53 protein-coding genes (2 of these 53 running past the window's edge) are annotated in these 57671 nt (G+C 38.3%); 50 read left to right on the forward strand and 3 right to left on the reverse strand.

Annotated elements, in window-relative coordinates; genetic code table 11:
* A protein-coding gene (locus BLP50_RS00810; protein ID WP_090149489.1) for a pyridoxal phosphate-dependent aminotransferase crosses the window boundary here: on the reverse strand, positions 1–727 show its 5' portion. Its footprint begins 362 nt before the window's first position; the window shows 727 of its 1089 coding nt (coding positions 1–727); it begins with the start codon at positions 725–727; its stop codon lies off the left edge, out of view.
* Between the two features lie 188 nt (positions 728–915).
* Here BLP50_RS00810 and BLP50_RS00815 point away from each other — a divergent pair, with 188 nt between their 5' ends.
* From BLP50_RS00815 to BLP50_RS00830, 4 genes are read left to right on the forward strand one after another with little or no spacing between them, the layout of a single operon-like run.
* Positions 916–4449: a DUF5717 family protein gene (locus tag BLP50_RS00815; protein WP_090149492.1), complete on the forward strand. Its 3534-nt coding sequence runs from the start codon at positions 916–918 to the stop codon at positions 4447–4449.
* Positions 4450–4468: 19 nt separating this feature from the next.
* A complete protein-coding gene (locus BLP50_RS00820) occupies positions 4469–5701 on the forward strand; it encodes a DUF5716 family protein (protein WP_090149494.1) in 1233 nt (410 codons plus the stop codon).
* Positions 5702–5709: 8 nt separating this feature from the next.
* Positions 5710–6543, forward strand: a complete 834-nt coding sequence (locus tag BLP50_RS00825; protein ID WP_143001105.1) for a hypothetical protein — start codon at positions 5710–5712, stop codon at positions 6541–6543.
* A gap of 15 nt (positions 6544–6558) precedes the next feature.
* On the forward strand, positions 6559–7770 hold the full coding sequence (locus BLP50_RS00830; protein ID WP_090149499.1) for a hypothetical protein: 1212 nt from the start codon (positions 6559–6561) through the stop codon (positions 7768–7770).
* Here BLP50_RS00830 and BLP50_RS00835 read toward each other — a convergent pair whose 3' ends face one another.
* The gene (locus BLP50_RS00835) at positions 7771–8856 is read right to left on the reverse strand and encodes an endonuclease/exonuclease/phosphatase family protein (RefSeq protein ID WP_090149502.1); all 1086 of its coding nucleotides are present in this window, start codon (positions 8854–8856) and stop codon (positions 7771–7773) included.
* 124 nt (positions 8857–8980) lie between these two features.
* On the opposite strand from BLP50_RS00835, the gene BLP50_RS00840 reads away from it, so the two are divergent.
* The 14 genes from BLP50_RS00840 (at position 8981) to BLP50_RS00905 (ending at position 24738) form a co-directional block, all read left to right on the forward strand.
* A complete protein-coding gene (locus tag BLP50_RS00840) occupies positions 8981–10216 on the forward strand; it encodes an MFS transporter (protein ID WP_090149505.1) in 1236 nt (411 codons plus the stop codon).
* A gap of 67 nt (positions 10217–10283) precedes the next feature.
* Positions 10284–10895 carry a hypothetical protein gene (locus BLP50_RS00845; RefSeq protein ID WP_090149507.1) on the forward strand — a complete coding sequence of 204 codons (612 nt, stop codon included), beginning with the start codon at positions 10284–10286 and terminating at the stop codon, positions 10893–10895.
* 36 nt (positions 10896–10931) lie between these two features.
* Positions 10932–11621, forward strand: coding sequence for a response regulator transcription factor (locus tag BLP50_RS00850; protein WP_090149511.1), 690 nt, complete (start codon positions 10932–10934; stop codon positions 11619–11621).
* A 100-nt stretch (positions 11622–11721) separates the two neighbouring features.
* Positions 11722–13110 (forward strand): sensor histidine kinase, encoded by a 1389-nt coding sequence (locus BLP50_RS00855; protein ID WP_176753648.1) that lies wholly within the window; start codon positions 11722–11724, stop codon positions 13108–13110.
* Between the two features lie 83 nt (positions 13111–13193).
* Positions 13194–13955, forward strand: coding sequence for a hypothetical protein (locus tag BLP50_RS00860; protein WP_090149516.1), 762 nt, complete (start codon positions 13194–13196; stop codon positions 13953–13955).
* Positions 13956–13988: 33 nt separating this feature from the next.
* On the forward strand, positions 13989–14912 hold the full coding sequence (locus tag BLP50_RS00865; RefSeq protein ID WP_090149518.1) for a chemotaxis protein: 924 nt from the start codon (positions 13989–13991) through the stop codon (positions 14910–14912).
* A 75-nt stretch (positions 14913–14987) separates the two neighbouring features.
* Positions 14988–16958, forward strand: coding sequence for a hypothetical protein (locus BLP50_RS00870; RefSeq protein WP_090149521.1), 1971 nt, complete (start codon positions 14988–14990; stop codon positions 16956–16958).
* The gene (gene hisH / locus BLP50_RS00875; RefSeq protein ID WP_090149523.1) at positions 16955–17560 is read left to right on the forward strand and encodes an imidazole glycerol phosphate synthase subunit HisH; all 606 of its coding nucleotides are present in this window, start codon (positions 16955–16957) and stop codon (positions 17558–17560) included. The genes BLP50_RS00870 and hisH overlap by 4 nt, the downstream gene beginning before the upstream one ends.
* A 16-nt stretch (positions 17561–17576) precedes the next feature.
* Positions 17577–18338, forward strand: coding sequence for an imidazole glycerol phosphate synthase subunit HisF (gene hisF / locus BLP50_RS00880; protein ID WP_090149525.1), 762 nt, complete (start codon positions 17577–17579; stop codon positions 18336–18338).
* 128 nt (positions 18339–18466) lie between these two features.
* Complete coding sequence (locus tag BLP50_RS00885) at positions 18467–19237, forward strand: hypothetical protein (RefSeq protein ID WP_090149528.1); 771 nt, start codon at positions 18467–18469, stop codon at positions 19235–19237.
* A 120-nt stretch (positions 19238–19357) separates the two neighbouring features.
* Positions 19358–20071: an IMP cyclohydrolase gene (locus BLP50_RS00890; protein WP_090149531.1), complete on the forward strand. Its 714-nt coding sequence runs from the start codon at positions 19358–19360 to the stop codon at positions 20069–20071.
* 181 nt (positions 20072–20252) lie between these two features.
* The gene (locus BLP50_RS00895; protein WP_090149534.1) at positions 20253–21431 is read left to right on the forward strand and encodes a phosphoribosylaminoimidazolecarboxamide formyltransferase; all 1179 of its coding nucleotides are present in this window, start codon (positions 20253–20255) and stop codon (positions 21429–21431) included.
* Between the two features lie 217 nt (positions 21432–21648).
* Positions 21649–22953, forward strand: a complete 1305-nt coding sequence (locus BLP50_RS00900) for an ABC transporter substrate-binding protein (RefSeq protein ID WP_090149536.1) — start codon at positions 21649–21651, stop codon at positions 22951–22953.
* A 15-nt stretch (positions 22954–22968) separates the two neighbouring features.
* Positions 22969–24738 carry a methyl-accepting chemotaxis protein gene (locus BLP50_RS00905; RefSeq protein WP_090149538.1) on the forward strand — a complete coding sequence of 590 codons (1770 nt, stop codon included), beginning with the start codon at positions 22969–22971 and terminating at the stop codon, positions 24736–24738.
* Between the two features lie 37 nt (positions 24739–24775).
* Here the strand turns inward: BLP50_RS00905 and BLP50_RS00910 are convergent, their stop codons facing one another.
* On the reverse strand, positions 24776–25948 hold the full coding sequence (locus BLP50_RS00910) for a tRNA(Met) cytidine acetate ligase (RefSeq protein ID WP_090149541.1): 1173 nt from the start codon (positions 25946–25948) through the stop codon (positions 24776–24778).
* Positions 25949–26078: 130 nt separating this feature from the next.
* Here BLP50_RS00910 and BLP50_RS00915 point away from each other — a divergent pair, with 130 nt between their 5' ends.
* The 32 genes from BLP50_RS00915 to nrdD form a co-directional block, all read left to right on the forward strand.
* The gene (locus BLP50_RS00915; RefSeq protein WP_090149544.1) at positions 26079–27272 is read left to right on the forward strand and encodes an acetate/propionate family kinase; all 1194 of its coding nucleotides are present in this window, start codon (positions 26079–26081) and stop codon (positions 27270–27272) included.
* 102 nt (positions 27273–27374) lie between these two features.
* Positions 27375–27905: a YceD family protein gene (locus BLP50_RS00920; protein ID WP_090149546.1), complete on the forward strand. Its 531-nt coding sequence runs from the start codon at positions 27375–27377 to the stop codon at positions 27903–27905.
* A 1-nt stretch (position 27906) separates the two neighbouring features.
* Entirely contained in the window at positions 27907–28086 is a 180-nt protein-coding gene (gene rpmF / locus BLP50_RS00925) for a 50S ribosomal protein L32 (protein WP_090149549.1), read from the forward strand.
* A gap of 98 nt (positions 28087–28184) precedes the next feature.
* Complete coding sequence (gene plsX, locus BLP50_RS00930; RefSeq protein WP_090149552.1) at positions 28185–29204, forward strand: phosphate acyltransferase PlsX; 1020 nt, start codon at positions 28185–28187, stop codon at positions 29202–29204.
* Between the two features lie 2 nt (positions 29205–29206).
* Positions 29207–29443 (forward strand): acyl carrier protein, encoded by a 237-nt coding sequence (gene acpP, locus BLP50_RS00935; RefSeq protein ID WP_090149554.1) that lies wholly within the window; start codon positions 29207–29209, stop codon positions 29441–29443.
* A gap of 132 nt (positions 29444–29575) precedes the next feature.
* Complete coding sequence (rnc, locus tag BLP50_RS00940; protein WP_090149557.1) at positions 29576–30277, forward strand: ribonuclease III; 702 nt, start codon at positions 29576–29578, stop codon at positions 30275–30277.
* A gap of 23 nt (positions 30278–30300) precedes the next feature.
* Complete coding sequence (smc, locus tag BLP50_RS00945) at positions 30301–33861, forward strand: chromosome segregation protein SMC (RefSeq protein WP_090149563.1); 3561 nt, start codon at positions 30301–30303, stop codon at positions 33859–33861.
* A 12-nt stretch (positions 33862–33873) separates the two neighbouring features.
* Positions 33874–34800: a signal recognition particle-docking protein FtsY gene (ftsY, locus tag BLP50_RS00950; protein ID WP_090149565.1), complete on the forward strand. Its 927-nt coding sequence runs from the start codon at positions 33874–33876 to the stop codon at positions 34798–34800.
* Positions 34801–34841: 41 nt separating this feature from the next.
* Positions 34842–36053, forward strand: a complete 1212-nt coding sequence (gene ilvA / locus BLP50_RS00955; protein WP_090149568.1) for a threonine ammonia-lyase — start codon at positions 34842–34844, stop codon at positions 36051–36053.
* 80 nt (positions 36054–36133) lie between these two features.
* Positions 36134–36469 carry a YlxM family DNA-binding protein gene (ylxM, locus tag BLP50_RS00960; protein ID WP_090149570.1) on the forward strand — a complete coding sequence of 112 codons (336 nt, stop codon included), beginning with the start codon at positions 36134–36136 and terminating at the stop codon, positions 36467–36469.
* Positions 36470–36472: 3 nt separating this feature from the next.
* A complete protein-coding gene (gene ffh, locus BLP50_RS00965) occupies positions 36473–37810 on the forward strand; it encodes a signal recognition particle protein (RefSeq protein WP_090149573.1) in 1338 nt (445 codons plus the stop codon).
* A gap of 46 nt (positions 37811–37856) precedes the next feature.
* The gene (gene rpsP, locus BLP50_RS00970; RefSeq protein ID WP_015549838.1) at positions 37857–38099 is read left to right on the forward strand and encodes a 30S ribosomal protein S16; all 243 of its coding nucleotides are present in this window, start codon (positions 37857–37859) and stop codon (positions 38097–38099) included.
* A gap of 28 nt (positions 38100–38127) precedes the next feature.
* Entirely contained in the window at positions 38128–38364 is a 237-nt protein-coding gene (locus tag BLP50_RS00975; RefSeq protein ID WP_033154032.1) for a KH domain-containing protein, read from the forward strand.
* Positions 38365–38431: 67 nt separating this feature from the next.
* A complete protein-coding gene (gene rimM / locus BLP50_RS00980; protein ID WP_090149577.1) occupies positions 38432–38950 on the forward strand; it encodes a ribosome maturation factor RimM in 519 nt (172 codons plus the stop codon).
* A 1-nt stretch (position 38951) separates the two neighbouring features.
* The gene (trmD, locus tag BLP50_RS00985; RefSeq protein ID WP_090149580.1) at positions 38952–39653 is read left to right on the forward strand and encodes a tRNA (guanosine(37)-N1)-methyltransferase TrmD; all 702 of its coding nucleotides are present in this window, start codon (positions 38952–38954) and stop codon (positions 39651–39653) included.
* A 105-nt stretch (positions 39654–39758) separates the two neighbouring features.
* Positions 39759–40109, forward strand: coding sequence for a 50S ribosomal protein L19 (rplS, locus tag BLP50_RS00990; protein WP_090149582.1), 351 nt, complete (start codon positions 39759–39761; stop codon positions 40107–40109).
* A 108-nt stretch (positions 40110–40217) separates the two neighbouring features.
* Entirely contained in the window at positions 40218–40814 is a 597-nt protein-coding gene (gene lepB / locus BLP50_RS00995) for a signal peptidase I (RefSeq protein WP_090149585.1), read from the forward strand.
* 6 nt (positions 40815–40820) lie between these two features.
* A complete protein-coding gene (ylqF, locus tag BLP50_RS01000) occupies positions 40821–41660 on the forward strand; it encodes a ribosome biogenesis GTPase YlqF (protein WP_090149587.1) in 840 nt (279 codons plus the stop codon).
* Between the two features lie 157 nt (positions 41661–41817).
* Positions 41818–42405, forward strand: coding sequence for a signal peptidase I (gene lepB / locus BLP50_RS01005; protein ID WP_090150014.1), 588 nt, complete (start codon positions 41818–41820; stop codon positions 42403–42405).
* Position 42406: 1 nt separating this feature from the next.
* Complete coding sequence (locus BLP50_RS01010; RefSeq protein WP_090150012.1) at positions 42407–43171, forward strand: ribonuclease HII; 765 nt, start codon at positions 42407–42409, stop codon at positions 43169–43171.
* Between the two features lie 19 nt (positions 43172–43190).
* A complete protein-coding gene (gene fliK, locus BLP50_RS01015) occupies positions 43191–45056 on the forward strand; it encodes a flagellar hook-length control protein FliK (protein ID WP_090149590.1) in 1866 nt (621 codons plus the stop codon).
* A 2-nt stretch (positions 45057–45058) separates the two neighbouring features.
* Positions 45059–45346, forward strand: a complete 288-nt coding sequence (locus tag BLP50_RS01020; RefSeq protein ID WP_090150017.1) for an EscU/YscU/HrcU family type III secretion system export apparatus switch protein — start codon at positions 45059–45061, stop codon at positions 45344–45346.
* Between the two features lie 9 nt (positions 45347–45355).
* Positions 45356–45715 (forward strand): YraN family protein, encoded by a 360-nt coding sequence (locus BLP50_RS01025; RefSeq protein ID WP_090149594.1) that lies wholly within the window; start codon positions 45356–45358, stop codon positions 45713–45715.
* Complete coding sequence (locus BLP50_RS01030) at positions 45709–47028, forward strand: DUF512 domain-containing protein (protein ID WP_090149598.1); 1320 nt, start codon at positions 45709–45711, stop codon at positions 47026–47028. The genes BLP50_RS01025 and BLP50_RS01030 overlap by 7 nt, the downstream gene beginning before the upstream one ends.
* 181 nt (positions 47029–47209) lie before the next feature.
* Entirely contained in the window at positions 47210–48535 is a 1326-nt protein-coding gene (der, locus tag BLP50_RS01035) for a ribosome biogenesis GTPase Der (RefSeq protein WP_090149600.1), read from the forward strand.
* Positions 48535–49209 (forward strand): glycerol-3-phosphate 1-O-acyltransferase PlsY, encoded by a 675-nt coding sequence (gene plsY, locus BLP50_RS01040; protein ID WP_090149603.1) that lies wholly within the window; start codon positions 48535–48537, stop codon positions 49207–49209. Before der ends, plsY begins: the two co-directional genes overlap by 1 nt.
* Positions 49210–49225: 16 nt before the next feature.
* On the forward strand, positions 49226–50233 hold the full coding sequence (locus BLP50_RS01045) for an NAD(P)H-dependent glycerol-3-phosphate dehydrogenase (protein ID WP_090149605.1): 1008 nt from the start codon (positions 49226–49228) through the stop codon (positions 50231–50233).
* A 154-nt stretch (positions 50234–50387) separates the two neighbouring features.
* The gene (locus tag BLP50_RS01050; RefSeq protein WP_090149608.1) at positions 50388–52427 is read left to right on the forward strand and encodes a SpoIIE family protein phosphatase; all 2040 of its coding nucleotides are present in this window, start codon (positions 50388–50390) and stop codon (positions 52425–52427) included.
* An 11-nt stretch (positions 52428–52438) separates the two neighbouring features.
* Positions 52439–53941, forward strand: coding sequence for an NAD-dependent dihydropyrimidine dehydrogenase subunit PreA (gene preA, locus BLP50_RS01055; protein WP_090149611.1), 1503 nt, complete (start codon positions 52439–52441; stop codon positions 53939–53941).
* 42 nt (positions 53942–53983) lie between these two features.
* Entirely contained in the window at positions 53984–55111 is a 1128-nt protein-coding gene (locus BLP50_RS01060) for a hypothetical protein (protein WP_090149614.1), read from the forward strand.
* Between the two features lie 193 nt (positions 55112–55304).
* Positions 55305–56363, forward strand: a complete 1059-nt coding sequence (locus BLP50_RS01065; RefSeq protein WP_143001107.1) for a hypothetical protein — start codon at positions 55305–55307, stop codon at positions 56361–56363.
* Positions 56364–56569: 206 nt separating this feature from the next.
* Positions 56570–57671 carry the 5' portion of an anaerobic ribonucleoside-triphosphate reductase gene (nrdD, locus tag BLP50_RS01070; RefSeq protein ID WP_090149619.1) on the forward strand. The gene runs 1022 nt beyond the window's last position, so only the first 1102 of its 2124 coding nucleotides appear in the window; the start codon lies at positions 56570–56572; its stop codon lies off the right edge, out of view.

Raw genomic sequence — 57671 nt, forward strand, 5'->3', positions numbered from 1 at the left:
TAACTGACATCAAATCTGAATTAGAGCAGATGGCGTATCCAAGCCTTAGACCTGGAGCTGCAAAAAACTTTGATGTACCGCGAAGTATTGCAATATTGCCATAGGTGCGAGTGAGGCTCACCGATGAAACTTCTTTTATGTTTTCAGCAAACTCAACATAAGTTTCATCCACCATTACAAATATGTCGCATTCCTTGCAGGCATCAAGTATTTTTCTCATGTCATGATTGTTAATTGCAGTACCTGTAGGGTTATTTGGATTACATATAACAAGCATATCAATATCCTCTGACAGCTTGCTTATAAAGTGGTTAACATCTAAAACAAAGTCGTTTTCCTCTCTGAGAGGGTAATAGATGGTCTTGCCTCCCTCTAGAGCAATTTCACGTTCGTATTCAGAGTAGGTAGGGCCTAGGATTAATGCCTTCTTTGGCTTTTCAATTTGGATGAAAAGGGAAATAAGCTCTGTAGAACCATTTCCTACAATGATATTGTCTGTCTCTGTGCCACAGTACTCTGCAATACATTTTCTCAGCTGAACATAATCTCTATCAGGATATGTAGTGATGCAGTCAATATTTTTAGCAATGCCATCTCTAAGGTTGGGAGAGATGCCAAGTGGATTTACATTAGCAGAAAAGCTTATGATGTCCTCTTTTTTTATGCCATAAATTTGCTCAATTTTTTCTAAGTCACTTCCGTGAAAATGATCCTTGTGTTTTATCATGATTTCTCCTTGAAATATAAGCATTTTTTTAAACATCTACATAATAGCACCGACTAGACTAAATATCCATAAGTTTGTTATGGATAACGTTTGAAAACACAACATGTTGTGCTATAATTGACTATGAATATGCTAGGATTAGTGTGCAAAGACTTATTTTTGCAAACTAATATGAAAGAGGTAATGTTTTGAGAAAAAGAATCTATCGAATTTCAGAGGATAAATTCGGCGACTTAAAACCAAATATTGAGTTTGATGTTGAGCAAATCCATGAGACTTGCTTTATTCATGATTCTTTTTCAGGGGAGATTTCTTTTAAGAGTCTTAATGATGTAAAAATCAGAGGTGTAATTTATTGCACCAATCCATACATCAAAATCCAGGAACCTTTATTTGACAGTGTTAATGTTAAAATCCACTATACAGTTGATGATTTAAATTTTAAAGTTGGGGAGGAATTAAAGGGGGATTTTGTAATTGTTGCGGTAGGAGTTGAAAATTATATTCCTTTTACAATTAGCTATATTATGCCACCTCTTATTTCCTCAAATGGAGAGATTCGTACTCTTCAAGAATATGCAGACTTTGCTCAGAATAGATTTACAGAGGCTGTTTCTCTTTTCTATTCAGATCGTTTTGCTAATTTTATATTAGATATGGACAAGCGTACCCGTCTTTTGTACAGAGGATTTAAGGCGGCGCCTATTTCTGCTATCAATGTTGACGAGTTTTTAGTTTCATGTGGGCTCAAAGAGAAGATGACCTTTGACCTAGATGAAAGATGTGATAAATACTACGAGATTAATGAAAATATAAAAGGTGAAATAGAGATTACCAGATCTACCTGGGGCTATATTGATATTGCTGTTTCTTGTGATGCTGACTTTGTGTCTATTGATAAGAGCCATATTACATCTGACTTTTTCTTGGGTTCTATCTTTACCATGAATTACTATGTCCACAAGGAAAAGATGCATGCTGGTCTTAATTACGCACGCATTTCATTTGATTATCGTAATATTCATAGGGAGATTACAATCCTCGCCACTGCAGACAAGGAAGGTACTGTCCTTGATACAGTTTCCCATGAGACTAATCTTATAAAGCTCAATGCATGTCGTCTCTATGAGGATTTCAGACTTAGAAATATTACTACAGGTCAGTGGTGCACTAAGACTCTTGAGATGATTGATTCATTGGCACCAGATCTTGCAGATGATAATTATATCCTTCTGATGAAGGCTCTTTTATACGTGACTAACAATCAAAAGCAGGAGGCCCTTTGGATTATTCAGGATCTAAAGCGCACAATCGAGGATAAGGGCAGCGGTGACTGGGCGTTTTTGCTTTATATTTGTACTCTTATTGAGCGTGAGGAGGGCTATGTAGATAGGCTTACTGAGACCATTGAGTCTATTTTTAGAGAGCATTATGACGATGTTAGGATTTTTTGGTTCCTCCTTTTCCTTAGAAAAGAATACATTAAAAATCCTACAGCCAAGCTTCGCGATATAGGAGAGTGGATTAGCGATGGCTATGATTCGCCTCTTTTGTATATTGAGGCATACTATATATTCGTTCAGGACCCATATTTGATTTCTGGGTTTGACGAGCTTACTGTCAAAATACTTAACTGGGCTCGGAAGAAAAAGGCTATTAACAATGACATAGCTATTCAGATGGTTCATGTTCTTGAAACTGAGCGCACATATAACCCAATGGTGCTTCCTATTTTGGAGGAGTGCTACAAGGTATATCCTGATTTGAAATTATTGCTTGGCATTGTTACATATTTGCTTAAGGCCAACTATGTAGAGGATAGATTCCTTAAGTGGTTCAAGCTGGCTATAGATTCTAATTTGCATGTGTCTGGCCTTTTTGAGGCCTACATGGAGAGTCTTCCAGACTATTCAGTTGATAAGCTGCCTAAGCTTCTCACCATGTTCTTTAAATACAATAATGAGCTTTCACCTGAGAAAAAGGCTCTTTTGTATGCCAATATTATTTTGCACAAGAGCGAGGATCCAGAGACCTATGAGCAGTATGAGTCTGCCATTGAGACATTTGCGCTTGAGCAGTTAAAAATAGGTCGTCTTGATGACAATTTGGCGGTTTGCTATCAGCGCCTCATGGAGATGGGGATATTTGATTCCGAGATTGCTCATCTGGTTTCTGAACTTGCATTTAAGAAAAAGATTGCAGTTATCAATTCTGATGTTAATAGAATTTTTCTCTATCAGGATGAGTTTAAGGCACCTACTATTGCCAATATTTCCGACCACAAGGCATATTTTCCTTATATCGGGAAAAAGGGTGTTATTTTCCTAGAGGATGAAAATGGATTTTTGTTTGTGGATGAGGATGCCTATTTGATAGAGGATGTTATTCATCCAGAAGCCTACATGGGTACACTTAGAAGCCTTACTCCTTTAAATCTTCCTTATGCCATTATGGATTTGGAAAATAAGGGTGAGATTAATGAAAAATCTGAGCAGGATGCAGATGAGGCTGAGTTACTCATTAACTCTAAGCAGCTTTCTGCTGATTATCTTAGAGAGCTTTATCCTAAGATTATAGAGATTCTTCGTTTTAATGACCGAGAGGCTGTCATTGAAAAGCATTTTATGAATGAGGCAGATCTTACCTCTTTAGATGCAGCTACAATAGCCTCTGTGCTTGAGGTATTTATCTATAGAAGCAAGTACGAAGAAGCTTACTATATGATTAAAAACACCAATGCTACCTCTCTTGATAATGGGGCAGCGAAAAAGCTATGCCAGTTTATGATTAATCAAAACCCTGAAAAGTTAGATGACTTCTTAGTTGGGCTTGTAGCTCATTTAACAGAAGAGGGATTATATCATAGTGATATGATTCGTTATCTAATTCGTTTTTACGTAGGTCCTACAAAGACTATGATGAAGGTTTTTGATAATGCCTACGAAAAGGGCGAGGATGTGGTTGAGTTTGCTGAGCGAATTATCACTCAGGTTCTTTATAGAGATTTCCTTCCAGAAGGAATAATGGATATTTTTGAGGCTTATGCTGCTCGCAAGAACAATAAGATGATTGTGGAGGCATTCCTTACTTATCAGGCTCATGCGTACCTTTCTGATGGACAGGAGATTCCGGAGATTATTTTCTCTTATATTTACAATAGATATAAAAAGGGACTTGCTGTCAATGAGAGTATGAGAATTGCCCTTTTGAAATATCTATGTACCTCAAAGGATTTGGATGAGGATGATATGGAGATGCTTGATATCCTCCTGGCTGACGCAATCCTTAGAAATCAATATTTTGGTTTCTTTGCAGGATGTAATCAGGAGCTTAAAATCAAATATCATCTCTATGACAAGCATTTTATTGAGTTTAACAGTGACCCACGTCAGTCTATTACCATCGCCTACTCTGTAAATGGTGGCCAGGCAGTGGAAGAGGATATGATAGAGATGTACGATGGCTTGTACGTAAAGCAGTTTATTCTGTTTTATGGGGATGAGCTTAAATACGAGATCTATTGTGACGAACAGTCGGAGGAGCCTCTTAAGAGTGATACATTTGTAGCTAGTGATGAGCTAGACAACACAACTGGAAGATATGCTCTGATGAATGACATTTCTCGATATAGCCTGTATGGAGAAATGGAAGCTCTTGCAGCTTCAATGAAGAAATATCAAGGGCTTGAGACAGTTACCAATAATATTTTCTCAATATTATAATATTGAGTGAAGGAGTTTTATGAGTTCAGAGGGAGCTTTTTTAGGAATTGATATAAGCGCTAAATCTACCGTTGTTAGCCTTTATAAGGCCGATATGGCAGAGCCTTCTACTGTTAGTACAGTACTTGGAGAAGAATGTTATTCTATTCCTACTACTGTGGCTAAGAGAGTTGGCATGAGCCAATGGTTTTTCGGTGATGAGGCCATCAAACGCAGTCGCACAAAAGAGGCTGTTTTAGTTGAGGACCTTTTTACTCTTGCTCTGAAAAAGGATATGGTTTTTATTGATGATTCTTCCTATGAAGCCCAGGATTTACTTGTTATTTTCTTCAATAAGATTTTTTCTATTCCAGGTCCTATGGCTGCAATGGACAGTATCGATAAGCTGATAATTTGCGTCGAGCAGGTTAGCCTTGAAATTATGGAGCTTATGAATTATGTGGCATCTAAGCTTGGCTTTTCATCTAAGCAGTTGATGTTAATTGATAGAAATGAGTGTTTCTATTATTATGCTCTTTCGCAAAAGCCAGAATTATTCTTATACAAGGTGGCCCTTTTTGATTATAGTGGCTCCAATGTTATCTCTTGTGTTTTAAACAGAAATCAAAGCACAAGACCACAGCTTATTACACTTGATGTGGCCAACCATGGTGATATCATAGACAACCGTGATGAGCTTTTCGAGAAGATTATCACAGATACAATTGGCAATGAGCTTTACTCGGCGGTCTATCTTGTTGGAGATGGTTTTGATGGTGATTGGATGAAATCATCTCTTACCAAATTGTGTAAGGGACGAAAGGTATTCTTAGGTAAGAATCTCTATTCAAAGGGAGCATGTTACGCAGGGTACATAAAAGAAGGAAATAGAGATTGGCCATTTATATTTATTGGTGACAACGACCTTAAGATGAATCTTTCAATTAAGATTCTTGATAACAATGTGATGAAGTTTTATACACTCATAGATGCTGGCCAGAGCTGGTATGATGTAAAGGGTGAGTGTGAGGTTATCCTTGATGGAGAGCCAGAAATAGAATTTTTCATTCAAAGACCTGAGTCTAGAGAGGCTCATACAGAGGTTCTTGAACTTACAGATATGCCAAAGAGAGAAAATAGAACTACTAGACTTCGTATTGAGGCTAGTCCTGTTTCTGATGTTGCTGTTTCTATCGCAATTACGGATTTGGGATTTGGGGAGATATCTGCAGCTTCTGGTAAAAAATGGGAGCATATTATATCTATTAAGTAGGGTGTTTTATGAGTACATTAATTATTTGCAAAAACTCAATAGCGGCTTCACCTTATTACATTGAGGAGGCGTCCTTGAATGTATACTCTTTGGAAGAGCTTAGTTATTATATTTTAAACAATGTATATCTATTATCTTCCAAGTTGATGAGCCCAGAACTATGTAATTGGATTGGTCGAGAGCTTAAGAATCAGACTCTTTCAAAAGAGCTTCTTGGACTGGTTCAAAGCAATGCACCTTTACATATTTTTGTGGGACACATTTTAAGCGCCAATGGTTATTCTTCAAATAAGGAGATTAAGGATGTTTTATCTATTATTTCCACATTCGAGAATAAATCAGAACCAGAGCGAAGAAAGCTTCGCGCTGATAGGCTGATGGCTGGAGACAAGCTTATAGATGCAGTATATGAGTATGAGACACTTCTTGCTGATGATTTAACCAAGCAGATGTCTGCAGTGACAGAGGGAGATGTGTACCACAATTTAGGTTGCGCTTTTGCTAAGCTGTTTCTGTTTGATGAGGCTATCAAATGTTTTGATGAGGGATACAAGAGAAATCATAAAAAACAGACATTATATTGTCTTTTGTATGCCAATAAATGTGCTCACAATGAAGAGGGCTTTCAGGAGTTTGTGAAGAAATATCAGGTTCCTAATGATGAAATTTATGAGGTTAACAATATTATCTTGGGGGCTACCAACAACGAAAAGATAGTAGATTTTGACAGGGCTATTAATGATTTACTTTCAGATGATTCCAATCGCCAGTCCTCTAGGGAGGTAATGACTAATATAATTAATAGTTGGAAGAAGGAATATATTAAGCTTTGTAAAATATAATTCGGGAGAGTCTAAATGGGTTTATTTACAAATCGTAAAAAGAAAAAGGAACTTAAGGCAGCTAAAATCGATGATGCTTTCAGTAGAGTCTATTCTCAAATTGAAGGCATTGACACTTGGAATCCTAAAAAGCTTGAGCACTATATTTTGGATTCCTGTGAGCAGATTATTGCCTCCACCAAAGAATTAGAGAAGCAAAAGACTGAGTATAGAATTGTCACTCAGTATCTTAACGACATCAAAGCTATCGAGAATATGCCTAAAGAGGAGGCAAAGATACTTAGGAACACAGCTTCTAAAATCTGCGAGCTTGAGGAAAGCATTCTCAGTTCAAAGGGTGTTTCTCGAAACATTACCGAGGAACAATTCGAGGTGATTTCCAGCGATGAGAAGGATATGCCGGAGATTATTAATCGATATATAGATAACGAGATTTATCAGGCTAAAATCAAGCGAAGCCTTTCATATATGGAGGGGGAGAAGAGCCGTTGGGAAATCGAAAGAGAAGAGCTTAGAGAGCAGAAAAAGCTATTTAAGAAAATGGCCTCTATCATTATGGTTAGTTTTATGGCCCTTTTGATGCTTCTGTATGTTATGTACAATGCAGCTCAGAATTCTGCTAAGGCAGATATTTATATATGGGTGTATATAGTATTATTTATATGCGCTACCAGCGGTTTTATTGTATTCCTTAGACAAAACTCCATTGTTAAAGGAAATCACCAAGCGATAGTTCATCTCAATCAGGCAATAAGCGTATTGAATGTTGAGAGAATGAAGTACGTTAATGTCACCAATGGCATTGAGTACATAAAAGACAAATATCACGTTTCTTCAGCTGCTGAACTACAGTATGTTTGGGAACAGTATCAGGACAAGATTCGAGATCAAAAGAGATATATTCAAAACAATTATGATCTTGAGTTTTACAACGATAAGCTTGAGAGAATTCTTTCTGAGATAGGTCTTGCTGATGACAAAATATGGCTTAATCAGGTAAATGCTTTGATTAACCGTCAGGATATGTCAGAGTGTCGTCATAGACTTGTTATGAGACGCAAGAAAATCAGAGATAGAATAGAAGATCATAGAAGAATTGTCCAAGAAGAAAGAGATGAAATAGATAGGCTCATGACTGAGCATGAGCACTATCTTCCTGAAATTCAGGAAATCATCAAATCTGTTGATAAGCTATGTGGCACTAGTCCTAAGGCTAGCCAAGCTTAATTATTTCAAAATGAAGTCCATGTAGACTGGATTGTGGTCTGAGTATTTAAACTCTGAATTTAAAACATTTGCATCAACGAGTTCTACGTTTGATGAGATGATAAATCCGTCTACAGTTAGTACAAATGTATTCTCAGTATATGGTGCATCTGCGTTACGGCAAGATGGAGCTGGATTGTTTTCATCAATTGGACCTACTATTTCAAATGAATCTGGCAAGAGCTCAGTTGGGAATGTTTTTGCCCAAGGATGGCTTTCCTTATCGCCTCCGAAATAATCAGAGGAATCACCTAATAGATCCTTATTCATGTCGCCACCTACTATTACGTAGTTGCCAGCATCATATTCAGCTTGCATATCTTCTGTAAGCATTTTGATTTGATTTACAGCCGTACTTGGGTCGGTTGTATATGCAGAAAGATGTACGTTGAAAAGGACTAGTTGTTTACCGTTATCTACGTCTATATAGTTTTTTGCGTAGCAGCGATCTAAATCTAAGAATTTAGAGAATCCAGTTTCAATAGGAAGCTGTCGGCGAACAGAATCATTTATTGTGACACTGCTCACTGTTAAAAGTCCTGATTTTGACTTGCCATGTGGTTGAGTCAATGGATACATTAAAAATGGACTATCGTAGTTTACAGCAAATGTACAGCTTGTATCTTTTGTGTTTTCAGATATTACCTGTGTGAGAAGCGCTGCTTCGTCTACATGGTATGAGCGAGTGGAATCAATATCCACTTCCTGAAAGAGATAAAAGTCAGGTTGTAAAGACTGACAGAGTTTAGCTTCATTTGTGATATTGTTGTTTACTGCCTCTTTTGAAAAGGCCCATGACTCTGTGCCTCCATCCATGAAAAATGAAAAGTCATCGGAGTAGGCACCAAATCCTACATTTGCAGAGGATACTCTATAGGTTTGACCGACGTTGATTTTATCTGTTGGATTGCCACTGTTTGAAATATCAAGAGATAGATTGTCATCTATCCTGTGGTATGCGATAAATAAGTAAGCAAAATAACCTAATACAATCAATATAAGTGAGAGTAATAGAATTAGTAACGATTTGATTGTTTTTTTCATCATAAGTAATAATTTGTGTTCCTTTCTAAAAATTGATTGTTACATTCTATCACATTATGCACATATAGTGAATTTTTGATATATTTCTACAGATTTACTATAATGTAATAAAAGGAGAGTTAATATTATGCTAGAAAGATTAAAGACATCAAATGACTTCCGATTAAATTTCCAGTATTTTTTATTACAGGGATTTTATTGGATGATAGTGTGCTGTGCTATTAGTTTGGGCTCAGCTTACCTATCGGACAGAGGGTATTCTACTGCGGGAATAGGAATACTTTTTGCACTTGCTTTTGCAATGGCTGCTATTTTACAGCCAATTATTTCAATTAATACAGATAATTCTAGCCGCTATACAGTAGTGGATGTACTTACAGTTCTTGGTATTATTGTTACTATTGATATGTTTCTTGCTTGCACTACATCAGGAAAGTCTATAGCTACAGGGCTTACATTCTTTATTGGTGTTATGTTTGCACAGCTTGTACAGCCATTCCTAAATGCGCTTAATTTCTTCATCGAGGATCGTGGCGTTGAGATGAATTATGGTGTTGCTAGAGCAAACGGTTCTTTGTTTTTCTTTGTCATTAGTTTGGTGGCAGGAAATTTAATGAAGGCTTCTTCGGAGCGTGTTCTTCCAATACTTGGATTTATTGCTTCAGTTGGATTTATGTCTATACTCATTTGGCTTAGATATACTCTTAGTAAATCATCTAAGTCTTTCGCAAAAGAATACGATCCATTTGAGAAAAGACAGGCTGGAGAGGAAATCACAGTTAAGACAGTGAAGAAATTTATTTCAGATAACATGGCTTTCTTTGTAATCATGATTGGTGTTACATGCTTTTTCTTCGGACATGTTTTAATCAATAACTTTGTTTATCAGATTACAAGTCACGTAGGTGGAGATGAGGCTGATACAGGTGGAATCTTAGCACTTGCTGCTTTAGTTGAACTTCCAGCAATGATTTTATTCAACAAGATAAAATATAGATATAGCACTAAGCTTTTATTTGGAATATCAGCATTTTTCTTCTTTGTTAAGATTTTATTTACAGCATTAGCTTCAACTGTTGGCATGCTTTACTTTAGTATGATTTTCCAGGCACTTGCTTTTGCACTTTTCATTCCAGCATCTGTACATTTTGTTGATGAGTTTATGCCTGCTAAGGATTCAGTTAAGGGACAGGCGTTCCTTGTAGTTGCCATGACACTTGCTAATGCCCTTGCAAGTTTTGTTGGAGGCGGCTGCATGTATACCTTCGGTGTTACATTCTCATTATGGTTCAGTACAGTTATTACATTGGCTGGCGTAGTGGTTTGTATTTGCGGACTTTTCAGAATAAATGCAAAAAAATAAAGATATTGATAGATTTTTTTGTCTATAATTGCTAATATATTAATATAATCATTTTCAGGTAAAAGATATGGCAAAATATAATATAGGTGGATATATCTTTAACGATGAGGAAAGCGCAAAGAAGGCAGCTAAGGAGCTTAAGACTGTAGAGTATATTCTTGGTCAGATAAAAGAAGCTGACGAGAAGACAGTTCTTCAGATTTACAACAAGCTTCTTAAACAGCGCTTGTTTTCAACTGAAATTGGATTGGGGTTTTTATCTCAACTTCGGCAGAATTTATTAGCTTCAGGGATGTTTGCTGAAGATGAGGTTGAAGATGTATATACGATAGGGGAACAAGAGTTACAGTCAGAATCTGATGAAAAGGGTGATGATGATTCTGATGCTCAAGAAAAAAATAGGGTGCTTTCTAAATCTGATACTAGTCCAGAGCTAAAACAGATTAGAAAGTTAAAAATCATTAATAGCGTACTTATAGTTGTTTCGCTTACACTTCTGTTATGTGTCATAGGTATGTTTTATGTGAGTAGCACAATTAACAGTCCTACGATACTTAATTACGAAGAGACTATTACTGATCAGTATTCTACCTGGAAGCAGGAGCTTGATGAAAGGGAAGCCGAGTTAAAAGCTCGTGAGAAGGCTCTTGAAGAAAGGGAAAACTCTTCAGTTCAATAGAGGAACAAATAATTATTCAAGGATGGGGTTGGTGTTATGTCGAAGAACAAAATTCTTGTGGCTGATGATGAGAGCCGAATGAGAAAGCTCATCAAGGATTATTTAGTAAGAGAGGATTACGAGGTAGTAGAGGCTGAAAATGGAGAACAAGCTCTTGATATCTTCTACATGGATAGTGACATTTCACTTATCATATTAGATGTCATGATGCCGAAAGTTGATGGCTTTGCTGTACTCAAGGAAATCAGAGAGACGTCTTCAATTCCTGTTTTAATGCTTACAGCCAAGGGCGAGGAGAATGATGTCCTTAATGGATTTGAGCTTGGCGCAGACGAGTACATTAACAAGCCATTTTCTCCAAAGATTCTTATGGCACGTGTTAATGCAGTGCTTAGAAGAAGCGCAGATGAGTCTGTAGGCAAGAAGGTTGTTGAAGCAGGTGGTATTCAGCTTGATGTGGATGCACATGTAGCTACTAATGATGGAGCTCCAGTTGAACTTTCTGTTAAGGAGTTCGAGCTTCTTTATTACTTCATCAACAACGAAGGTATTGCTCTTTCCAGAGAGAAAATCCTCAATCATGTATGGGATTATGATTACTTCGGAGATGCAAGAACTATCGATACACACGTTAAAAAGCTTCGCAGCAAACTAGACGACAAAGGAAATTATATTAAGACTATTTGGGGCATGGGGTATAAGTTTGAAGTCGATGCAAAGGTCTAATAAAATTAATCGCCAAATTGTAGGATTGATAGCAACTATATTTCTAGGAACACTAGTATTAATTAGTCTGCTAACAGCCTACTTTTTAGGCGATTATTATTTGCGCCAAAAAAAGAAGGATATGCGCTCAGTTTTTAATGAGCTTAAGTTAATGCAAGAGGATGGCAATCTATATGAAGAGGATAATCAGATGCCCCTGACTGCATTATTTGATAGATATTCTGTTTACGTAATTATATTAGGACCTGACGGTGAATCTCTCGTAAAATCTAATTCTGATCCTGAGGTGCTTAGCCAGCAACTCAGCTTTTCTATGTATTCAAAAGATGATTCTGTCAAGATTCTTCAGACCACAGATGAATATCAGATTTTTACCTGTAAGTTTCCAGGAGCAGATGATAGGTATTTAGTTTTTAGAGGATGCCTTCCTGATGGAAGTATTGTATTTATGCGTACTTCATACGCTGGAATATCTCGTACATTACACATTACCAATAGATTTTTCTTATTCATGGTTGTGGTTGCTCTTGGTATTTCCACTGTAATTAGTCATTACGTAATTAAGAGCTTTTCAAAGCCTCTTTATGGGATTATTGATATTACTAAAAGAATTTCCAACTTTGATTTTCAAGCTAGATACTATCCGCAAAGGGTCTACAATGAGCTTGATGATTTGGGCGAGCATATAAATGAAATGTCCACAACCCTTAAGCGTGCTATTGAGCAACTTAGGGATGCCAATGAAAGCTTAAAGCATGATTTGGAAGTTAGAGAAGAGACAGAGAATATGCGTAAGGAATTTGTCTCAAATGTTTCCCATGAGCTTAAGACTCCAATTGCATTGATTCAAGGTTATGCTGAGGGCCTCCAGGAAGGTATTATGGAGGATGAAAATAGCCGTCAGATTTATCTTGATATCATTATCGACGAAGCCAACAAGATGAATAGACTTGTTCGAGAGATGCTTATTTTGAATCAGCTTGAAGCTGGACAGATGAATATCGATTATGTTGATTTCAACCTTACTGAGATGATCGATAGCGTAGTAGATAGCAACAAGATTAATTTTGAAGCTCAGAATATTACCTATTCATTTATTAATAAAGAAGAGTGCTATGTCCATGCTGACGAGTTCTTGGTAGAGCAGGTTATTACCAACTTTATTAGCAATGCCATTCACTATGTTTTGAATGAGAATGTTATAAATGTTAAGTACGAATTTGTAAAAAAAGGAAAAGTTCGAATTAGTGTATTCAATTCAGGCAATAATATTTCCAAGAAGGATATTAAACATATTTGGGAAAAATTTTACAAGGCTGATAAGGCCAGAAGCCGTGAATATGGCGGAAGTGGTATTGGTTTGTCAGTAGTAAAAGCCACTATGGATTTGCTACACGAAAAATATGGTGTGGATAATCTGGAAAATGGTGTGGAATTTTGGTTCGAATTATCTCTTGCAAAAGATATAAAAACCACCAAAAATTCATAGAATTTTCTGATTTTTCATGTTGAACAATACACATTTTAATGCTAACATACCATTAATGATTAGTTTATTATTGGGAGTATGGCATGAAAATTAAAAGATGTATGCTTTTGATTTGTGTAAGTTGCATTTCTCTTTTAGCTACAGGCTGCGGTGAGCCTCTTTATACTATGACAGCGGAAGAGGAATCAATTATTACCCTATATGCATCTAAAACTGTTTCGAAATTTAACAAGAATCAGACTACTGGTATCTGTAATGCGAGAGTTAAGGCGGGAGAGCTTGAAGAGGGATACGAGGCAACGGTAGACGAGGAAAATCCTTCTGAAGAACAGCCTGTAGATGAAGAAAATGTACAGATTGATCCAGAGACTGGTGAGCCTATAGAGATACCTAATGACACTGAATCATCCACTTCTGAAGATGGGGGTTCAGATGCCGGTTTATCATTTACCGATGCAGTAGATATTGAAGGAGTTACATTTGATTGTTCATCCTTTGATGTAGCTACCGAATTTAAGCCTTCACAGAGCTTTGTGCTTACCGAGGTAAATGGCAAGAAATACGTTATTTTATACGTGACTGCAACTAACACAACTGATTCGGCAGTAGATTTTTCTAATTATAGAGATAGGGAATACAGCCTATCCATAAATGGAGGAGAAAAGGTTTCCACCCAATTTACTCCAGTATCTAATGATTTAGCTAGATTTGATGGTTCTCTGGCGGCTGGTGCATCAAAAGATATGATTTTGGTGTTCTCATTCAGCAATTCGTCAGTAGAAGATATATCATCACTTGAGCTTTATGTTACAAGTGATGGCACAACAAGAGGGACAACAATATAAATCTTTTTGATTTATAAATGAGAGGAGATTTGCATGGATACTAATATTTTATTGGAATCAGGCACTAATGAGCTGGAGGTTCTCGAGTTCAAAGTTGGCAAGAATTTCTACGGAATTAACGTTGCCAAGATCAGGGAGATTTTGTTATATCAACAGGTTACGCCTTTGCCAAACGCGCACCCTTGTATTGAAGGAATCTTCATGCCTAGAGATATTATGATTTCTGTCATTTCTCTTCGCAAATGTTTAAATATTACTGATGAAGCTCCTAATGATGGATTGTTCATCATTACTAACTTCAACAGTTTAAACACTGCTTTCCATGTTGATGAGGTTCTTGGAATTCATCGTGTATCATGGGAAGACATCATTAAGCCAGACGCAACTATTAGCTCTGATGAATCTGGAGTTTCTACAGGTGTTATTAAGCTTGAGGATAGACTTGTTGTTATCCTTGACTTCGAGAAGATTGTTACAGACATCAATCCAGAGACTGGTCTTAAGGTTTCCGAGATGGATGATTATGAGACTCGTGATAGAAGCAAATCACCTATCTTACTTTGCGAGGATTCACCACTTCTTTCAAAGCTTATTGTTGAGTGTTTAAAGAAGGCTGGTTATACCAATCTTATTGTCAACATGAATGGTCAAGAGGGTTGGGATAAGTTAGTTGAATACCATCAGAGAGGTACAGTTCTTGATGATGTCCACCTTATTATTACTGATATTGAAATGCCCCTTATGGACGGTCACAGACTTTGCAAGCTTGTAAAGGAAAATGACACATTAAAGAATATACCAGTTATCATTTTCTCATCTCTTATCAATGATGAGATTAGAAGAAAAGGTGAAAGTCTTGGTGCTGATGCACAGCTTACAAAGCCTGAAATTGGAAAATTGATTGCAGTTGTAGATGAGCTTGTTGCTAAGTACGAGGATGCTCGAAAGGGCAAATAATTTAATTTCTCAGGGGTATGCCAAGCATACCCCTTATTTTAAATAAACAAAATCCTTGTTTTGGGAGGATATATTATGTCTCAGTCAGAAGACTACCTTGATGGACTATTAAATTCAATAAATAAAGCAAAGACTGATGCAGATGAGGTGCAAGAGAGAGTTACAAGCACTAACCAAAAGATCTTGGAAAGCCGTAAAGCTGTTGCGCCAGAGGAGGATTTCTTTACTGCTACGGGAATAGATGCCAGTGCCCTAGAGGACATGAAGCCTAAGAATTCCCATCCTTACCTCAGAAAAGTATTATCTGAGGAGGATTTTTTGCGCCAATTTGAGGAAGAATTAGGTGTTGATGATGCCGATTCATTTATAAGTGATTTTGAACAGGAAATAGATGAGGAGGAGCGTATTTTCCAGGAGACAGGACAGATACCTGAATCGGAAAATGTGGTTGGAGCACTCCTTGATAATATAAGCACAGTCGTATCAGATGCCCATAAGCAGATGGATGAAGATGATGCTGCATCTAATGATGATTCAATTGCAGAAGAAACTGAGGCTTCATCAGTGGATGATTCTACTGATGAGAGCTCTGATGATTCTATGATTGGCGGATTTGATTTAGAGGCACTTATGAATGCGGATGACTCTGAGGAACCGGCTGATTTGGATAATGGTTCAGAGGCTGAAGAGGGCTCTTTGGACGGAGTAGATTTAGCTGGAGACGAGCCAATTAAATTAGCAGATGATGACGAAATAGACTTGTCAGAGTTTATGACGGAGGATTCGACAGATGAGGAATCTGATTTAGGTGGTCTTGAATTAGAATCTGAGGAATCTTCTGAGGAAGACGACTTTGGATTTTCCCTTGATGATGCCACCTCTGATGTTGAGGAGGAGCCTCTTGATGATTCCCTTAAGGAGTTTTTACCAGATGAGATGGATGCTCTAGACGAGGCTCTTTATGGAGACGGAGAGGAGCCTAATCTTTCTGGCGAAGATGATATGGATTTGGAGAATCTCCTAGATGGAGATGACGAAGATCTTCTTGATATTCAATCCCTTTTAAGCGGCGATGAAGAAGGTGCTGCTGAGGGTGCTGAGATCGATGAATCGGCAGAAGCATCTGCGGATGAACCTGCTGATAATGGCGGTAAAAAAGGCAAAAAAGATAAGAAGAAAAAAGAGAAAAAGAAAAAAGGTGAGAAAACACCAAATCCATTTCTACAGAAGTTAGCACTTCTTATTTTTGGAGCTCCAGATGAGGATGAAATAGCAGAGATGGAGGCCGCTGCAGCTACTTCCTCTACTGTTGAGATTACCTATGATGAAGATGGTAATCCTATAATTCCTGAGGGTGGCGCAGAGGACCCTAAGGCCAAAAAGAAGCGAGAAAAGGAAGAAAAGAAAAAGGCTAAGGAAGCTGCTAAAAAGGAAAAGGCGAAGGAAAAGGGCGACAAAAAGGAAAAACCTAAGAAAGAGCCAAAGCCTAAAAAAGAGAAAAAGCCAAAGGAGCCAGATAATTCTCCTAAAATTCCTATTTCCATTATTGCAACATTTTTGGTATTATCTATATCAATAATTAGTGTAGTAATGGTTGGAATGACTTTTACAGGCTTGAAACGTCACATGGCAGAGGCCAAAGATGACTTTGCTGCTGGCAATTATATTTCAGCATACGAAAAGCTTAATGGGTTCCCTATGGATGACGAAGAAGTTGTCCTAATGAGAAATCAAGCGCGTACTCTTGCTGATTTACAGCAGTGTCAGGATGAATTAGATACATTTATTATGTACAAGCAGTACAATTACGCATTGGATTCACTTATAAAGGGCGTTGGTCGTTATGACAAGTACAAGGATAATGCTGTTGAATATGGCATTTCCGAGCAGTACGATGCATACGGAGAAAAGCTTATTCAGGAGCTGGCAGACAATTTTGGATTGACTGCTGAACAGGCTCTTGAGATTTATAAACAGCCTAACAGACATTACTATACTATAGAACTTAGAAAGGTGCTGAGAGGCTTAGGGTTACCGGATTTATGATAGCAATACTAGATTATGATGCAGGAAATATTAAAAGTGTAGAAAAAGCATTTAAAATCCTTGGTGAGGAAACTATCCTCACCAGGGATTTTAGTGTAATTGAAAGAGCTGACAGACTGGTTCTTCCAGGGGTTGGCTCTTTTGCTGATGCTATGGGACATTTAAAGAAATATGAGCTTGATAAGGCTATTAAAGAGTTTGTTGCTAGTGGCAAGCCATTTATAGGTATTTGCCTTGGCCTTCAGCTTTTATTTGATTCCTCAGAGGAGTCGCCTGGCGTTGAGGGGCTTCATCTCTTGGACGGCGTGGTTAAAAGAATCCCTGATGGAGAGGGAATCAAGGTTCCTCACATTGGCTGGAATTCTCTTGATTTTCCAAATGAAGGCCGTCTCTTTAAGGGGATTGATGAGGGTTCATTTGTTTATTTCGTTCATTCATATTATTTGGAGGCTGCTGACCCTTCTATAGTTAAGGCTACAACTGAGTACGGCTGTCATATACATGCTTCAGTTGAAAAAGACAATGTCTTTGCTTGTCAGTTCCATCCAGAAAAGTCCTCAGCTGTTGGACTTCAGATACTTAAGAATTTTGCCAATGTTTAAAGGTTGAGGTGTTAATATGTTTACAAAAAGAATTATCCCATGTCTGGATGTAAAAGATGGGCGTGTTGTAAAGGGCGTTAATTTTGTTGATTTAAGAGATGCAGGTGATCCTGTTGAAATTGCTGCAGCCTATGATAAGGCTGGAGCAGACGAGGTAGTATTTCTTGATATTACTGCATCTTCTGACCACAGAAATACAGTTGTAGATATGGTTCGTCGTGTGGCTGAGCAGGTATTTATTCCGTTTACTGTTGGTGGCGGAATTCGTACTGTGGATGATTTCAAGGCTCTTCTCAGAGAGGGAGCTGACAAGATTTCAGTTAACTCAGCAGCGATAGATAACCCTAGACTTATTTCAGATGCTGCAGACAAGTTTGGAAGCCAGTGCGTTGTGGTTGCTATCGATGCTAAAAAGCGGGATGATGGAAGTGGATTTAATATTTTTAAACATGGCGGACGCTTGGATTGCGGTATTGACGCAGTGGAGTGGGCTATAAAGTGTGAGAAGCTTGGAGCAGGAGAGATTCTTCTTACATCTATGGATCAGGATGGTACAAAGGCAGGATTTGATTTGGAATTGACCAAGGCGATTTCTTCATCTGTAAATATTCCAGTTATTGCTTCAGGTGGTGCAGGAGAAAAGAAACATTTTCTAGAGGCTCTTACAGTAGGTGGAGCTGAGGCGGCTCTTGCAGCTTCGTTGTTCCACTATAAGGAGCTTGAGATTAATGATTTAAAGGCATACTTACGTGAGAATAATGTACCAGTACGCTTGTAGATGTTGATTTGAGCATAACAGTTTCAACACAAATATATAGTATTATAATTACAAGTATAAACAAAAGTGGGTTAATAGACATAAGGAACAGGGAAGTTCGAGGTTTTATTGTCAAAGGAGTGATGTATATGTCTCTAAATATTAATTCAAATAACAATTCTTTTTATTCACTTTTTGGAGGAAGTTCTTCTAATTCCAACACTATTTTTGGCGGTTTGGAAGGTTCCATTGGTAGTTTGTCTCAGCTTAGATCAGGTTCCTATGGGAAGTTGATTAAGTCTTATTATGCAAAATATGATTCTGATGGAAATTTAAAGAGTGAAGGTTCAAAGAAATCAAAAGCAGAGACTGGTAATTTAGGTCAGATTAGAAATGAATCTGCTGCTTTAAATAAGGCTACAGATAAGCTTTTGTCTAAAGGCAAGGATTCTATTTGGAACAAGGTAGAGACCGAAGATGAAGATGGAAAGGTAACATCTGATTACGACAAGGATAAAATATATAACGCTGTTAATGACTATATTAAGGCATATAATTCCCTTGTTGACACAGGAAAGAAGGCTGAGGGTACAGGCGTATTGACTCAGCTAGCTTCAATGGTTACTACAAGTGCCAAGGCCGTTAATACTCTTGGCAAGGTAGGTATTTCTATTGATACTGCAAATCATCTTAACATTGATGAGGATTACTTCAAGAATAAGGCTAACATGACTTATGCTAAGGATTTGTTTAATGGAACAGGAAGCTATGCATATCAGGTAGCAACCAAGGCATCAATGGCTAATTCATACGCAAGCAATGAACTTGCAAGTATTACTGGCAAGAAGTCGTATACAGACCAAGGTTCATATGCAATTTCTGCAGATGACGTAATTAGAAAATTTAATGAAACTACATAGATATTTTGGAAGTTAGCATTTATTCCCCTGGTTAGATTATTAACCGGGGGATTTTTATGTGGACTTATTTCATGGGTTCGGTTATAATTTTGTGCGGAAAATGTAATTAAGGAGGAACCCATGGTAGTAAAATCTTTAGCAAGAGAATTATCAGAAACCAGTTATCCGGGCAGAGGCATTGTCATTGGTAGATCATCAGATGGTACCAAGGCTGTCGCTGCCTATTTTATTATGGGACGTTCTGAGAATTCGAGAAACAGAGTATTCGTAGAGGATGGTGAGGGCATTAGAACACAGGCTTTTGACCCATCAAAGCTTACCGACCCTAGTCTTATCATTTATGCGCCTGTACGCGTGCTTGGTAATGACACAATTGTCACAAACGGTGATCAGACTGATACTATTTATGATTATATGAAGTCAGGTGAGACATTTGAGCAGACACTTCGCAGACGCGAGTTTGAGCCAGATGGTCCTAATTACACACCTCGTATTTCAGGTCTTCTTCACGTTGAAAACGGTGAGTTTTCTTATTTAATGTCTATTCTTAAATCTAACATGGGTGACGCTGATTCATGTAACAGATACACCTTTGATTATTCTAATCCTAAGGCTGGTTCAGGCCGTTTTATTCACACATATATGAATGATGGAAATCCACTTCCTTCATACGAAGGCGAGCCAACTCCAGTTGAAATTTCAGGAGATATCGATGAGTTTACCAATATGATTTGGACAAACCTCAACGAAGATAACAAGGTATCACTTTTCGTAAGATACATCGACATCGCTACAGGCAAGTACGAAACAAGAATTATTAATAAGAATAAATAAGTTGAACACCGTAAGGGCGGAAGCCGCTTCGGTGCTAAGTCTATTTGTTTTTATGTGGATTGATTAGATGAATAATTCTGTAGCTATCAAGCTCTTGGTGTTGTGCAACGAGACGTGTTGGTCGAGTGGAACAATATCCAAGGCTTGAGAGCGTGACAGAATTATGGATTTGGAGGATTTTATGAAAGAATTAGAGTTAAAATATGGCTGTAACCCAAATCAGAAGCCAAGTAGAATCTATATGGAAGAAGGCGACCTTCCAATTGAAGTTTTATCTGGCAAGCCAGGTTACATCAATTTTTTAGATGCGTTTAACGGTTGGCAGCTTGTTTCAGAGCTTAAAAAAGCTACAGGTCTTGCAGCTGCAACTTCATTTAAGCATGTATCACCAGCTGGCGCAGCTGTGGGACTTCCTCTTTCAGATGTAGAGCGCAAGATTTACTGGTGTGATGACCTTGATATGGAGTTTACTCCACTTGCTAATGCTTATGCTAGAGCTAGAGGCGCTGATAGAATGTCTTCATTTGGCGATTTTATTTCCCTTTCAGATGTTTGTGATGTTGCTACAGCAAAGCTTATTAAGCGCGAGGTTTCTGACGGTGTTATCGCTCCTGGATATGAGCCTGAGGCACTTGAGATTTTAAAAGCTAAAAAGAACGGCAACTACGCAGTAATCAAAATTGATCCAAATTATGTTCCAAAGCAGCTTGAGAGAAAGGAAGTATTTGGTATCACATTTGAGCAGGGTAGAAATGAGCTTGTTATCAATGATGATTTCTTTGCTAATATTGTTACTGAGAACAAGGATCTTCCAGAGCAGGCTAAGATTGATCTTGCAATTGCAATGATTACTCTCAAGTATACACAGTCTAATTCAGTTTGCTATGTAAAGGATGGCCAGGCAATTGGTATCGGTGCTGGACAGCAGTCTAGAATTCACTGTACTCGTCTTGCTGGACAGAAAGCTGACAACTGGTGGCTCCGTCAGTCTCCAAAGGTTCTTGGTCTTGACTTTGTTGATGGAATTAAGAGAGCTGATAGAGACAATGCTATCGACCTTTACATTGGCGATGAGTTTGAGGATGTAATCGGTGATGATGTATGGGCTAAGACATTTAAGACTCGTCCATCAGAGTTCACAAAAGCTGAGAAGCGTGCTTGGCTTGATAAGCTTACAGGTGTTTCTGTAGGTTCTGATGCATTCTTCCCATTCGGTGACAACATCGAGCGTGCTCACAAGTCTGGTGTACAGTATGTTGCACAGCCAGGTGGCTCTGTTAGAGATGACAATGTTATCGAGACATGTAACAAATATGGAATGGTTATGAGCTTCACAGGCCTTAGATTATTCCATCACTAAAATTAATTTATAAGAACTTCGCTTTTTAAGCGGGGTTCTTTTTTATTTGCTACAAACTATCACTTTATCCACATATCAACAAAATTCTCAATTTATTCACAGATATCTTTGAATGTCTTCACAACTATAAAACGAGGGTTTTGTAAAATCTATATTAGGTAATTATAACTGCTTTTATAGTTTTAGCAGATATAGATATGTATTGGAGGGGACATTCATGAAAAGATTTTACGTATTATTTTTATCGCTAATATTAGTATGTGGACTTTTTGCTGGATGCAAGAAATCAGGAGGAGATAAAGAGGCTGCCCAGGACAATTCTGAAAAACACATTACATTGTTTAATGTAAAAAGTGAGGTTAATACCCAGATTGAAGAATTAGCTGCAGCCTATACTGCAGAAACTGGTGTTGAGGTAACTGTGCTTTCTGTTCAGGCAGGCGTTGATGCATCGGCCACTATCAAGGGATATTATCTATCAGATCAAATGCCAGATATCATAGCTTGCGAGGCTTCAGGATTTGGTAACTGGGAAGGTCTGCTTGTTGATATGAGTGATCAGGATTGGGCTAGCCGTACTAGTGCAGCTTATGTTGATGCAAATTATGGAACAATTGGATTCCCATATACAACTGAGGCAATTGGACTTGCATACAATGCAGATATATTAAGTAAATGCGGAGTGGATCCAGCATCTATAACTGGACCTGATGCCTTAAGATCAGCATTTGAAAAAGTTGATGCAAACAAAGAGGCTCTTGGACTAAAAGCTGTGGTTGGATATTATGCAGAACCAAAAGATTTAGGATGGTCTGCAGGAAACCATATTTTTGGCGCGTATTTAGATTCCGGATTGGGACGAGATGATAGCACATACATTGATGGTTTAGCTGAAAATAATAAAGTTGATTCTTCTAGATTCATGGATTATGCATCTATGATTGGTATGTTTAATCAATACTCAGATCCTGAATTCATAACAACAGGAACTTATGACCAGCAGGTTGAAAATTTTGCTGCAGGTAAGTATGCGTTCATTACACAAGGTTCTTGGATTGGTGCATCTTTAACAGGAAATTTCTCCTCTCAGTACCAAGCGGCAGGAAGCTTTAAGGTAGGTATGGTTCCTTATGCATTTGAAGATGGCATGGACACAATTATGACCTCGGCACCTCAATGGTGGGCAGTTCCCAAAGAAGGAAATGTGGAGGAGGCACTTGCATTCTTGCAGTGGTGTTCTGAGGATAAAGGACAGCAGATGCTTGTTGAAAATGCAGGATTTGTAAGCCCGTTTACAGATTGCAAGTATGTGGCTAATGATCCATTTGCTCAGACAATTTCAGATTATATAGCTGCTGATAAAACTTCTAATTGGCACTGGATGGAATTACCAGAAGGCTGTGGAAATAGTGATGATGGACTTTGTTACTGTTTCTATGAATATGCTACCGGAGAGGTAGATGCTAATGGATTTATGAATAGAGTAAACGGCGTTATTGCTGATTACTATGCTAGACAGTAGAAAGGGGGAAATGAAATGGCTAAGAATTCTAATAACAATGCAAAAGTAAGTGGTATAAATTCAATCGTAGTTCAAATTTCAGCCCTCAATCTAGGAATGCTAATTGCTTTCCTTATTGTCATGGCACTTATTATGAATGCTATGAATAAATCTACCACAAGCAGTATTGAGATGTTTGATTCTATGATGGAGCTTACATCTCATGAGGCTAATTTAAAGACTGACATTATGTCATACTACGATCAGGTTACAGGATATGTTGCTTCTAATTCTGTTGAAACACAAGGAGCATTACTTCCTCAGCTTGATGTAGCTAAATCAGCAATAGAGCAGGATATTGCTGATTTGAATAATGATTTTAGTTCTTATAATAATGAGGCAGCAAAAAATCAGATGCTTGAAATTGAAGAGCAGTATCAAAAGCTGTGTCAGTATATTGATAATGCTATAGCAAAATGCGATGCGGGAGATCAGACTAATGCCTATAAGATTTTATTTGATAAGGCTGAGATTCAAAAGGTCGCAATAATTCATTCTACAAAGGTACTTGATACAGCTGTTCAAGATAATGCTAAAAATACAAAGACAATGATGAATGATTTGCTTTCTAGCGGAACTATTATTTCCATTATTGGTACAGCAATTGTTCTTATTCTTATTGTTCTTAACTTCATCATTACTTATGTTACTGTGGTTAAAAGGATTAAATCTATTAGTGATGAGGTCAATGGAATTATTAGAAAGATTGAAATGGGCGAAGGCGATCTTACAGCAAGAATCAACACTAAGACAAAATCTGAACTTTTGTATATCAAAAACGGTATCAATCTTTTTATTGCCACACTACAAGGCATCATGAAAGATGTAAAGGATGGTACCATTGTACTTTCAGAAAGCTCAGAGCAGGTAAGCTCTCAGCTTCGAATTGCAGATGATAATGTAACCAATTCATCGGCTGCACTTGAAGAACTATCAGCAAATATGGAGTCTGTTGTTGGTATTCTTGAATCAATCAATGAACGTGTTGATGATGTAAAACAGGCAGCACAGAGAATTACAGATCAAGCTAATATTGGAACTGAAACTGCTAACGAAATCAAGCAGGAAGCAGATGAGCTTCAGGTAAAGGTAAATGTTAAGAAAGCAGATGCTGGTGATAGAGTTGCTATCCTTTCAGAAACTCTTACCAAGTCAGTTAAGGAATCTGAGAAGGTTAGTCAGATTACTGATCTAACAGATGATATCTTAGATATAGCTAGTCAGACAAATCTTCTTGCTCTTAATGCTTCGATTGAGGCGGCTCGTGCCGGTGAGGCAGGAAAGGGATTTGCTGTTGTAGCAGATGAAATCAGTTCACTTGCTGCTAATTCAAGACAAACTGCTGCAACTATTCAAGATATTGCTAACGAGGTTACTGCTGCAGTTAATAATCTTGCTAAGAATGCCCAAGAAGCTCTTGATTTCATTAACGGAACTGTTATCGGAGATTACAATGAATATGTTGACACCGGAGAAAAATACGGCAAGACAGCTGATGTAATGAATGAGATGCTTACAGAGTTTAGCGAAAAAGCTGATAGCCTTAATGAAATCATGCAAGCTATGGTTGAATCTGTAGACACTATTACAAATTCAGTTCAGGAAAGCTCTCTTGCAATTAATATGAGTGCTGAAAACTCAACTGAAATTGTTACAGGTATCAAGAAAATCTTTGATGCCATGGACAGAAATACAGAGGTTACAGAGCAGCTTAACGATACAACCCAGAAATTTAAGTCATTGTAAAACAAAAATGCCGGCATCTTTTGTAGGTGCTGGCATTTTAAATATTAACTAATTCGAATTTTCTTGTGTATTCTGTAGGAGAAGAAGTGCCTGTTTTTGAGGTCACCATTGCCCTTAGAATATCGCTGGAAAGAATATCATATTTATTGATTATAGAATTATCAGGAGCTGTTAAAAGAGGTGCAGCTCCTTTTTCTTTTATTTTAGAAAGGATAGTGCTGCCATTTTTGCTGAATCCAAGCATCCTGATATATGTGCAATAACCCATATCTTTGGCAGCTTTAAAATCTGAATCAGTAATTCCAAGGAGTATGTGGCAAAGTGCTCGGCTTATGCGAGAATACTCCATATTTTTGCTTTTAAGTAACTGACAGAAGGATGAAAAATCAGTATAATCCTTTAGTTTGTTTTTGATTCTATCTGACAGGTCACTATTACAGTCCAAGTATTCATCAAATGAGTCAGTTGTAAGCAGTTTATAATGTAATATTTCAGATATGTCGTCTGAAAAGATAAAAGTGCTGTTTTCATAAAGGTTTTTTGCCTCCAGGGGGATGGCTTCGTACTCCTTGTGGAGCTTGTAATGCTGGCGTATAGAGCTAGCTGAGCTTAAATCTCCAGAAAGACTTAGGTCTTCGTATTTGTTCCCTTGTCTTTTCATGACAGCAACATCCATAGAAAGGCTATGCTCATTGATATATCTACAATATTCAAGGCCTAAAATATTATTAGGAGATGATATTAATTCTTCATCTAGAAATGTCTTTAATGCTTTTGCTCTTGCAGTGGCATAGCTAATGCCTTGGGACATGAGGCTGTTTACTTCATTATTGAAATCGCCAGATTGCTCTAGCTCAAGAAGTTTTTTGCTTTCGCTAATAAATAATTCCCTATTGTCGCACTCAGCGGAAAATAAAAGGGTATCTACGACGCCAGTGCTTGCAAGGAGCTGTACACCTGCTGATGCAAATTCTCTAGCGGATGATGTGGCAAAAATGGTTGGAATTTCAAGTACGATATCGGCACCACATAATAGGGCAGCCTTAGCTCTTGTATATTTATCGAAACAGGCTATTTCGCCTCTTTGAGTAAAGGAACCTGACATGGCAACTATAATCTGGTCAGCTTTTAAAACAGATTTAGCGTATTCGATTTGAAGTTTGTGACCATTGTGAAATGGATTGTATTCTGCCACGATTCCAACTACCATTTTTGTTCCTCCGAAAAAACTTTTTATAGGTGAATTATACTATAAAATTCTATTGTTATGTATTTTTTTAGTGCTATAATATTAAATGTATTTTTTTGTATTTTAAAGAAAGAAAGGAATATATATTATTATGAAGATTTTAGTTATCAACTGTGGTAGCTCATCTCTTAAGTATCAGGTAATTGACTCAGAGAGCGAGCAGGTACTTTGCAAGGGCCTTTGCGAGAGAATTGGTATCGATGGTCGTATCGTATATCAGAAGGCTGGACTTGATAAGGAGATTACAGACATTCCAATGCCTACTCACAAAGAGGCTGTAGCAGCAGTTATTGATGCTATTACTAATGCTAGTACTGGTGCCATTGCATCACTTGACGAGATTGATGCTGTAGGTCACAGAGTTGTACATGGCGGTGAGAAGTTCGCAGCTTCAGCTCTTATCACAGATGAGATGATTAAGGTTGTAGAAGAGTGCAATGACCTTGCTCCACTTCACAATCCAGCAAATATTATTGGTATTAATGCATGTCGTGAGCTTATGCCAGGTAAGCCACAGGTAGGCGTATTCGATACAGCTTTCCATCAGACAATGCCTCAGGAAGCATACATGTATGCTGTTCCTTACAAGTATTATGAGCAGTATGGAGTTCGTCGCTATGGTTTCCACGGTACTAGCCACAGCTACGTATCAAAGAGAGTATGCGAGTTCTCTGGTGCAGATATCAACAACTCTAAGATTATTGTATGCCACATTGGTAACGGTGCTTCTTGCTGTGCAGTATTAAATGGCAAATCAGTAGACACTTCAATGGGTCTTTCTCCACTTGAGGGCCTTGTTATGGGTACACGTTCTGGTGATATTGATCCTTCAGCTGTTGAGTACATGGCTAAGAAAGAGGGACTTGATTTTGCAGGTGTTATGAATGTTCTTAACAAGGAGTCTGGTGCACTTGGTATTTCTGGTCTTTCATCAGATTTCAGAGATCTTCTTGCAGCTTCTGCAGAGGGCAATAAGAGAGCACAGCTTGCTATGGACATGATTGCATATCGTATTGCTAAGTATGTTGGTGCATATGCTGCAGCTATGAATGGTGTAGATATGATTTGCTTCACAGCTGGTCTTGGAGAGAACAATGCAGGCCTTCGTCAGGCTGTATGTGATCACCTTGGATTTATGGGCGTGGAGCTTGACGCTTCTAGAAATGATGGCCCTTCAGAGGACAAGCTTATCTCTTCTGATTCTTCAAAGGTTAAGGTATTCGTTATTCCTACAAATGAAGAGGTTATGATTGCAAGAGATACAGCAGCTATCGTTTCTAAATAATTGTTAAATGAATTTTTAAATAATGTGTTAAAATTTGCAGAAAGTGTTTGACAAGCATATTTTAGCTATGTATAATTGACAAAGTGTGGATAGGAGATATTTATGAAGATTTCTATTAAGGATATTACTTCATTACCTGATCAAAATAAGAAATTTACTGGAGTTTGCGACATACATGAGTTTTCTTATCTTGGCAGTGATTTTTCTATCAGTCACGTAGAGCCATTTGATGTAGTTCTATCTATGATTGGCACAGGCAAGCTTCATATTACCTTTAGTACTAAATGTACTATCGTAGGTGCTTGTGATAGATGCTTGAGTCAGGTATCATTTGATATTCCTGTTGTGGCTGATGAGACTGTTGAAGTTTCAGAAGGACAGGTAGTTACTGATGATGATATTGGTCCTTACTCATTTGTTGATGGTGAGGAGATAGATATAGATGAACTCATTTTAGACGAGATCTTAGTGAATTTCCCGGCAAAGATATTGTGCCAGGATGACTGTAAGGGTATATGCCCAGTCTGTGGTAAGAATCGCAACTTAGAGCCTTGCCAGTGTGATGATACAGTTTTAGATCCTAGAATGGCACAATTTTTAGATGTCTTTAATAGCTTTAAGGAGGTGAAATAGCATGTCTATTTGTCCAAAGAACAAATCTTCTAAGGGAAGAAGAGATAAAAGAAGAGCAAACTGGAAAATGAGCAACCCAACACTTGTTAAGTGTTCTAAGTGCGGTGAGCTTATGGTTCCACATAGAGTTTGCAAAGCTTGCGGATCATACAACAAGAAAGAGATCGTAGCAGTAGATTAATTCAAAACCTCTCGGTTATGCCGAGAGGTTTTTATTTGAATTGAATTATTCTTTTATATAAAGTATACTTTTATAAGTATGTTAGAAAGGATAATAGTATGAGCAATTTGACTGTTGTTGCACTTGATGCAATGGGCGGTGATAACGCACCTTCAGCTATGGTTCAGGGTGCTGTTGATGCCGTTAATGAGAGTAAAGAAGTTAAGGTTGTTCTTGTTGGTAAGGAGGACGTGATTAAGGCTGAACTTGCTAATCATTCTTATCCAGCAGAGCAGATTGAGATAAAAAATGCTACAGAGGTTATTGAGACTGCAGAACACCCAGTTATGGCCATCAAAAAGAAAAAGGATTCCTCTATGGTTGTAGGTCTTCACCTTGTTAAGGAGGGCCAGGTAGATGCACTTGTTTCAGCTGGTAATTCTGGTGCACTTCTTGTAGGTGGACTTGGTATTGTTGGACGTATCAGGGGTATTGAGCGTTCTCCATTCGGAGCTCTTATTCCTACTAAGACTGGTGTTACACTTCTTGTAGATTCAGGTTCTAATGTAGATTGTCGTAGCAGCCACTTAGTACAGTTTGCTAAGATGGGCAGCATCTATATGGAAAAGGCACTTGGCATTAAAAATCCTAAGGTAGCCCTTGTTAACAATGGCGCCGAAGAGGAAAAGGGCAATGCTCTTGTTAAGGAGACTATGCCTCTTCTTAAAGAGTGCGATAGTATTAATTTCGTAGGTGGTATTGAGGCTAGAGAGATTCCAGCAGGTACAGTTGATGTTGTAGTCTGCGATGGATTTGTAGGCAATGCTATTCTTAAAACTTTCGAGGGTGTGGCTAGTACACTTCTTTCTGTGTTTAAGGAGGGATTGACATCTAATTTATTGTCAAAGATTGGTGCGGCACTTGCGCTTCCTTCACTTAAAAACAAGCTTAAGGCTTTTGACGCCACACAGTATGGTGGAGCTCCACTTCTTGGACTTAATGGTCTTGTTGTTAAGACTCACGGTAGTGCCAAGGCTTTAGAGGTTAGAAACACTATTTTCCAGTGCGTGACCTTTAAGGAACAAAAGATTAATGATCATATCAAAGAAAATATAGTTATAGAGAAAAAGGAGGACTAGAAATGGAATTCGATTTATTAAAGGAGATTATTGCAGAGGTTCTTAATGTAGACACTGCAGAGATCAAGGAGAGCACTACTTTTGTAGATGACCTTGGAGCTGATTCTCTTGATGTATTCCAGATTATCATGGGTGTTGAGGAGAAACTCAATATCGAAGTTGATACAGATGCTGCTGAGAAGCTTTCTACAGTTGGTGATGCTGTTGAGCTTATCAAGAAGACAGTTGCAGAAAAATAAGAATTAAATATATGCGCATTGACGATTTTTTTCGTTGGTGCGCGTGTTTTTGAGTATCCAGTTATCTGGATGCTTTCTTTAAACTCAAAAGGTTTTACCTTTTAGGTACCTTAATGAAATGGAGAGATTATTTTGAAGGATTTAAAAGAATTTCAAAAGACAATCGGCTATGAGTTTAGAGACGAAAGCTTATTACGACAGGCCCTTACCCATAGCTCATACGCTAATGAGCATCATTTGAAAAAGTTCTCTGACAATGAGAGACTTGAGTTTTTGGGAGATGCGGTTCTCGAGATAGTATCGAGTGAGTTTTTGTATCTAAATTACACCGATCTCAATGAAGGTAAACTATCAAGACTTAGAGCTAGTATTGTCTGCGAGCCTACTCTTGCCTATATATGTAAGGAGATTAATCTAGGGGATTATGTCCTTTTATCAAAGGGTGAGGATATGACAGGTGGCAGAAATCGTAAGTCTATTCTTTCAGATGCCTTTGAGGCTACAATCGGTGCTATTTTCTTGGATGGCGGTATGGAGCCAGCCTCTAAATATATTCACCGTTTTGTTTTAAATGATATTGAACATAAGCAGTTGTTCCATGACAGTAAGACTAGATTGCAGGAAGTAATTCAGGCTAATTACAAAGAGCAGATTACATATAGACTTGTATCTGAGTCTGGTCCAGATCACGCCAAGGAATTTAAAGTGCAGGCCCTTGTTGGTAAGCGTGTTCTAGGCACAGGTGTTGGTGGCACCAAAAAGGCTGCTGAGCAGGAAGCAGCCTACGAATCACTTATGATGCTTCATAAGGAAGATTCTATAAATATTATTTAATTATAAGTATTAGGGAGAATTGAATGTATCTTAAAAGTATCGAGTTATACGGATTTAAATCTTTTGCTCACAAGATGAAATTCGAATTTCATAATGGAATTACAGGCATTGTAGGTCCTAACGGTTCCGGAAAAAGTAATGTAGCTGATGCTGTTCGCTGGGTTTTAGGCGAGCAGTCTGCTAAGCAGCTTCGTGGTGCATCTATGCAGGATGTAATTTTTGCTGGTACTGAGGCTAGAAAGCCACTTAGTTATGCCTACGTAGCACTTACAATGGACAATTCCGACCATGTGCTTCCTGTTGATTTTGAGGAAGTTACTATTGCACGTCGTGTTTATCGCTCCGGTGAGAGTGAGTATTTACTTAACGGCACACCTTGCCGCCTTAAGGATGTATCTGAGCTTTTCTACGATACTGGTGTAGGTAAAGAGGGTTACTCTATTATTGGGCAGGGTCAGATTGAGAAGATTCTTTCTGGTAAGCCAGAAGATAGACGTGAGCTTTTTGATGAGGCTGTTGGTATTGTTAAGTTTAAAAAGAGAAAGGCTGCATCTGTTAAGAAGCTTGAGAGCGAGAGAGAGAATTTAGTTCGTGTTAATGATATTTTATCAGAACAGGAGCGTAGAATTGGACCTCTTGAAAAGCAGTCTGAAGACGCTAAACAATATTTAAAATACAAAGAAGAGCTTAAGAGAATTGATGTTAATTCTTTCATGCTTGAGGTTGATAGATTACAGGCCAACTTAGACGAGGTTGAGAAGAATGCTAGCATTGCCAAAGAGAATATGGAATCTAGCAAGGCTGCGCAGGAGGAGATTCGCGTAAAGTACGATTCTTTAGAGCAGCAGATTACAGAGCTTGATACTCAAATTGAGAATTTAAAGCAGAACCAGTCTGAGTCTACCTTACTGAAGGGCAAGCTTGAGAATGAAATCCTTCTTTTAGAGGAACAGATTCGTTCTGCCAATGTTACAGATGAGAATTTGGCTAGTCGTGTAGCTGAAATCGAAGCTGAAAAGGCTGACAAGGAAAAGCAACTTGCAGAATATGCTCAGGAGAAGACTTCTCTTGATAAGACATTGGAGGAGGCTGTTGAACGTCTTGCTTCTGTTAAGGGCAATTACAGTGAGCTTCAGTCTGCCATTGTTTCTAACAACGAGAAAATCGAGCAGAACAATCAAGCTATTATGGAGCTTCTTAACAATAGAGCTTCTATCAAGTCTAAAGAGCAGCGTCTCGAGACAATGCTTGAACAGACTAATATTCGCAAGGCTAAGCTCAACCAGCGACTTTTAGAGCGCAAGACTCGTGAAGAGGATTTGGATGTTGCTGTAGCTCTTGCTGAGGATGATTTTAAGAATGCTCAGACTCTTTTATTAGAGCTTCAGGACAAGGATAAAGAATTTTCTGAGAAGGCTGCTGAGTGGAAGAGAAAATCTCAAGAGACTTCTGAAAAATTACAGGCTAAAAAGGATGAGTTTGCCCGTGTTCAGACTCGTCTTGAATCTGTTAAGAATATTGCTGAGAGATACGAGGGATATGGTAATTCTACTCGTAAGGTAATGGAGCAAAAGGGCGTTATCGATGGTATAGAGGGTGTTGTTTCTGATCTTATCCATGTAGAGAAGAAATACGAGATGGCTATCGAGACAGCTTTAGGCGGTAACATCCAAAATATTGTTACTGCAGATGAAGCTTGCGCTAAAAAGCTCATTAATTATTTGAAAGAGAACAAGCTTGGTCGTGCTACATTCTTGCCACTTACTTCTGTAGATGGCAGAGGCAATTTCAAGAAGACAGAAGTTTTAAAAGAAAAGGGTGTTTTAGGACTAGCTTCAGAGCTTGTAGATTGCGATAGCAAGTTTGATGGTGTTATAGCATATCTTCTTGGCAGAGTTGTTGTTACTGATCATATTGACTCAGCTATTGCTCTTGCTAAAAAGAACAATTACAGCATTCATATTGTTACTTTAGATGGTGAATATCTGGCCCCAGGTGGTTCTATGGCCGGTGGTCACTTCAAGAATAAATCTAATCTTTTAGGACGCAATCGTGAGATTGAAGAGCTTGATGAGAAGCTCAATGCTATTTCCAAGGAAATGGATGAGCTGAAAAATAGAGCTGATGATATTGAGGCTGCTGCAGCTCTTCTTGATAGCGATAAGGAAGAAAATACTGCTAAGTTAAATGAGGCAGCTATTGCCCTTAATACAGCAAAGCTTGGCCTTGATAGAGCTAACGAGCAGAAGAAAGAATCTCTCACAGCTTACGAGGGTCTTTCTAAGGAATCTGAAGAGTTAGAAGCACAGCTTACAGAGATTGCCTCTGGCAAAAAGGAAATCGAATTCGAAAAGAAGGAAAGCGATGATAAGGAAGCCGAACTTAAGGCTGAGATTCAGAGACTTTCTGATGAAGTGGATGAGAAGACCTACATGGAGACTTCTGTTAACAGAACCATGTCTGAGGTTCAAATCGAAGAGGCTAATGCTAGACAGAAGGTTGATTTCGTTCAGCAGAACATTGACCGTATCAATTCTGAGATTGAAAAGGCTGATGCTGATATTGCCTCATTAAAGGAAAATGCTCGTTCTACCAAAGAAGAGACAGAGGCTAAGAAGGCTCGTATCGATGAGATTAAGAGTACTATTTCAGCATCTGATGAGACATTTGGTCAGCTTGAAGCTGAAATTAAAGAGACTATTGAAAAGCGTGATGCCCTCAATAATTCTCACAAGAATTTCTTTGAGCAGCGTCAGGAGATTTCTGATAGAATCTCAGATTTAGATAAAGAAATATTCCGTCTTGATTCTCAAAAAGAGAAGATTAACGACGCTATTTCATATCAGAACAATTACATGTGGAATGAATATGAGCTTACATATCATTCAGCAGAAGAACTTAAGGATCCTGAGTACAATGATTTAGATCAGATGAAAAAGGATGCCAGCAAGATTAAAAATGCTATTCGTGCAATGGGCAATGTTAATGTCAATGCCATTGAGGAGTTCAAGGAGCTTTCTGAGCGCTACAATTTCCTCAAGGGACAGCACGACGATTTGGTAGAGGCAGAAGCTTCTCTTGTTCGTATCATTGATGAGCTGGATGAGGGAATGAGAAAGCAGTTTGCTGAAGGATTCAAGGATATTAAAAAGCAGTTTGATGCTTCATTTAAGGAGCTTTTTGGTGGCGGTCACGGTACACTTGAGCTTGTTGACGAAGATGACCTTCTTGAGACAGGCATTATTATCAATGCTCAGCCACCTGGAAAGAAGCTTATCAATATGATGCAGATGTCCGGTGGTGAGAAATCACTTACTGCTATTGCACTTTTGTTTGCAATCCAGAATCTTAAGCCTTCACCATTCTGTCTGTTAGACGAGATTGAGGCGGCTCTTGATGATGCTAACGTAGACCGTTTCGCAAATTATTTGCACAAGCTTACTAAGAATACTCAGTTCATTGTTATCACTCACCGTAGAGGTACAATGAATGCAGCTGATAGACTTTTCGGTATTACTATGCAGGAAAAGGGTGTATCAGCACTTGTATCAGTTAACCTTATTGAAGCACAGTTAGATGACTAGTAGAGATTAATTATGGCAGAGAAAATTCCATTTTGGCAGCGCCTTATTAAGGGCCTGACCAAGACAAGAGACAACTTTATCAAATCCATGGATTACATATTTAATGGATTTACAAATATTGATGAGGACTTCTACGAGGAGCTTGAAGAAGTCCTTATCATGGGCGATATAGGCGTACGCACTACTGAGACTATTATCGACGATCTCAAGGACGCTGTTAAAAAAGAGCATATTAAGGAGCCTACCGAATGCAAGGAGTTTCTTATTAATGAAATCAAGCAGCAGATGGCTCTTGATGCCACATCTTATGATTTTGAAAATAAGACAAGTGTGGTACTTGTTATTGGCGTCAATGGTGTTGGTAAGACTACGACTATTGGAAAGCTAGCTGGCAAGCTTACAGCTGCCGGTAAAAAAGTTATGGTTGCAGGAGCGGATACATTTAGAGCAGCTGCTTCCGACCAGTTAAAGGAATGGGCTGATAGAGCTCATGTTGATTTTGTTGGTGGACCGGAGGGGTCTGACCCAGCGGCTGTTGTATTTGACGCTGTTCATGCTGCTAAGGCTAGAGGAGTTGATGTTCTTTTGGTTGATACAGCTGGACGTCTTCACAACAAAAAGAATCTTATGAATGAGCTTTCTAAGATAAACAGTACTATTTCAAAAGAATTTCCAGAGGCATATAGAGAGACTCTTATTGTACTTGATGGTACTACAGGTCAAAATGCCCTTGTTCAAGCTAAAGAATTTTCTGAGGTTACGGATATTTCTGGCATTGTACTCACAAAACTTGACGGAACAGCCAAAGGAGGTATTGCAATTGCAATACAATCTGAGTTAAAATTGCCAGTAAAATATATTGGTGTCGGTGAAACAATAGATGATTTGGAGAAGTTTAATCCAGAAGAGTTCGTCAATGCGTTGTTTTACTCAGAATAGACACTTGTAATCATATAGCAATACAATAGGGAGAAGAAATCATGCTTACATTGGACAAATTTGAAGAAGCCTCTAAGATTGTTACAGAGGTTACCCACGAAACAAAGCTTGTTTACAGCGATTACTTCAGTGAAAAGAGCGGCAATATGGTTTATCTTAAGCCTGAGAATATGCAGCTTACTGGAGCTTATAAGTTAAGAGGTGCTTATTACAAAATTAGCACACTTACTGATGAGGAGAGAAGTAAGGGACTTATTACAGCATCTGCTGGTAATCACGCACAGGGCGTTGCTTACGCAGCATCTAAGTACGGAGTTAAGGCTACAATCGTTATGCCAACAACAACACCTTTGATTAAGGTTAATCGTACAAAGAGCTATGGTGCTGATGTTGTTTTATACGGAGATGTTTACGACGAGGCTTGCGAGTATGCTTACAAGCTTGCCGATGAGCATGGTTATACATTTATTCATCCATTTGATGATTTAGCTGTAGCTACAGGACAGGGTACTATTGCAATGGAAGTATTTAAGGAACTTCCACTTGTAGAATATATTCTTGTTCCAATTGGTGGTGGCGGTCTTGCTACTGGTGTTTCTACATTAGCTAAGCTTCTTAACCCTAAGATTAAGGTTATTGGTGTTGAGCCTAGCGGAGCAGCTTCCCTTAAGGAGTCATTTGCAAAGGGAGAGGTTTCTACACTTTCTTCTGTTAATACTATTGCAGATGGTACTGCAGTTAAGACACCAGGAACAAAGATTTTCCCATATCTTCAGAAGAATATTGATGAGATTATCACTGTTGATGATGATGAGCTTATCGTAGCTTTCCTTGATATGGTAGAGAATCACAAGATGATTGTTGAAAATTCTGGACTTCTTACAGTTGCTGCATTAAATCACCTTGGATTCAAGGACAAGAGAGTTGTTTCTATTCTTTCTGGTGGTAACATGGATGTCATTACAATGTCATCAGTTGTTCAGCAGGGACTTATCTTTAGAGATAGAATATTTACAGTTTCTGTTCTTCTTCCTGATAAGCCAGGTATGCTTGCAAAGGTAGCTCAGGTAATTGCTGACAATCAGGGTAATGTTATCAAGCTTGAGCACAATCAGTTTGTTACAACAAACCGTTCGGCAGCTGTTGAGCTTCGTATTACTCTTGAGGCATTTGGCCCAGATCACAAGCAGCAGATTCTTAATGCTTTGGATGAAGGCGGCTATAAGCCAAAGATTGTTAGAACTTCATTATAAAAAATATTGGGTGTCAAGTAATTATACTTGACACCTTCTTTTTTATATAGTATATTAGTCTCCGGTGATAAAGGAGAGTCATGGAAGATAAGATTAAATCAGGATTTTTATATGATTTCTATGGCGAGCTTCTAACGGAGCGTCAGCGTAGTGTTTATGAGATGAGTGTTTTAGATGATTTGTCTTTATCAGAGATAGCTGATACTCTTTCTATTTCTAGACAGGGAGTTCACGACTTGCTTAAGCGAGTGGACCATCAGCTAGAAGAGTATGAAGCGAAGCTTCATTTAGTTGAAAAGTTTATGAATATCAGAAGTGATGTCATTTCTATTAATGAATTGACAAAGGGACAGGCGGATGCCCACACCATGGCAGAGATTTCCCGACTTTCTAGTTTGATTTTAGAGGAATTATAATATATGGCTTTTGATTCACTTTCAGAAAAGCTTCAAGGGGTTTTTAAAAATCTTAGAAGCAAGGGTAGACTTAGCGAGGCAGATGTCAAGGCAGCTCTCAAAGAAGTTAAGATGGCCCTTCTTGAGGCGGATGTTAATTTTAAAGTTGTAAAGCAATTTACAAACACAGTTACAGAGAGAGCTATTGGCTCAGATGTAATGAATGGCCTTAATCCAGGCCAGATGGTTATTAAGATAGTTAACGAAGAGCTTGTTAATCTTATGGGCTCGGAGGTTACTGATATTACTTATGGAACTGGTGGCGCCATCACTACTATTATGATGGTTGGTCTCCAGGGTGCTGGTAAGACTACCACCACAGCTAAGCTTGCTGGTAAGGTCAAGCAGCGCGGCAAAAAGCCACTTCTTGTTGCATGTGATATCTACAGACCTGCCGCTATTGAGCAGTTACAGGTCAATGGTAAAAAGCAGGATGTGGAGGTTTTTTCACTAGGACAGGAAAAGCCACTTAAGATTGCCAAAGAGGCAATGGATTACGCTAAGAAGAACGGATTTGATGTGGTTATCTTCGATACCGCCGGCCGTCTTCATATAGATGAGGATATGATGAATGAGCTTGAGTCAATCAAGAGCAATATTGATATCCTTAACACAATTTTAGTAGTTGATGCCATGACTGGTCAGGATGCTGTTAATGTATCTCAGACATTTGATGAGAAGATTGGCATTGACGGTGTTATCATCACAAAGCTTGATGGTGATACTCGAGGTGGTGCAGCTCTTTCAATTAAGGCTGTCACTGGCAAGCCTATTTTGTACGCTGGTATGGGCGAGAAGCTTTCTGACTTAGAACAGTTCCATCCAGATCGTATGGCAAGCCGTATCCTTGGAATGGGAGATGTCCTTTCTCTCATTGAAAAGGCAGAGGCAGAGATTGATAAGGATGCAGCTATTGCCCTTTCTAAAAAGGTTAAAAAGGCTTCCTTTGATTTCAATGATTATCTCACATCTATGGCTCAGATGAAGAAGCTTGGTGGACTTACTTCTATACTTGGTATGATGCCTGGCATTAATTCATCTCAGATGGCACAGCTTGAGAATGCAGTAGACGATAAGAAGCTTGCTCATATAGAGGCAATCATTCTTTCTATGACACCTGCAGAGCGTGAGAATCCAAAATTACTAAATCCTAGCAGAAAGCACAGAATTGCTGCTGGAGCTGGTTTAGATATAGCAGAGGTAAATCGTTTCATCAAACAATTTGAACAATCAAAGAAGATGATGAAGCAAATGCCAAATATGATGGGCAAAGGTAGACGCGGAATGCGCTTTCCATTTTAGTCCATGACCATTTATTTTATATTTATTGTTTTAGGAGGAAATAAAAATGGCAGTAAAGATTAGATTAAAGAGAATGGGTCAGAAGAAGAGACCAATCTACAGAATCGTTGTAGCAGATGCAAGAGCACCACGTGATGGTAGAAACATTGATGAGATCGGTACATATGATCCAAATCAGGAGCCAGCTGAGGTTACAGTTGATGCTGAGGCAGCTAAGAAGTGGATTGCTAATGGTGCAAAGCCAACTGAGACAGTAGCAAGACTTTTCAAGCAGGCAGGCGTTCAGTAAACATCTCGAAAGGAAAAGGATAATAGTGATGAAAGAATTAGTTGAAGTAATTGCTAAGTCACTTGTAGACAATCCTGAGGAGGTTGTAGTTTCAGAAAAGGAAGACGCTAAGTCAATTGTTGTTGAGCTTCGCGTTGCCCCTTCTGATATGGGTAAGGTTATTGGAAAGCAGGGCAGAATTGCCAAGGCTATCCGCGCTGTGGTAAAGGCTGCAGCCTCAAAGATTGACAAGAAGGTTATCGTTGATATTGTAGACGTTGACTAGTTATTTGGGCCTGATTTTTATCAGGCCTGTTTTACTTAATAGGAACTCTATTATATAGGAGTAGAATTTGGAAGATTTATATCAAGTAGGATCAATTACACAGACACACGGTATTAGAGGCGAGGTTAAGGTATTCCCTCTTACTGATGACATATCCCGTTTTAAGAATATGAAGAACTTGCTTTTGGATGGAGGCAAGGATGGCTATATTAGCCTTGAGGTTGAAAATGCTCGTCCTCAAAAGAATCTTGTTATTCTTAAATTTAAAGGTATTGATAATATCAATGATATTGAAAAATACAAGGGACAGGGACTATACGTAACAAAGGAAAACAGAGTAGAACTTAAGGACGACGAGTACTTTATTGCTGATTTGATTGGCTGCGAAGTATATGTTGATACAGACTCTGATAAAAAGTTCGGTACTATTTCTGATGTTATGGAAACAGGTGCTAACGACGTATATGAAATCACTCTGGAAAATGGAAAGACAGTTTTAGTTCCAGCTATTAAGGAGTGCATTTTAAATGTTGATATCGAAGGCGGCAGAGTTGATATTCATTTATTGGAAGGATTGATGGACTAATATGAAGTTTTATATTTTAACATTATTTCCTGAGATGATTGAAGATGCCTTAAATACCAGCATCTTAGGTCGTGCTAAAAAAGCAGGCTCCATTTCCTTTGAGGCTATTAATATCCGTGATTATACACTTGATAAGCATAAAAAGGTTGATGATTATCCATACGGCGGAGGTGCTGGAATGGTTATGCAGGCACAGCCTATATACGACGCTTATCAGGCTGTTTGCCAAAAGGCAGGCCACAAGGTTCATTGTATATATTTGACACCACAGGGCAAGCTTTTTAACCAAACTGACGCCAAGGAATTAGCCCTTAAGGAAGATATCTGTCTATTGTGCGGTCACTACGAGGGCATTGATGAGCGAGTTTTAGAGGAAATTGTCGATGAATACTATTCTATAGGTGATTATGTTCTCACTGGCGGTGAGCTTCCAAGTTTAGTTATGATAGATGCTATATCTAGAATGGTTCCAGGTGTTCTTACAAATGCTGAATCAGGCGAGGATGAGTCATTAGAGAACAATTTGCTTGAGTATCCTCAGTATTCTAGACCAGAAGTTTGGAATGACCGAAGGGTACCGCCTATTTTGCTTTCTGGAGACCACGCTAAAGTAGATGCTTGGCGTAAGGAGCAATCTATTGAGCGAACAAAAGAAAGAAGACCTGATTTATATCAAAAATATTTGGAAAATTCGGTTGATTAATAAGATTAACCGTGTTATTATACTATAGTTGCTAAAAGAAGAGATGGTCCGCTGATCTACAATAAAGTATTTCAAGAACGTCGCGAGTGTTTAGGAGGATTTAAAATGAACGCAAACGAGATTATTAGAAACATTGAAGCTGGTGAGCTTAAGGCAGAGTTACCTGAGTTTCAGGTAGGTGACACTGTAAAGGTTTACGGCCGTATCGTCGAAGGTAACCGTACTCGTACACAGGTATTCGAGGGTACAGTTATTAAGAGACAGGGTGGAAGCAACCGTGAGACATTCACAGTTCGTAAGTCATCTAACGGTGTAGGCGTAGAGAAGACTTGGCCACTTCACAGCCCTAACGTTGAGAAGATCGAAGTAGTTCGTAAGGGTAAAGTTCGTAGAGCTAAGCTATACTACCTCAGAGATCTCACAGGTAAGAAGGCAAAGGTTAAGGAGAGAATCTAATCTCGAAATAAGTAGGACAGTCACCTTGTGTGGCTGTTCTTTTATTTTTAATGGAAATTATATGCAAAGTGCGGTATATTTATACTATAAATTATAAAGGAATTTTGTATGTTTTTATCAATTAAGAGATTCTTCAGTAGGATTTTTTCCAGAAGAAAAGATGGACTGAATTTTAACAGACGTCGTAGAAAAATTAATTTCGAAAAATTGAGATATGTTCTCATCTATGCATTGGAACTTGCTTGTGTAATTGTACTTGCTTATGGTGTGGTATTGGCATTTGGCAAACAGGTGGAATGTTCTAACTCATCTATGGAGCCTACCTATAATACATCCGATAAATTACTTGTAAATACTATTGCTTACAATTTATCTAGTCCAGAGTCTGGGGATGTAATTGCGTTCAAACCAAAGGCTAATGTTAATGCTAGTTATTCTGTTAAGCGCATAATAGCAGTTCCTGGTGATACGATTTATATCAACAAGGGTCGTGTCTACATTAATGATGAATTATACAAAGAGGCTATAGAAGTTGAGAGAATAGAGAATCCAGGTATTGCTGCATCGCCTATTACACTTAGGGATGACCAGTATTTCGTACTTGGAGACAATCGCAATTCTTCTGAGGATTCTCGTTATGAGAGTATTGGTTTTGTTTCTTCAGAAGATATTTTAGGAAAGGTATGGATTAGATATCCATTTTAGGTGATTATGGAATTTCAGTGGTATCCAGGGCATATGACCAAGGCAAAGCGTCAGATGCAGGAAGATATTAAACTTATTGATTTAGTAATAGAGGTTATTGACGCCAGATGTCCTGTATCTAGTCGTAATCCAGATATTAATGGACTGGCTTCTGGCAAACTTAGACTTATTTTACTTAATAAATCAGACTTAGCTGACAAGGAAGCTAACAAAAAGTGGGTTGAATATTTTAAAGGACAGGGCTTCTATGTAGTGGAGCTTGACTCTAGAGACAGAAAGAATATGAAGGGCGTACAGGCTACTTTAGATGAGGTATGCGCAGCCAAATTTGAGAGAGATAGAAAGCGTGGAATTAAGAATCGTCCAGTTAGAGCGATGGTTGTAGGCATTCCTAATGTAGGTAAGTCTACATTTATCAATTCTTTTGCAGGTCGTTCTGTTGCTAAGACTGGCAATAAGCCGGGTGTTACAAAGGGCAAGCAGTGGATTAAGCTTAATAAATCAGTTGAGCTTTTAGATACTCCAGGTATCTTATGGCCAAAGTTTGAGGACAATACAGTAGGCTTACATCTTGCATTTATTGGCTCTATCAATGATGCCATTATTGAGACTAGGGAGCTTTCACTTGAGCTTGCTGATTTCTTAAAGGAGACTTATCCTGGCATTCTCAACAAGAGATATGAGGTGGATGAATCGGCTGTTAATCATGAGATTATCACGGAGATTGCAGCTAAGAGAAACTTTGTAAAAAAGGGTTCGGAGTTAGATTTTGATAAGGCGGCAGCGGTTTTAATTGACGAGTTTAGAAGTGGTAATTTAGGAAATATTACACTGGAGAGGCCATAAAATGAAGGTTATTGACTTTAACGAAGAAGAACAACTTATTAAAAAGGACATCGAAAGGGCTAGAGCCAATATGAAGGACGTAGAAGACCTGTCTGATTTCGGTTCCACAAAGGAAAAGAAGACTCCTGAAAAAAAGACTTCTGATTCAAAGAAGAAGATGAAGAAGGAAGAGGAAGAAGAGCCTTTGACTTCAAAGGCTATTATCAAAGAGGTCATAAGTGTCATTTTAAATGTACTTATTTGCTTTTTGGTGGTTTTTTTAATCACTCAGTTTGTAGGTCAGAGAACTGTTGTCAGTGGCAGATCTATGGAGGACACACTTCAGGATAGAGACAATCTTATCGTTGACAAGATTAGCTATAGATTCCATGACCCTAATCGATTTGATGTGATTATTTTCCCTCATGATGAGTCTGGTATTGGTGGAGAGGAAAAAGATACTTTTTATATCAAGCGTGTTATCGGTCTTCCAGGTGAGACAGTTCGTATAGATGGTTCAGGCAACATTTATATTAACGATATTCTTCTTGAGGAGACATATGGTACAGAGGTTATGGCTAATCCAGGCAATGCCAGCAATGAGATGATTCTAGGACCTGATGAATATTTTGTCCTTGGAGATAATCGTAACAATAGTACAGATTCTAGAATGATTGGACCTATTAACAGGGATATTATTGTGGGAAAGGCATGGCTAAGAGTATATCCATTTAAATCATTTGGCTTAGTCGACAACATTGAATAACATGAGCGAGAAGAAGATTTCAGAGATTCAAAAGGAATATAAGGATGCCAGCATAGATTTTCTTCCAGATTTTATAGAAGAATACATCAATGATGGCAGACCGGGTGTTTCCAAAATTATTGGTCAGGCTCAAAAGAAGATGGAAAAGCTTCGATTGGAGCGTGAGCGTATTGAAAAGCTTAAAGAGTTTGAGAAAAAATACTGGGAAAAATACGATTATATTGGAGGCATAGATGAGGTTGGAAGAGGTCCACTTGCTGGTCCTGTTGTAACTGCCTGCGTAGTGCTTCCAAAGGATTGTGATATCTTATATATTAATGATTCCAAAAAGCTTACAGCTGCTAAGCGCGAGGAGCTTTATGACGAAATAATGGAAAAGGCAGTGTCTGTTTCCATTGGCGTGGTTTCTGAAAATAGAATCGATGAAATTAATATTTTACAGGCTACCTATGAGGCTATGAGACAGGCAATTAAGGAAAGCAAGGTACAGCCACAGCTTTTACTTAATGATGCTGTTACAATTCCAGAGGTGGATATTCCACAGGTGGCTATTATAAAGGGTGATGCTAAGTCTATTTCTATTGGGGCGGCAAGTATTATTGCTAAGGTCACTAGAGATAGGATGATGGTTGATTACGATAAGATTTATCCAGAATATAATTTCGCATCCAATAAAGGATATGGCTCAGCGGAGCATATAGCGGCTCTTAAGGAGAATGGACCATGTCCAATCCATAGAAAATCATTTATTGGAAATTTTGTTTAGTTCTATATATAGGTGAGTTATGAATATTAACACTGGATTTAATCCATACAACTCAAACTATGTTAATAATGCGGATTTGACCAAAATGAGTCAGAGTCAATCATTGACAGGTTCTCCTCAGGATTCTCTCAAAGAGGGGGAGATTTTTGAGGGTTCTGTTAATAGTATTGATAATGGCAAGGTTACTATTGGCTTAGCCAATGGTCAGACTATGACTGCTAGATTGGATAGCGGCGTTAGTCTTTTGGAGGGGCAATCCGTATTTTTTCAGGTAAAGAGTAATGATGGTAATCTTATTCAGATTCGCCCTGTATCTCTTGGTTCATTAGATGCTAATCCTACACTTCTCAAGGCCTTAGATATGGCCAATATCGCAGCCACAGAGCGCACAATAAATATGGTAAATTCCATGATGCAAAACTCTCTTTCAATTAGTCCGGAGAGTCTTGCTGCCATGAATCGTGCCATGATCAACAATCCTGGTGTAGATCCTCAGACTCTTGTTACTATGTCAAAATATGGCATGGAAATGACTCCTGAGAATGTAAACATGTTCCAGAACTATGCTAATGACAAGGCTCTTATTATTGATAATTTTGATACTATTTCCGAAATGCTCCCAGAGCTTATGTCTTCAAAGGAGCTGTCAGCATCAGATGTTATTAACATTAATAATTCTATCAGAGAGATATTTATTCCGGAGGTTGCAGTTTCTGAAGAGGCTGTGGTTGCTTCTGAGCAGGCCAATCCTCAGGCAGGACAGACTCCGGTTGTAGATACTGCGGTTACTAATGAGGCAAATACTAATCAATCAAACAATATAGAAGTTAATCCTCAAAGTGCTGCCCAGGTCAAGGATGCTGTTATTAATAATGCTCAGGATGAAGTAATTGATATAGTTAATCAGAATCCTAATTCGGAGCAGGCAGCAAAGGCACAAGGAATTGTTCCTGAAAGTGAAATCCTTACTAATTCAAAAGTTGATATCAACCAGCAGGTTATTATCAATGAAAATGAAGCATCTAATCAAGTGCTAAATAGTTTTGCTGGAGAAAAGCAGATTACATCTTTTAATACCTTGCTTAATTCACCTCCTGATTTTCCAAAGGACAATTTGCAGATATTCAATGAAGATGGAAGCCTTAGAGCTGATGCAGACATTAATCAAGTTTTTAAGGAGATTACTGATTACTTTAATAATCATCCTGATATTCCAAAAGAGACTTTAAATGATATAATACGAGAGCCCCTTTACAAGGGAATTCTTAAAAATATTATTGCCAACAGTTTTGCTATGGAGCCTAAGGATATTACAAAGCCAGGTGAGATATCAAAGCTTTATGAGCGAGTTTTAAAACAGACAGAAGCTTTAGAGAGACTTATGGCATCATTTTCTGGCAAGGCTGCAGAGACAATTAAGAATCAGACTGCAGAGATTAGACAGAATATTAATTTTATGAATTCTGCAAATGAAATGTATAATTTCGTTCAGATTCCTCTTAAGATGTACAATCAGAACACTGACAGTATGCTTTATGTTCGACAGAACAAAAAGAGCAGCTATGAGGCTGGCGAAGAGATTACTGCATTTTTGCATTTTGATATGGAACATTTAGGTTCTACAGATGTTTTTATTCGTTTGAAAGAGAATAATGTAGGTTGCAAATGGAATTTGGCTAGCGAAGAGTCAATGAAGCTTATTGAGGATAATCTAGATATTCTTACAGCTAGACTTGAGGCTAAGGGCTTTTCTGTCAAATCAGAAGTCACTTGTGGTGAGCCAAAGACCTCCTTTGTAGAGGATTTCTTGGGTGCGCCTCCTGTTTCTACAGAGGACAGGGCTGAGGGATTAGTGCATAGATATAGCTTTGATATGAGGGCATAATGATGGCTGAAAAAAAGGAATTCGACAAAAATAAAACAGCGGTGGCCCTTGCCTATGAGGCTGGAGATAGTGCTCCTAGAATACTTGCTTCAGGCAAAGGATATGTTGCTGAGCAGATAATTGAAGAGGCTAAAAAAGCTGATGTTCCTTTTTATCAGGACAATGAATTGGCTGAGACCCTTAGTAAGCTTGATATAGGAGATGCGATCCCTCCCGAGCTGTATGAGGTTGTTGCAGAGATTTTGGTCTTTGTTAACGATATGGAAAAGATAAAATCTAAGTTAGGATAGAGGTAAATATTGAATTATAGAAGGCAAGGAAATGCTTTTGAAAAGCTTGCTGCAGAATATTTAAAAGAACAAGGTCTTAAGATAATTAAGCTTAATTTCTATTGTAAAATGGGAGAAGTAGATATAATTGCTATGGATGGCGATTATCTAGTTTTTATAGAAGTTAAGTATCGCAAGTCATCTTCCAAGGGTTCTGCACTTTCTGCTGTTACTTTTGGAAAGATGAAAAAGATTTCGAGAGTGGCTGATTTTTATATGTATAGCCACAAAATAAGTGGCGACACGCCAGTTAGATTTGATGTAGTTGCAATAGAGGAAGGACATTTGACGCACCTTAAAAATGCGTTTGAGTATATACCGGTATGTTAAATAGTAGTCATAAAATTAAAGAGATAACGCCTGGTAGTCCAGCTGATTTGGCTGGGCTTAAATCAGGAGACATTATCACTAAAATTAATAATGTAGAGCTGGTGGATATTTTTGACTATCATTATTATTCAGATGATGCCAATATCACGGTTGAGCTATTGCATGAGGATGGCACCACAACATCAGTACTTGTTCCCAAGGAAGATGGTGAGGACCTTGGAGTTATCTTTTGTAATGGTCTTATGGATGATTACAAATCATGCTCCAATAAATGTGCTTTTTGCTTTATTGATCAGATGCCACCGGGCATGCGAGAGACTTTATATTTCAAAGATGATGACACACGTCTTTCATTTTTGCAGGGTAACTATGTTACTTTGACAAATATGAAGATGGCTGATTTAGATAGAATTATCGCCTACAAATTAGGCCCTATTAATATTTCTGTTCATGCAACCAACCCAGAACTTAGGGTTAAGCTTTTACATAATAGATTTGCAGGAGATATTCTTGAAAAAATAGAAAAGCTTTACCATGCAGAGATTCCTATGAATGCTCAGGTTGTTTCCTGCCCAGGGCTTAATGACGGGCCGGAGCTAGATAGGACTATTTCAGATTTGCTTCAGTTTGCCCCTGTTATGGGCTCTATGTCAGTTGTTCCTGTGGGAGTTACTAAATTTAGAGAGGGACTTTTTCCACTTCGCACATATACAGCTGAGGAGGCTGGAAGGGTGATTGACCAGATTGAGCATTGGCAGAATGTGGCAATGGAGCGTGTGGGCAATCACTTTGTCCAGGCTTCAGATGAATGGTATATATTAGCAGGCCGACCACTTCCTGAGGCTGATAGATATGATGGATTTATTCAGCTTGAAAATGGCGTTGGTATGCTTAGGCTTTTAAAAGAAGAGGTTCTTGATGCCTTAGAGGATATTAAGAAGCCACTGTTTATGAAAAAGCGTCATGTGACTATTGCTACAGGAAAGCTTGCTGCGCCATTTATGAGGCAGCTTGCTGATTTAGTTACTGAGAAGTTCAATAAGGTTACCGTTGATGTTGTCTGCATTAGAAACGATTTCTTCGGTGAAGAAATAACTGTATCAGGTCTTATAACTGGGCAGGATTTAATCGCTCAGCTTAAGGATAGAGATTTAGGAGATAATCTTTTGTTGTCATGTACAATGCTTAGGGCTCAAGAGGAAGTTTTCCTTGATGATATAACACTTTCTGAGCTTGAGTCGGCTTTACAAGTTAAGGCTCGTATTGTACAATCAGACGGTCGCGATTTAGTTTGTGCAATTATTGGACGATAGTTTTTGTAATCATGGGACTTTAGGTTGAGAAAAAATCTTACGTTAACAATGATTAGTCATTCACCGCTCGACTAACACGTCTCGCTCGAGAATGCTAATACATTGTTAACTAGATTTTTATTGAAAGTATTATATAAATTTATTAATAAATCGGTTTTACGGTTTTAGAAAGAGGTAAGGTATGGCAAGACCAGTTGTGGCTATTGTTGGCCGCCCAAATGTTGGAAAATCTACGCTGTTTAATGCCCTTGCTGGTGAGCGTATTTCTATAGTTAAAGACACTCCAGGTGTTACAAGAGATAGAATCTATGCTGATGTTAGTTGGCTTAATTATGATTTCACTATGATTGACACTGGCGGTATTGAGCCGGATTCTAAAGATATTATTCTTTCTCAGATGAGAGAGCAGGCTCAGATTGCTATTGACACAGCTGATGTGATTATTTTCCTTGTGGATGTTAAGCAGGGACTTCAGGATAGTGATTCAAAGGTAGCAGATATGCTTCGCCGCAGTCACAAGCCAGTTATTTTAGTTGTCAATAAGGTGGATAGTTTCGAGCGAGATATGGCTGATGTTTATGAGTTCTATAATCTCGGTATCGGAGATCCAATTCCAGTTTCTGCATCATCTCGCCTTGGTTTTGGTGATATGCTTGATAAAGTTGTTGAGTATTTCCCTGAGCCATCTGAAAATGAGGAAGAGGACGATACTCCTAGAATTGCAGTTATTGGTAAGCCAAATGTAGGTAAGTCATCTCTTATCAACAAGCTTTGCGGTGAGGAGCGTGTTATTGTATCTGATATTGCAGGTACTACTAGAGATGCTGTAGATACAAAGGTTCGTTACAATCATAAGGACTATATTTTCATTGATACTGCAGGACTTAGACGTAAGAGCAAGATAAAAGAGGATCTTGAGAGATATTCTATAGTTAGAGCTGTTGCATCTGTTGAGAAGGCTGATGTAGTTATCATTATGATTGACGCTACTGAAGGTGTTACTGAGCAGGATGCTAAAATTGCAGGTATTGCCCATGAACGTGGAAAGGGTATAATTATTTGTGTAAATAAGTGGGATGCCATCGAGAAGAATGACAAGACTATGAAAGAACATGAGACTAAGATTCGTCAGATTCTTTCGTTTATGCCTTATGCATCTATTCTTTTTATTTCGGTCAAGAGCGGTCAGCGTCTTGGTAAGATATATGAGACAATTGATGCAGTTATCGAGAACAACTCTATGCGTATTGCCACTGGTGTTCTCAATGAAATTGTTACTGAGGCAGTTGCTCTTCAGCAGCCACCTACAGATAAGGGTAAGAGACTTAAAATTTTCTACACAACACAGGTTGCGGTTAAGCCTCCTACATTCGTTATATTCGTAAATGAGAAATACTTGATGCATTTCTCATACGTACGATACCTTGAGAATCGAATCAGAGATGCATTCGGATTTGAAGGCACATCTTTGAAATTTATAATTAGAGAGAGAAAGGAAAACGAATAATGACAAGTGGGGAAATAATTGGAAGAATTGTAGCGGTAATTATTGGATATTGCTTTGGAATGATCCTTATGGGATATCTTATTGGCAAGTCTAAGAATATCGATTTGACAAAAGTCGGAAGTGGTAATGTTGGTTCTACTAACACTATGAGAAATTTAGGTGTTCCAGCTGGCCTTATTACTCTTTTATGGGATTGTACAAAATGCATTGTTGCTGTTGTTTTTGTATGGCTGACATTCCATAGATTTTTTGAAGATACTAATATTTACATGGTTTATGCAGGACTTGGTACTGTGCTTGGTCATGATTTTCCATGCTATATGCATTTTAAGGGCGGCAAGGGAGTTGCATCTACACTTGGATTTATTATTGCATTATTCCCAATAGGTGTGCCTATTCCAGCGGTTATATTCATTGGAATAGTAGCAATCACTAGATACGTATCACTTGGCTCTATTATTGGAGTGCTTTCATTTGCTGCTGAGATGATTGTGTTTGCTCTTTGCGATGTTAAGTCTGTCACTGACAGATTCCAGGGTAGAGAGTTGACAGAAGTGCTTGTTATTTGCTGTTTTGTTTCAGCTCTTTCTATAGCACTTCACCATGCAAATATTAAGCGTTTACTTTCAGGCAATGAAAATAAATTTTCATTCCACCCAGAAACTAGAGCATAGAAACTAGAGGTATTTAATGGCTAGAATTAGTGTAATTGGAGCTGGTAGCTGGGGTGTAGCCCTTGCTGTTATGCTCAACAAAAACGGTCACGATGTTAAGGTATGGTCACACCGTCAGTCTCAAGTAGACCAGATGAATGATACCCATACTAGCGACAAAATAAAGGGAGTGAGACTTCCTGATTCAATGAGCTTTACTGCTGATATAGAGGATGCAGCTAAGACAGCTGATGTTATTTTAATGGCAGTTCCATCTAAGGCTACTCGCGAGACAGCAGAGAAGATCAAGCCTTTTGTCAATGACAATCAGATTTTCATCACTGTAACAAAGGGTATCGAGGAAGAGACACTTTTTACTCAGACAGAGATTTTGGAAGACGTTCTTGGCAGAGAGAAACGTATATGCGTACTTTCTGGACCAAGCCACGCTGAGGAAGTAGTTACTTTCAAACCTACACTTGTGGTGGCAGGCTCTACAGATCGTCAGACATCTCTATTTGTTCAGAACTTATTTATGAACAAGTACTTTAGAGTTTATTCGTCCCCTGATGTTAAGGGTATTGAAGTTGGTGCAGCGCTTAAGAATGTAATCGCTCTTGCTGCAGGTATGTCAGATGGACTTGGCTTTGGTGATAATGCTAAGGCAGCTTTAATTACTCGTGGTATCAAGGAGATTTCAGCTCTTGCAGTGGCAATGGGCGGACAGGCAGAGACTCTTTCAGGTCTTACCGGCGTAGGTGACTTAATTGTTACATGCTCATCTATGCATTCTAGAAATAGAATGGCTGGTTTTTACATTGGCCAGGGTATGACCAAGGACGAGGCTATGGAAAAGGTTGCCATGGTAGTAGAGGGTGTGTTCTCTGCAAAGGCAGCTATGAAGCTAGCTAAAAAATATGATATTGAGATGCCAATAGTCGAGGTGGTTAACGCTGTATTATTTGATGGCATGGCTGTTAAGGATGCAGTATACGAGCTGATGACTAGATCCAAGAAGGATGAAACCGACGAATTAGAATGGTAATTATTTTAGGCAGGCCCTTTAGGGCTTGCCTTTTTTATTAGGAAATAATGGAGTTTTGCAAGGCAAAACTCTATTTTGTTACATGGAATGTTAATGGAATTTTCACACAATTCAATAATAGAGAATGATAATATAAACGTATGAGGTAGAGCATATGTTTATAATGATATTGAAAATGTCTGGTCTGACTTTACTCTATCTAATTCTTACGGCAATTCTTTGGCGTTGGACCAGAATCAGGGGGTTAAATAAGACAAGAAAGCTTATTGTAGGTATTGCATTTGGAATAAGCTCAATTTTGTCTACTCATTTTGGTGTATCCTATGAACATATGGTTATTAATATAAGAGATGTTGGCCCGCTTGCCGCCGGATTATTCTTTTCTCCTGGGGCAGGTATACTTGCTGGTCTTATTGGTGGTATTGAAAGATATATCGTTGGTACGTTTCTTGGCGTGGGTTCATATACAAGGATTGCTTGCAGCGTATCTACATGTCTAGCAGGCTTTGTTGCACTGGGGATGAATAGTGCTGTCTTTAAAGGACGAAAGCCTTCTCCATTCTACGCATTTTTTATGGGCTCTGTTATGGAAGTTTTCCATATGTATGTGGTTTTCTTAACTCATAGAGACGATATGAGAATGGCTTTCATGGTTGTCGATACCTGTTCTATTCCTATGATTATTTTCACTGGTATCTGCCTTGCTCTTATATCTATAATGCTTCAGGTTTTTACAGGAGAGTGGACCAATCCTCTGAAAAAACAAGACGAAGAGTCTATTTCTGTTTCACAAAAGTTCCAGCGTTGGCTTTTTATAATTACATCTATTGTTATACTTGGAAGCTTTATTATTACATTTTTGATTCAAAATCAGGCAGCATTTCAAGATGGTAAAAATACACTTATTTCAAACGCTCAGTCCATAAGAAACTCTTATATGGAAAATAGGCTGGTGATTGAACATGATAGCAATGTTCAATTCCAGATAATAGCAAAGGATGGAGTGGTCTTAAGAGGAGAACATACTGGGGAAGCTGTACCGTCCAATGAATTTGAAAAATATAAGGTTAATATTGAAAAAATATATTCTGGGAAGTTTTGGGGAAAGGATAGTCTCATCTATATTAGCCAGGTTTATGATGGCGATTATGTTGTTGCTGCAATGGAAAAGGATGAGGTTTATTGGCATAGAAATGCAGAAGCTTACGAAATCGCATTTGCGGATATTCTTTTGTTTACCGTTATTTATGTGTTGATCGCTTTTCTTGTAAATCAGATAGTAGTAAACAATATTAGGCTTATTAATGCATCTTTAAGCAAGATTACAAACGGTGATTTAAATGAGGTGGTTACTGTCAGAAGTTCCTCTGAGTTTGCTTCACTTTCAGACGATATTAATCAGACTGTATTGACTCTAAAAGGTTATATAGCTGCTGCAGAAAAAAGAATAGAAAGAGAGCTGATCCTTGCCAAAACCATTCAGGAATCTGCCCTTCCTAAAGTGTTTAATTTTCCTGGTGAAAAGAAATTTGATTTGTTTGCATATATGAAAACTGCAAAGGAAGTAGGTGGAGATTTCTATGACTTTTTCCTTGTAGATAGAGATAAGCTTTGTCTTGTGATTGCTGATGTTTCTGGAAAGGGTATTCCTGCAGCCTTGTTCATGATGCGAAGCAAAACTGCAATCAGGAGTTTGGCAGAGTCCGGTGCATCTCCTGAAGAAATTATCTATAGGGCTAATAATACTCTTTGTGAAGGCAACGATGCTGAGATGTTTGTGACAGTTTGGATTGGAATAATCGATCTAAAGACTGGTGTAATGAAATGCGCCAACGCAGGTCATGAGTTTCCGTTTATCAAGCGGCGTGGTGGAGACTATGAGGTAATAAAAGACAAGCATTCACTTGCAATAGCTGCTATGCCTAATACTAGAGCAGCAGAATATGAAATTGTCTTAGAGCCTGGCGATAGGATATTCGTATATACGGATGGAATTCCTGAGGCAGTAAATAATAAATTTGAACAGTTTGGTGTGAAAAGGGCTGTGGACTGCTTGAATTCCTTTAAAGGAGTATCTGTTGAAGAATCTCTTAAAAAACTGGCGGATGAAGTGATTTCATTCCAGGGAGATGCAGAGCAATTCGATGATATTACTATGTTAGGCTTTGAGTTTGTTATATATGCTGAAGACTAAAGGAGGCTTGTATGATTTTCAAAAATGTGCTTAGTCGTTCTGATATGATTTCTTGTCTTTTGTGCTTGGACCCACCTTGTTCGGAAGCTTGTCCTAAAGGTGATCCGGCAAAAATGCTTAAAAATGTTTGGTTTGACAATCAGGACATTGCAGCAATGAGTCTTCCCGGTATTAATCCTTGCGTAAAGTGTGACGCACCATGTGAGAAGGCCTGTATAAGTAAAAGGAATGTACAAATTAAAAATATAATTACCAGGCTATCTGATGAAGTTAGACCTGTGGCAGAAATTGAAATACCAGAAAATGAATCTGCCCTTAAATGCGATATTTGCGGTGTGCCTTTGGAAAATCCATTTTTGCTATCTTCATCTGTTGTTTCTTCAACTTATGATATGTGCGCTAGGGCATTTGACGCTGGATGGGCAGGAGCTTGTTTTAAAACCATTTGTTCCTTTGATATTCATGAGGCTTCTCCAAGATTTTCAGCTATTTCTGGAGACAATGGTAGCATAATTGGTTTTAAAAATATTGAGCAGTTATCTGACCACAGTGTTTCTGAAAATATGGAGATATTCAGGAAGCTTAAGAAGAATTATCCTAACAAGGTTATCTTAGCTTCTATAATGGGACAAAATGAGGCTGAATGGGAGTCACTTGCCAAGCTTTGTGAGGAAAATGGTGCTGATGCTATAGAGCTTAATTTTTCATGTCCTAATATGCAAGAAGATGGACTTGGTTCTGATATAGGACAACTTCCGGAGTTGGTTGAGAGATTTACTAAGGCAGCTAAAAGGAGTACTACTATTCCTGTATTTGCAAAGCTTACACCTAATGTGGCAACTATGAGCCCTGCTGCAGAGGCTGCACTTCGTGGGGGCGCTGATGGAATAGCTGCTATTAATACAATAAAGAGTATCACAGGTGTTAATCCATATACTTATGCGGGAGATGCTTCTGTAAGAGGAAAGTCGGTTATAGGTGGTTATAGTGGTAATGCGGTAAAGCCTATTGCTCTTCGATTTATGGCTGAGCTTGGTAAAAATGAAAAGCTTAAGGGTATGCATATTAGTGGTATGGGAGGAATTGAAACCTGGCGAGATGCTCTTGAGTTTATGCTGTTAGGTGCTGGTTCTATTCAGATTACTACAGCAGTTATGCAATATGGATACGGAATTATTGATCAGTTAAAGGCTGGACTAAACTATTATTTAGTTCAGATGGGGATTAAATCTGTTAAAGATATTATAGGAGCTGGAATCGATAGTGTAAGCAATACTACAGATGATTTAGAGAGGGATACAGTTTTATTGCCAAAATTTGCTCTTGATAAATGTGTCCACTGTGGTCGATGTGTAGTTTCCTGCAACGATGGTGGACATCAGGCTATTAGTTTTGAAGATAGAATCCCTCATCTTGATGGAAGTAAATGTGTAGGCTGTCATCTGTGCTTACTTGTGTGTCCTGAACACGCAATTTCACATAGTAAGAGAAGGATTAATCGAGGGGATGGTTGATTGTTAACAAGTGTAGGCTGTTTGGCCAATGGAGGGTTTAGTATGAAAAAAAGGATGGCTTTTGTTTTGGCCCTATTAATTTTGTCATTATCAGTGCTTGGCTGTGGTACTAAAGAAACAGCTGCTTCAGCCACCGATACACCAGATGGGGATGTAAATGGTAGCGCAGTAGAGGATGTGGTAGAAGAGCCTGCTGAAAATACTTCAGTATCATTACCTTTGCCGGCATATAAATATACTGGTGAGGAAGAATATTTAGCTGAAATAAGTGATTATCTCATTGATTATTACGGTAAGGAGGCAGGACTTGATGATTTGGACGTATTGATTCCATATAGTATCATTGTTCAAACTGATGAGAACAGTGAAGATGATATTGTTGTATATGGTTCATTCAATATTGATGGCTACACACTTAGAAACACTACACTTTGCTCAGGTCCTGGAGCTAGAAGCTATGGTATTTTCCATATAAGTAAGGCTGATGGAAATGTTACTATAACAGACGGGCAATTATCTCAGACTTATTACGATATGCAGGATATGTTTAGCCCAATAGATGGTCTTTTAGATAAGATAAATGCCTTGAGCATGGAAGATATAGAAAAGGCTCGCGTACAGTCTATTGAAGAATATGTTACATCAAATAATCTTGGCATTACACAATGGCAGGATTTTGGTAGAGCTCCTGAGGCTATTGCTGGTGCTACCACATCTGATGAAGATGAGATGTATACATTTAAGAGTAATTTCGATTATGAGATTACTTACGACTTAAGGAAGATAACTCTTTCTTCTATAGGTGAAGAGGGGGATATGTTTGGCAGAGTGGAAAGCGGAGATTTCTATTCTGGTACTTTTATGGTTATCTGTACATCTGCTTATTCAGACCCAGAGAAGGCTGTATATGAAAACAACACTGATATAAGTCCTAAGGATTTAGAATTTACAGATACAACAATTGGTTCTTATCCTGCCAAAAGAGCTGAGTGGACTGAAAAAACTGATGATGGCAGTGAGATGAGATATGTGTTCTACGGTATTGATGTAAAAGAAACTGTCATTACTGTAAAGCTATCTACTACCCATTCTGAGAAGGTGCCTGAGATGAGCATCGAGGAACTTGATGAATTCTTTGCAGATACGCTTGCTACCTTTAAATATAATTAGTTACTTCGTGTTTCCTAATTCTTATATTGGATAATAGAATATAGTTTAATTCGTCTAGCTCATTAGAGAAATCTAATGGGCTAGATTTTTTATTTTTTCTATTGATTTTTGTCTGCGGAAGTAGTAATATACTACCTAGCTGAGAGAGATATTATTTCTCTACTATATGAATTATGAAAGGGTTAGAAAATTTATGAATAACAATGAAAAGGTTTTAAAGAGAGCACATAGGGCAAAGATTTTTGCCATTATCAACATTTTGCTTTTAATTGCAATGTTTGTATATGTAAATGTGACAGGGGCATTTGATATCCAGTGTTTATGGTTTAATAAAGGGTATGATGCTTCAAAGTACGCTTTTTATGTTGCTGCATCAATTTTTGCTATTTCTGCAATTGTAGGATTTATAGTTTGCCTTGGTTCAAAGAATTCTCCAGACTGGGAAGGATTAAAGTCAAACGACCCATATACTTTAGAGGACCAGGGTAATAGTATCCGTTCACTTGCTAAGGCAAACGGTGTTAAACTTCCAGTGGTTTTCCCTAGCATGCTTATTTTAATAGTTCCTATTGCAGCATTTCTTTTAATTAATTTTAACGTTATGGGATTTGCTTGGCTTCATAATGGTGGAGATGATGTGGATGTTGATGCCATTCTTGCCAGACAGGAAAAATTAGAAAAAGAAGATAAGGAAGATAAGGAAGAAAAAGAGGACGAGGAAGATTCTAAAGTAGATGAGAAAATCGATCCAAAGGATGTGGATGCAAGGATTGATGCAATGATTAAAATTGGTGAGAAAAGAGGATATAATTGCACATCTGACTTTCTAGATGATACTTATTTTGTTGATTTTCGAACAGAAAATATGCTTGAAGATGAGTCTCTTATGATAATGATAGATGAAGATGGCGAAATTGATATGATGGATTATTCTTGCTATTTCCTTAAGGATCTTTCAAGTGAGGCTAATATTAGAAGATGTGAAGATAAAATAGCTAATTTAACAGATATGGTTGAAGAATTCTATGAGAAAGGATTAATAGATGCCAAAGAATACTATACTAAAGTAGAAGTGTCTGATGAATTTAAGGAAAAAATCGAAAACCATTCGTCTGATGATGAAGATTTTATTTCTGATTATAGTACTGTGGATACTAAAGACGACTATAACGCGTCTGCAAGTTGCATGTTCTTAGATGACGGAACGGCAATGTTTAATGTTTCGGTATCATATTTTAAATCCAATTATTAATAAATCTCATAGGTATTGCTAACAGATATTTGAATCTTTTGTGAAACTTCATTTAGTGGTGATGTAATCTATTGACTACTAGATAGTGTGGTGGTAGTATAATTCTATCAACACAATATCTAGTAGTTTTTTTGTTTAAAAATCTATATATTGACTGAATTTTTAAAAATTATGTGATATTTTCAATAAATTTCGGAGGTCTGTAAATGGAAAGGTATGTAGTAAAAAAGGACGGGGCGTTAGAGCGGTTTGATGTTCAAAAGGTGGTTGAGGCTGTAGGAAAGTCGGCCACACGTGTGCTAGTTAAATTTACTCCTGAGCAGGAGCGTTTCATTTGTCAATTTGTTGAGGAAAGAGTGGAGGAGCTTGGCCTTGAGAAGATTGAGATTGCACAGATGCACAATATTGTTGAGGGTGCTTTGGAACGTGTTAACCCTATGGTGGCGAAAAGTTACAGGGATTACCGAAACTATAAGCAGGATTTCGTCCAGATGTTGGATGATGTTTATAAGAAGTCTCAAAACATCATGTACATCGGTGATAAGGAGAATTCTAATACCGATTCAGCGCTTGTATCTACAAAGCGTTCGTTGATTTTTAATGAGCTTAATCGAGAGCTCTACAAGAAATTTTTCCTTACTACAGAGGAAGTTCAGGCAATCAGAGATGGCTATATTTATATCCATGATATGAATGCTAGACGCGATACCATGAACTGCTGTCTTTTCGATGTTAAGTCAGTTCTTGAGGGCGGATTTGAGATGGGCAATATTTTCTATAATGAGCCTAAGAGTCTCGATGTTGCCTTTGATGTAATCGGCGATATTGTACTTTCGGCAGCAAGCCAGCAGTACGGTGGATTTACTATTCCTCAGGCAGACCAGATTTTAGAGAAGTACGCTCAGAAGTCATACGATAAATATTTGGCTAAGTATTTAGATTTAGGTATTGATAAGGATAAGGCTCATGAGGTTTCAATGAGCGAGGTTGAGCGAGAGATGGAGCAGGGTTTCCAGGGCTGGGAGTACAAGTTCAACACAGTTGCATCTAGCCGCGGTGACTATCCATTTATCACTGTTACTATCGGACTTGGCACATCAGTATTTGCTAAGATGGCTTCAAAGGCTTGTCTTAAGGTTCGCTCAATTGGGCAGGGTAAGCCAGGATTTAAAAAGCCTGTTTTATTCCCTAAGATTGTCTTCTTGTATGACGAGAATCTTCACGGACCAGGCAAGGAGCTTGAGGATGTTTTCGAGGCAGGAATTGACTGCTCTAGAAAGACTATGTATCCTGATTGGCTTTCTCTTA

Origin of the sequence: Pseudobutyrivibrio sp. AR14 (assembly GCF_900101325.1) — a bacterium.
Classification (GTDB): domain Bacteria; phylum Bacillota; class Clostridia; order Lachnospirales; family Lachnospiraceae; genus Pseudobutyrivibrio.

Excerpts from the sequence above, each read along its gene's own strand:
- BLP50_RS00820 (WP_090149494.1), top strand. The coding sequence starts at position 4,469 with ATGAGTTCAGAGGGAGCTTTTTTAGGAATTGATATAAGCGCTAAATCT.
- BLP50_RS00825 (WP_143001105.1), top strand. The coding sequence starts at position 5,710 with ATGAGTACATTAATTATTTGCAAAAACTCAATAGCGGCTTCACCTTAT.
- BLP50_RS00830 (WP_090149499.1), top strand. The coding sequence starts at position 6,559 with ATGGGTTTATTTACAAATCGTAAAAAGAAAAAGGAACTTAAGGCAGCT.
- BLP50_RS00835 (WP_090149502.1), bottom strand. The coding sequence starts at position 8,856 with ATGATGAAAAAAACAATCAAATCGTTACTAATTCTATTACTCTCACTT.
- BLP50_RS00840 (WP_090149505.1), top strand. The coding sequence starts at position 8,981 with ATGCTAGAAAGATTAAAGACATCAAATGACTTCCGATTAAATTTCCAG.
- BLP50_RS00845 (WP_090149507.1), top strand. The coding sequence starts at position 10,284 with ATGGCAAAATATAATATAGGTGGATATATCTTTAACGATGAGGAAAGC.
- BLP50_RS00850 (WP_090149511.1), top strand. The coding sequence starts at position 10,932 with ATGTCGAAGAACAAAATTCTTGTGGCTGATGATGAGAGCCGAATGAGA.
- BLP50_RS00860 (WP_090149516.1), top strand. The coding sequence starts at position 13,194 with ATGAAAATTAAAAGATGTATGCTTTTGATTTGTGTAAGTTGCATTTCT.
- BLP50_RS00865 (WP_090149518.1), top strand. The coding sequence starts at position 13,989 with ATGGATACTAATATTTTATTGGAATCAGGCACTAATGAGCTGGAGGTT.
- BLP50_RS00870 (WP_090149521.1), top strand. The coding sequence starts at position 14,988 with ATGTCTCAGTCAGAAGACTACCTTGATGGACTATTAAATTCAATAAAT.
- hisH (WP_090149523.1), top strand. The coding sequence starts at position 16,955 with ATGATAGCAATACTAGATTATGATGCAGGAAATATTAAAAGTGTAGAA.
- hisF (WP_090149525.1), top strand. The coding sequence starts at position 17,577 with ATGTTTACAAAAAGAATTATCCCATGTCTGGATGTAAAAGATGGGCGT.
- BLP50_RS00885 (WP_090149528.1), top strand. The coding sequence starts at position 18,467 with ATGTCTCTAAATATTAATTCAAATAACAATTCTTTTTATTCACTTTTT.
- BLP50_RS00890 (WP_090149531.1), top strand. The coding sequence starts at position 19,358 with ATGGTAGTAAAATCTTTAGCAAGAGAATTATCAGAAACCAGTTATCCG.
- BLP50_RS00895 (WP_090149534.1), top strand. The coding sequence starts at position 20,253 with ATGAAAGAATTAGAGTTAAAATATGGCTGTAACCCAAATCAGAAGCCA.
- BLP50_RS00900 (WP_090149536.1), top strand. The coding sequence starts at position 21,649 with ATGAAAAGATTTTACGTATTATTTTTATCGCTAATATTAGTATGTGGA.
- BLP50_RS00905 (WP_090149538.1), top strand. The coding sequence starts at position 22,969 with ATGGCTAAGAATTCTAATAACAATGCAAAAGTAAGTGGTATAAATTCA.
- BLP50_RS00910 (WP_090149541.1), bottom strand. The coding sequence starts at position 25,948 with ATGGTAGTTGGAATCGTGGCAGAATACAATCCATTTCACAATGGTCAC.
- BLP50_RS00915 (WP_090149544.1), top strand. The coding sequence starts at position 26,079 with ATGAAGATTTTAGTTATCAACTGTGGTAGCTCATCTCTTAAGTATCAG.
- BLP50_RS00920 (WP_090149546.1), top strand. The coding sequence starts at position 27,375 with ATGAAGATTTCTATTAAGGATATTACTTCATTACCTGATCAAAATAAG.
- rpmF (WP_090149549.1), top strand. The coding sequence starts at position 27,907 with ATGTCTATTTGTCCAAAGAACAAATCTTCTAAGGGAAGAAGAGATAAA.
- plsX (WP_090149552.1), top strand. The coding sequence starts at position 28,185 with ATGAGCAATTTGACTGTTGTTGCACTTGATGCAATGGGCGGTGATAAC.
- acpP (WP_090149554.1), top strand. The coding sequence starts at position 29,207 with ATGGAATTCGATTTATTAAAGGAGATTATTGCAGAGGTTCTTAATGTA.
- smc (WP_090149563.1), top strand. The coding sequence starts at position 30,301 with ATGTATCTTAAAAGTATCGAGTTATACGGATTTAAATCTTTTGCTCAC.
- ftsY (WP_090149565.1), top strand. The coding sequence starts at position 33,874 with ATGGCAGAGAAAATTCCATTTTGGCAGCGCCTTATTAAGGGCCTGACC.
- ilvA (WP_090149568.1), top strand. The coding sequence starts at position 34,842 with ATGCTTACATTGGACAAATTTGAAGAAGCCTCTAAGATTGTTACAGAG.
- ylxM (WP_090149570.1), top strand. The coding sequence starts at position 36,134 with ATGGAAGATAAGATTAAATCAGGATTTTTATATGATTTCTATGGCGAG.
- ffh (WP_090149573.1), top strand. The coding sequence starts at position 36,473 with ATGGCTTTTGATTCACTTTCAGAAAAGCTTCAAGGGGTTTTTAAAAAT.
- rpsP (WP_015549838.1), top strand. The coding sequence starts at position 37,857 with ATGGCAGTAAAGATTAGATTAAAGAGAATGGGTCAGAAGAAGAGACCA.
- BLP50_RS00975 (WP_033154032.1), top strand. The coding sequence starts at position 38,128 with ATGAAAGAATTAGTTGAAGTAATTGCTAAGTCACTTGTAGACAATCCT.
- trmD (WP_090149580.1), top strand. The coding sequence starts at position 38,952 with ATGAAGTTTTATATTTTAACATTATTTCCTGAGATGATTGAAGATGCC.
- rplS (WP_090149582.1), top strand. The coding sequence starts at position 39,759 with ATGAACGCAAACGAGATTATTAGAAACATTGAAGCTGGTGAGCTTAAG.
- lepB (WP_090149585.1), top strand. The coding sequence starts at position 40,218 with ATGTTTTTATCAATTAAGAGATTCTTCAGTAGGATTTTTTCCAGAAGA.
- ylqF (WP_090149587.1), top strand. The coding sequence starts at position 40,821 with ATGGAATTTCAGTGGTATCCAGGGCATATGACCAAGGCAAAGCGTCAG.
- lepB (WP_090150014.1), top strand. The coding sequence starts at position 41,818 with ATGAAGAAGGAAGAGGAAGAAGAGCCTTTGACTTCAAAGGCTATTATC.
- BLP50_RS01010 (WP_090150012.1), top strand. The coding sequence starts at position 42,407 with ATGAGCGAGAAGAAGATTTCAGAGATTCAAAAGGAATATAAGGATGCC.
- fliK (WP_090149590.1), top strand. The coding sequence starts at position 43,191 with ATGAATATTAACACTGGATTTAATCCATACAACTCAAACTATGTTAAT.
- BLP50_RS01020 (WP_090150017.1), top strand. The coding sequence starts at position 45,059 with ATGGCTGAAAAAAAGGAATTCGACAAAAATAAAACAGCGGTGGCCCTT.
- BLP50_RS01030 (WP_090149598.1), top strand. The coding sequence starts at position 45,709 with ATGTTAAATAGTAGTCATAAAATTAAAGAGATAACGCCTGGTAGTCCA.
- der (WP_090149600.1), top strand. The coding sequence starts at position 47,210 with ATGGCAAGACCAGTTGTGGCTATTGTTGGCCGCCCAAATGTTGGAAAA.
- plsY (WP_090149603.1), top strand. The coding sequence starts at position 48,535 with ATGACAAGTGGGGAAATAATTGGAAGAATTGTAGCGGTAATTATTGGA.
- BLP50_RS01045 (WP_090149605.1), top strand. The coding sequence starts at position 49,226 with ATGGCTAGAATTAGTGTAATTGGAGCTGGTAGCTGGGGTGTAGCCCTT.
- BLP50_RS01050 (WP_090149608.1), top strand. The coding sequence starts at position 50,388 with ATGTTTATAATGATATTGAAAATGTCTGGTCTGACTTTACTCTATCTA.
- preA (WP_090149611.1), top strand. The coding sequence starts at position 52,439 with ATGATTTTCAAAAATGTGCTTAGTCGTTCTGATATGATTTCTTGTCTT.
- BLP50_RS01060 (WP_090149614.1), top strand. The coding sequence starts at position 53,984 with ATGAAAAAAAGGATGGCTTTTGTTTTGGCCCTATTAATTTTGTCATTA.
- BLP50_RS01065 (WP_143001107.1), top strand. The coding sequence starts at position 55,305 with ATGAATAACAATGAAAAGGTTTTAAAGAGAGCACATAGGGCAAAGATT.